Source organism: Paenibacillus sp. NRS-1781 (assembly GCF_050467745.1).
GTDB lineage: Bacteria > Bacillota > Bacilli > Paenibacillales > Paenibacillaceae > Paenibacillus > Paenibacillus terrae_A.
Genome location: NZ_JBITPI010000015.1, coordinates 57672 through 115342 on the forward strand (window position 1 = coordinate 57672; position 57671 = coordinate 115342).

Below are 57671 nucleotides of genomic sequence, written 5' to 3' on the forward strand. Positions count from 1 at the left end.
CCCCTGCCGTTGAAGGCACAACAAAACCCTGCGCTGCTGGCACAGGGTTTTGTTGTTTTTATATACTACCCACACAAATTGCGGGTTGATTTACCTTAACAAGAGTGGGCTCGATGGCGGGTAGTAGCGGAGCGAAGGATTTGAATCTGGAGAAGCGTCAACGTTCGCCTTTGCAACGGGATTTTTACATCTGAATAACTTATAAAATAAGAAAATCCCGTTGCAACAGCGATCGTAAGATCAAATCATTCGCGGAGCGACCTTTTCCCACCGCCCCACTCTTTTAAAGTGAATTTAAGGCGCAAATATAAGATCAATGACATGCTGCCAGGTTTTCCATTCAAATACTCCTGCCAGTCCTTGCTTGCCTACGATCACATATCCTGCAATCAAACCACCCAACAGCGAGAATAGGAATAGCAACGGGATTACGAAATAACGGGCAGTACGCCAGCGAGACTTCGCCTTTTCAGGCACCGGACGGGAATCGGGTTGTTCTTCTTTCATCACCAAATCCCTATGCCCTCAGATTGTTAGCCAGGTTCAACATTGTATCGCTAGAAGTCAGCGCCCGTGCCGCCAATTGATACATTCGCTGAACTTGCATCATGTCCGTCATTTCACCCGCTAAATCCACATTAGACTGTTCCAAATAGCCGGAACGTACAGATACGTCCGCTGGAACAGCGCCCGCTACACCTGCTGCACCAAATACATTCGCTTCTGTCACACCATATGCTAGCACGAACAGGTTATCATCGCGCTGTTCCAATCCTTCTGGACGTTGCACATCCATCAGCTTAATCCGCTGACCAGCTATTGGATTTCCCGTTCCGTCTGGGCGAATGAGCAATTCACCGTCCGGGTTAATCGCTACCTTGGAGCCAGACGGAGCAGTTACAGGAACATCATTGTTATCCAGCACTTGATAGCCTTCAGCAGTTGTCAGCAACATCGTTTTGCTGTCATTCGGATCTGGAACAAAATGAAAACTTCCGTCACGCGTCCAAGCCTTCTGTCCATTTCCCTGAACTTCGAACATGGCATTGCCCTGGATCGCCAGATCGGTAGGAAGCCCCGTCTCTTTAAGCGGTCCCTGCTCCATATTTTTCATAGCCGAGGCTATTTTCACACCGTAGCCCAAATTATAGCCGAGCGGCATAGCCCGTCCATTTTGGAGATACGTCGAAGGTTGCTGCTGCACATTGGCCAGCACATCTTCAAAAGAACCCTGTTTACTCTTATAACCAACCGTATTGACATTGGCGATATTATCGGCAATCAAATCCAAGCGCTGCTGCACACTGGCCATAGATACCATTGCGCCGATCATGGAGTTGTTCATCACTTACCCCCTGTTATACACGGCCTACTTCATTAACGGCCTTGTCCAAGCTTTTATCATAAAATTGAATGACCTTCTGATTCGCTTCATACGCTCTTAACGCAGCCATCATATCCACCATCGACTGCGAAGCGTCCACATTGGATACTTCCAGATAGCCTTGACGAACAGTTACCACATCATTTGCAGTCATCGTTCTGGCCGTAGCACCGTCCGTATCATTCAGACGAAAATTCCCGTTACCTTCACGAACGAGCTGGTATGGACGGTCAATGACACTGATTCCAAGCGTCGTTCCCAACGTCTGATTAGAGGCTTTGTCCACTAATTCGCCCCGCTCATTTACTTTAAGCGCTGAAACAGCCCCCGTCAATTGAATCGGCTTTCCATTCGTATCCAGCACTGCTGAGCCAGTCGACGAGAGCAACGCACCCGTTCCATTTACCTGAAAATGCCCGTCACGTGTATAGCGTACATTACCGTTGCTGTCCTGAACCGTAAAAAACGCTTCCGGACGATAGGTGACTTCACCGTTAGCATTGATGAATTTCCCCGCCCGATCAAAAGCCATAGGCCGATTGGTTGCCGGGTCGTTCACGTTAATATTGGACTGTATCGCAAAATCCGTAGCTTGTCCGCTATCCTTCAATGCCCCCTGAATGTAAGGAGAGAGGCTTTCCTCAGCAAAAACGCCAGTATTGAGCTTGCCGACCGTACGGTCCGGATTATCCGGATTGCCTCCAGTCATCGAAATAAGCATTTCGGGAAAAGAACGCTGAACACTGTTTTCCTGCTTGTATCCGGTCGTGTTCATATTGGCAATATTTTGCGTCACGGTGTCATGGCGTCGTTGTTGCGTTGTCATTCCGGCAGCCGCAGTATATAAACCTCTCAACATGTATCGTGCACCCCAATCCTATACTCTCCTGATCAAATATCTGCTCGTACGGAGGCATGGAAGCCAAAACCTAGATAGCCTCCCTGACCGCACACGAGTCGCTTATATTCACTATCGGCAGATTAGAACTTTTTCTTAACGACGTGATCCAAATTATTCAGCATAATTCCTGTGCCCTTGACGACACAATGCATCGGATCTTCAGCAACCAGCACCGGAACACGCAGCTCCTCGGCAAGCAGCTCGTCCAATCCGCTCAGTAACGCGCCGCCGCCTGTCAAAATAACACCGCGGTCAATAATGTCGGCTGACAGCTCCGGTGGGGTCTGCTCCAATACAAACTTGGCCGCAGCAACAATCGCTGACACAGGATCTCTGAGCGCATCCTGCACTTCAGCCGCAGAAATACTTAACGTTTTAGGCAACCCGGATACCATATCTCGTCCCCGGATATCCATCTCTGCCTGTCTTCCGCTCGGATGCACGGTGCCGATGGCGATTTTAATATCTTCTGCCGTACGTTCCCCGATCAAAAGCTTGTACTTTGTTTTCACGTATTTCATGATGGCAGAATCAAACTTGTCCCCTGCCATTTTAATAGAAGAAGCCGTTACTACATCCCCCATAGAGAGAACCGCAACGTCTGTTGTTCCACCACCAATATCCACAACCATGTTGCCACTAGGCTCAAAAATATCCATTCCTGCCCCGATGGCAGCTGCTTTTGGCTCTTCCTCCAAAAATACTTCTTTAGCCCCGCTACGCTCCGCCGCTTCACGGATCGCTTTTTGTTCCACTGAGGTAATGTTCGTCGGCGCACAGATCAGAATACGAGGGTGGCTATACCAGCTTTTCCCCCCTACACGATTGATAAAATATTTTAGCATGGCTTCAGTCACTTCAAAATCGGCGATGACACCGTCGCGCAGTGGACGGATGGCTATGATATTACCGGGAGTACGTCCAACCATACGGCGTGCCTCCTCTCCGACAGCCAGAACTCTTTTTGTATCGCTTTCTATTGCAACAACGGAAGGTTCGTCAAGAACAACCCCCTTCCCTTTGACGTGGATAAGCACGTTGGCCGTACCGAGGTCGATACCGATATCATTACTGAACATATTAAAAAGGCCCCCAAAGTGATATTTTAAAAAGCTAAGATTCGACAAGAAGCGGCAAATATATGTATAAACCTACGGTTACATGTCATTTTTCGATCTTGTACCATCTTTTAACATATCATACTTCAGGGGGTTGATTCAATGGCTTTGCCAGCCAATTCACGATATATTTTTAAGACTTGCCTGAAACAAGGATCTCCCTTCTTTTTCCGCTCGTTTTTTTGTACTTAATTTTCGTCGCTTCTCCTCCCCGCAGATGACGAATGGATTTATGGTATTCGAGAATGTGCTTCACCTGATCTGCAAGGTCCGGGTTGATTTCAGGCAGCCGTTCGGTCAGATCTTTATGCACCGTGCTCTTGGAGACACCAAATTCCTTGGCAATCGTACGGACCGTATTCCTTGTTTCCACGATACAGCGACCGATTTTGATGGTCCGTTCCTTGATGTAATCGTGCACGCTCCCGCCTCCCCACTGTGGATAGTTTGGTACATTATATGAGGAGTATGCCTATATATTCGCAGTATGGCGGGAAGACATGCTTCGGAAGGCCTATTTATTTGGAAAAGCAACTTATGTTTACCTCATGAACTACAAAAGCACAAGAAAAAGCGAGGGATGATGATCCCCCGCTTTGCATGAAAAGCTATTGCCGAATTTATTTTTTAGGAAGCAGACCGGTTGGATTCACTGGCTTGGCATCCTGATACACTTCAAAATGCAGATGTGTTTTCAAATCCTTTTCAAGTTCATTACGACCCGCCGAAGCGATAACATCGTTCTGTTTTACTTGATCGCCTTCTTTTACTTTCAGATCGTTCAGGCTTTGGTAAACGGTTCTGAGATTGTTATCATGCGTAATTTCCACAACGTTGCCAACCAGCGGGTGTTGTTCCACACGGGTCACCTTACCACTGAGGGCGGCTCTCACCTCGAACGTTTGATCATCAGCGCGAGAAAGATCAATGCCAGTGTTGGCGGTAAAGGTTTTATCGTACTCTACCATCGCAGCCGCCTGTTCGTCAGCTGTCGCGTTTTCGTCAAAGAATGGCTTTACGACCTGTACTGCGGCAGCATCCGCCACCGGCCATGCGAGATTTTCCGACTGGGCAACGACCTCCATACTTTCAGGCTGTTGTCCGGTGACATCGGTATTGACCGTTGATGTATTCTGTACCGATGAATTAGCTGGGTCAGGTTTGAAAGACTTCTGGCTGGCATCCTGATAGACCCACACTAGGGTTAGTATAATGGCTGCTGCGGCAATATAGGCTGCCGGGTATGCCCACCTTTTGGACAACAGCTTTTTCCACGAAGACGGCCGTGAAGCCCTTCCACCCTGAAAGGTTTTGGGTGTTTCTTCATGATTTTGGTTCTGGTTTTTATTTTGTTCACTCATTTGCTCATCACCTCAGTAACCAGTGTTACCGGGTGCAACTCTTTTATACTTCAAAGTTTTGAAAAATTTACTAACTTAGAATACGAGAGGCTTGGGCAAAAGAAACGCCCGTGTAATAGTGAAGGAGAATTTGAGTGGCGGTATGTCCTTCCTTGGCCATTCCATTAGCTCCCCATTGGCTCATACCGACACCATGTCCGTAGCCGTAGGTTGTAATGGCGATCCGATCTCCTTCGGCCTTCCACGTAAATTCAGCAGAACGCAGCCCCAGCTTGTTTCGGATTTCCGGTCCTGTAAAAATAGTGCCTCCTACCTCGATCTGTTTGATCCGATGCCCCTTTGTCTTGGAAAGTACCCGAATTTCCGGTATATTCCCTCCTCCAGTAGAAGCGGCTATCGCCGTACGGCGGCTCAATCCCAATCTATCAAGCACATTCTGACGGCTCAGCGTGATGGTTTCTGCATAACGGGGGGCAAGCTGCTTGTCCCATGGACTTGACACACTCCGTAAATAAGGCACAGCCTTGGCCCATACATCCTCTGAATTTTCAGTATAGCCGTTACTGGTAGAAAAAAAGGAAGCGGTAATCGGTTTCCCCTCATATACCATGATCGTATCCTTGGTGTCGCGTACAGCCTGCCGGATTTTGGCCAGTTCTGCGGATTTGCCAGCATGCCCCCACTCTCTGTTCAGTTTGGCTTTGGAAATGTAGGCTTGGTGCTTAACCGTATCGGTCACATCCGCCCCCGCCGGAGCGCCGCTGGTGTCATCAGCCAGCAAACGCCGAGCAATGAAGGTACGCGCGGCAATAGCCTGCGCCTTCAGCGCCTCGCCCTCGAAGCTGGGCGGCATTTCGGCTGCTACTACGCCGACAATGTATTGCTCCAGCGGCAGCGTCTCCGTGCGACCGGTGGACGTGACGTACACGCGCACGTCCGGCTCTGCCGCCGCTGGTACACTGCGCGCTGGCGCGGCGGGCACCGCAGGAATCGACGGGACGCCCGGCAGGCGTGTAACAGGCGCCTCGCCCTTCGCAACCGCAGACGTGGCTGTGCGGTTGCTAGGCGGCAACGTCTGCGCCGTGTGGCGAGGCCATGCCAGCAGTGCGGGCACGGCCAGCGCTAGCGCCAGTAGGCCCACCATAGCCGCGGCGGGCAGCCATGGGCGGCGGTTGCCCCAGCGCGGGACGCGCCCGGCAGAAGGCCGTAGATGCGGCAGCAGCGCGGGCGGCAGGCTGCCGCGGGTCGTAGCTGCCCCAGAGACGGGCGGCGACGCGGGGATAGGGCGCTGCGCGGGAGTGACCGCCGCCGCCGTGCGCCGGGCGGTGAAGGTCACTCTGTCAGGAGCTGACGCGCCCGGCGGAACGATCTGCTGTGGCACAGGACGCCCTGCCTGTACAACGGCTATAGAGCCGTGACTGCCTCCCTCAGGAGAAGCCCGGCGGTGTTCCTTGGAGTGATGAATCGGTATACGAATACGAACCTGTGAATCTTTCATAAGCTGAAACCTCCATCAAAGAGCTTGAGTCCGGCTGGAAGCAGAGATATGCTCCAGCAGATATTTTCAATCATATGAGGTCGTCCACTTTGGTAGAACCCTTTTAAGAGAACTGAAAGAATGAAAAAGACAGGCTTAAACATAAAAAAAACCAAGCCCTTTATGGACTTGGTTCCTCACTTGTTCGTAAATGTCACAGCATGTAGCCGCATGAGGCTATATACTCTAAAGCTTAGGCGAGGGAAGGCTGAATCTTAAACAGATTCCCTGATGTCGGTTCTGGTATGACGCGCTCAGCACTGGAGATATCCAGCTTGGGCTCTTCTACCGTAACTCTGTAAATGTCGGCGCCTAACCCGGTCAGCTTCTCAGCCAGATGAACATAACCACGGTCGATGTGTTGTACGCCGGATACCTCCGTTGTACCTTCCGCAATCAGTCCAGTCAGAATCAAAGCAGCACCTGCACGTAAATCTGTCGAGGTCACTTTTGCACCTGTCAATTTAGCATTGCCGGTTACAATTGCGGAACGGCCTTCAACTTTAATCTCCGCATTCATCAGATGAAATTCATCCACATGCATAAAGCGATTTTCAAACACGGTTTCCGTGATAATGCTGGTGCCTTCAGCGGCAAGTTGAAGTGCCATCATCTGGGACTGCATATCCGTAGGGAAACCAGGATAAGGCAACGTTTTAACATCAACGGCCTTTAACGGTTTATCCGAAATCACGCGAATTCCATTTTCATCCGGTTGAATGATTACACCCATTTCTTCCATCTTGGAGATAACCGGTCCCAAATGGTCCGATATCGCGCCTTCTACATATACGTTCCCGCCTGTGATCGCAGCAGCAACCATGTAAGTACCTGCTTCTACCCGGTCGGGAATGACCGTATGCTTCACACCGTGCAGCTTTTCAACACCTTCAATGCGAATAACGCCTGTACCTGCACCGCGCACCTTGGCACCCATACCGTTCAGGAAATTCGCAAGATCGACGATCTCAGGTTCCTTCGCAGCATTTTCAATGGTGGTAATGCCCTCCGCAAGAGTAGCGGCCATCATAATATTTTCGGTCGCACCTACGCTGGCTACATCCAAATAAACTTTGGCTCCACGCAGACGCCCGTTAATTTTAGCTTCAATAAACCCTTGGCCCAGACTAATCTCGGCACCCAATGCTTCAAAACCCTTCAAATGCTGATCAATCGGTCGCGTACCAATTGCACATCCGCCTGGAAGCGAAATTCTTGTGTGTCCCAAACGTGTAAGCAACGGCCCCATAACCAAAAACGATGCGCGCATTTTCCTAACCCACTCGTAAGGGGCTTCACAGGAAATTATCTTCCGTGCGTCAACACGAATGACCTCGTCTTGGTATGTAACGCCTGCTCCTAAGGACTCCAGCACTTTGTTAATGGTCATCACATCGTCTAGAGGAGGTGCATCAATGATAACACTTTCTCCTTCTTCTCCCAAAAGAGATGCGGCGATGATCGGCAGAACTGAGTTTTTGGCTCCGCTGACTTTGACACTCCCGGTCAATCTGTTGCCACCGCGGACGATAAATTTGCTCATCTATGGTTCCCTCCGCGCGTCATTTCCCTTTTCCATCATGGAAAAAAGAACATATTCCGCTATTTTCATGCCTTGCTTTTTCATTACATAAAAAAACAAGATTTTATTAATACCCTAACTGCCATCATAACACTGATTAAATCAAGTATACAAGCGTTTTTTAAACATGAAGAATATTGTGTTTCCAGCCTGTCGGGCTAGCTATACACGTTTAGTTCTTTTGTTTACCATTGTTAACAATATGGCGCGATGTTATTCGACAATTCCCGCAGATACAGGGCCATAAAGTCATTAACCCGCCCACTTCATATTAAAACACATTCTAAAGCATCTGGCTCCATGAGATATAGCTTAAAAGAAAGCCAGACACCAGCTGCCCCAGAATAATGGCAAGAAACAAGTGTAACAATCTGCCCTGTGGTCCCTTAGGATGCCTGATGAATAAATCCAGCTTTAAGCTCTGTAAAGCCCACCAAGCTAGCGCTATACAAATGAGCGACACGATCATGGAGACCAGCGCGGTCATACTCGCCGATTGACTTAACTGTTCAGCCAATTGCTGCTTCCCGTTCATCCGTAATCCCTCCCATCTGCGTCACAGACTTCTTTATAATACTCGGCGAACGCCTAATATGCCAGTGCTATTTCTACTTTCAGGACAATTTTTTCGACAAAATACGAACATTTCCTTCTGTTTCGTGAATTTAAAAGGTACTATGTACCTAGCTAATAAGCAAGAAATGGGACTGTATTTTTGGGAATCATATCAAAAAAGGGATCGATCACAGTGATCGAAGGAAGGAAAAGTCTACCTCCTCTTCTTCTGCCGTAACAGCATTTGGCAGAAACCATGAAGCGGTCTTCTTGTCATTCCATCCGTATACCATGTCGAACCCTTTTACAATCCAGTTAAAAACTCAATGTTAATTCTTATTGGTTCTGATGCTCGTTGCATTTAGACGATTAAGTGCCCGTTGCAGGGCTACCTCCGCCCGATGATGGTCTACTTTATCCTGTTTGCTCTGGAGTCGCAGCTCTGCCCGTTCCCTTGCCGCACGGGCACGCTCCACATCAATATTCTCGGGACGCTCCGCACTTTCAGCCAAAATGACCACTTTATCCTTGCGGACTTCGACAAAGCCCCCATTGACCGCAATCACTTCTGTCTGACCGCCAGTTTTAATACGTACCGGCGCAATCTTCAAGGGAGTGACCAAGGGAAGGTGTCCGGGTAAAATCCCGAGATCGCCTTCCAAGCCGCGAACACTGATGCTGTTTACCTGTTCTGCAAAGACCAGGCGCTCCGGCGTCACAATCTCCAATAAATATGTGCTCACTTGAATCCCTCCTGAAAGCTGTCCGTAGACAGCTCACTTCGTAAGGCTCGGCTATTCTTTGCCTGTATGCTACAGCGTTTTGGCTTTTTCTACCGCTTCCTCGATGGCCCCTACAAAAAGGAAGGCCGCTTCTGGAAGATGATCATACTTGCCTTCCAGAATTTCTTTGAAGCTTCGTACAGTTTCTTTAACCGGTACATATTTACCCGGGAAGCCGTTGAACGTTTCGGCAACGTGGAAAGGTTGGGACAGGAAACGCTGGATTTTGCGCGCACGGGCTACCAGCATTTTGTCTTCCTCACTTAGCTCGTCCATACCCAGGATGGCAATGATATCCTGAAGCTCGTTATAGCGGGCCAAGATTTGTTTTACACCTTGTGCTACATTGTAGTGCTCTTCACCTACAACTTCTGGAGCCAAAATCCGGGAGCTTGATGCTAGTGGATCAACCGCCGGGTAAATACCCATCTCGGAAATTTTACGCTCCAGGTTTGTCGTTGCATCCAAGTGGGCAAACGTTGTAGCAGGAGCCGGGTCAGTGTAGTCATCCGCAGGCACATAGATGGCCTGAATGGAAGTAACAGAACCCTTTTTAGTAGAAGTAATCCGTTCTTGCAATTGACCCATCTCAGTTGCCAGTGTAGGCTGGTAACCTACTGCCGAAGGCATACGTCCCAACAGGGCGGAAACCTCGGAACCCGCTTGAGTAAAGCGGAAAATGTTATCAATAAAGAGCAATACGTCACGGCCTTCCTGATCACGGAAATACTCCGCCATCGTCAGACCGGTAAGGGCAACACGCAAACGCGCGCCTGGAGGCTCGTTCATTTGTCCGAACACCATCGCCGTTTTATTGATAACGCCGGAATCTCTCATTTCATGGTACAAGTCATTTCCCTCACGCGTACGTTCACCAACACCTGCGAATACGGAAATACCACCATGTTCCTGAGCGATATTGTTAATCAATTCCTGAATGGTTACGGTCTTACCTACACCGGCACCACCAAACAATCCGACTTTACCGCCTTTGGCGTAAGGAGCCAGCAGGTCGATAACTTTAATGCCGGTTTCGAGCATTTCTGCTTGAGTTGTCAATTCATCGAAGGCTGGAGCCTGACGGTGAATCGGATTTCTAGCTGCTTCACTCAAATCAGTACCATTATCAATTGGCGTTCCAAGTACGTTAAATACGCGTCCCAGAGTTGCTTCACCGACAGGTACCGAAATAGGTGCTCCCTGATCAATCGCTTCAACTCCACGAACCAGACCATCTGTGGAAGACATGGCAATACAACGCACACGGTTGTCACCAAGGTGTTTCGATGCTTCGAGCGTCAGGTCAACTTTGACTCCGTTCTCCAGCACAGTCCCAATATGAATGGCATTCAGGATTTCTGGAAGCTGTCCACGTTCAAACTCAACGTCGACAACCGGACCCATGATGCTCACTACGCGTCCTTTGTTCATCTTTTGGTTTCCCTCCTACAAGCTTGCACAGCCGCAAATCCGAGCTACACGATTTGTTTTGCGCCCGCAAATTATCATATTAGTATAGAACCAGCTATGCAGCAGTCCGCAAAAAAACCCATTAAGACTGGGCACTTGCCCCTGCCACGATTTCCGTAATTTCCTGGGTAATAGCCGCTTGACGAGCACGGTTATAGGTCAGCGACAGCTCACCAATCAGCTTCGTAGCATTTTTAGTGGCAGATCCCATTGCTGTCATTTTCGCTCCCAGTTCACTCGCCTTACCGTTCAGCAAAGCACCATAGATGAGTGTTTCCGCGTATCGCGGCAACAGTACTTCCAGCACTCCTTCCGGTGACGGCTCATACTCATAGTTAATCGAGGATGCAGCAGCAGCGGAATCCGGCGTCGCCATAGGCAACAGACGGTCAACGGTTGGAATCTGAGTCAATGCATTAACAAAGCGGTTATAGCATAGATACAGCTCATCAAATTCTTTGAGCTCAAAACCCTGCACAGCTTTGTTGGCAATCGTCTTGATATCTGCAAAAGCAGGTGTATCCGACAGATCTGTTACCGACTCGGCAATAGGAAACTCGCGGCGTCTGAAATAGTCCCGTCCTTTTCGTCCAATAATGAAAATTGTAAATTCATTCTGTGAACGGTGACGTTCCGCAATTGTCTGTGTAACCTGCCGCAAAATGTTGGCATTATAACCACCAGCCAGACCACGATCAGATGTAATGATGAGATATGCTGTCTTTTTGACCGGACGCGATTCCAGCATCGGGTGCTTAACATTGTTTGACCCCGCAGCAATACTGGTCACAACTTCCCTAAGCTTTTCCGAATAAGGACGAGCCGCCTCAGCCTTCTCCTGAGCTTTTCTAAGCTTGGATGCAGCTACCATCTCCATCGCTTTCGTAATCTGCTTCGTACTCTGCACACTTTTGATCTGACGTTTAATCTCGCGCATACCTTTTGCCATGATTTCACCACCTTCAAGCTTTGGCAAAGCCAAAGCTAACTTCGTAAACCGGTTCTGGATATCCGGCCGTCCATGATGAAGGACAGTCGAGCCGGACTAATCATAAAAGGCCTGTTATTGAGGATAAAACATGCCAAGGAAGCCACAGCCCGGAGGGCACGCTTCCTTAGGACACTTCTCGTCATAAACTGGCAAATTCCAATGTATTAAACCGACGTGGCAAATGATTTTTTGAATTTCTCGATAGCTGCTTTGAGAGCCGCATCGTTATCAGGTACCAAATCTTTTGTATCACGAATAGATTGAAGAATATCTTGATGATCAGACTCCATATAAGAAAGGAAGTCTTTCTCAAAACGTTTCACGTCTGCTACAGGAATATCATCCAGGAAGCCTTTTACCGCAGTGTACAGGCTCACAACCTGTTGCTCTACAGCCAGCGGCTGATTAACACCCTGTTTCAAAATCTCCATCATACGCGCGCCGCGATCCAGACGAGCTTTGGTGGACTTGTCCAAATCAGAACCGAATTGGGAGAACGCTTGAAGCTCACGATATTGGGCGAGATCCAGACGCAGAGAACCTGCAACCTTTTTCATCGCTTTGATCTGAGCCGAACCACCTACACGGGATACAGAAATACCTACGTTAATCGCTGGACGTTGTCCTGCATAGAACAAGTCAGCTTCGAGGAAGATTTGTCCGTCTGTGATGGAAATAACGTTCGTTGGAATATAGGCAGATACGTCGGAAGCCTGTGTTTCGATGAATGGCAACGCAGTTAGCGATCCGCCGCCTAACTCGTCATTCAGCTTCGCAGCACGTTCCAGCAAGCGGGAATGCAGATAGAAAACGTCACCTGGATATGCCTCACGGCCCGGTGGACGACGCAGCAACAGGGAAAGTTCCCGGTAAGCTGACGCTTGTTTGGTCAAGTCATCGTATACAACCAATACGTGCTCGCCTTTGTACATAAAATACTCACCCATAGCGCAACCAGAGTAAGGTGCGATATAGAGCAACGGTGATGGGTCGGAAGCTGCCGCTGTAACGACAATCGTATATTCCAAAGCACCATGACGACGCAAGGTTTCAACAACTTGAGCTACCGTAGATTGCTTTTGGCCGATGGCAACATAAATACATTTCATTCCGCTGCCTTTTTGATTCAAAATCGCGTCAATCGCAATAGAGGTTTTACCTGTTTGACGGTCACCGATAATCAGCTCGCGTTGACCGCGACCAATCGGAACCATCGCATCAATAGCTTTAATCCCCGTCTGCATTGGCTCATGTACCGATTTACGGGCCATAACACCTGGAGCTTGGCTTTCTACCGGACGGAATTCCGTTGTAGCAATCGGGCCTTTACCGTCAACTGGTTGTCCCAGCGGATTAACAACACGTCCGATCAATGCTTCCCCTACAGGAACCTGCATGATCTGACCTGTACGTTTCACTTGGCCGCCTTCGCGGATATCGGAGAATTGACCGAGAATAACAACACCGACATTGCTTTCTTCCACGTTGAGCGCCAAGCCCAAAACGCCGTTTTCGAATTCAACCAATTCACCGGACATGACTTTTTCCAGTCCGTAGACGCGGGCAATACCGTCGCCGACTTCAACAACAGTGCCGACTTCAACGACCTCGATATCATTTTTATATTGTTCAATCTGACTTTTAATCAATGAACTGATTTCTTCAGGTTTGATACTCAAGTGTGTTCACCCCTATCTTCTATACTCGTCTGTTAAAGGATTTCTCGAGACGATCCAGCTTGCCGGCCAGACTGCCGTCGTACAGTGTATCGCCGATAACCACTTTCAATCCGCCCAGCAGACTCGGGTCCACTATGTTTTCCACACGGATTGTTTTATGTTCACGGGCTCCGAATTGCTCGGCTACCGCTGTTTTTTCCTGCTCACTGAGCGCATAAGTGGAATACACCTTTGCATGGGCAAGTCCCAGCTTGTACTCCTGAATATCAAGGTATCCGGCGAGAAGAGATTCGAACAAATCTGCTCTGCTGCGCTGGATCAACAGCTTAATCGTGTTGATCAGCGGGGCAGACAGCTTGCCCTCAAAACTGTTAGCCAGAACCTGAAGCTTGACCGCTTCCGTAATGTTAGGAGAGTTGATGAACTTACGGATTTCAGCATCCCCAGAGACAGCTTCTACAAAAGCACGCAGCTCTTGCTCGGTCTCCATAATGGTGTGCTCTTGCTCCGCCACTTCAAACAAAGCTTTCGCATAGCGTTTGGCAACTACCGTATCCCGGCTCATGCTTTGCCTCCTACCTCTTTAAGGTACTGGTCGACAAGCTCTCCCTGGACTTGATCTTCCTTGATTTCTTTTTGAATCAGCTTGGAAGCGATTTGTACTGAAGCCCGGCCCACTTCGCTGCGCAGCTCGGCAACTGCCTTATTGCGCTCGCTTGTGATCTCACGAACAGCTTCGTCTTTCAGGCGGACAGCTTCGTCCTTGGCCTGAACGATAATTTGCTCCGCTTGCTTGCTACCTGTTTGTTTCGACTGCTCGATAATATCGTAGGCTTCTTTACGTGCCTGTTGGAGAGCCTGCTTTTGCTCCTCAACATAGGCAGTGGCCTGTTCACGCGTCTGTGCCGCTTCATTCATTTGCTTCAAAACAAGCTCACGCCGCTTCTCCATAATTGAAAAGAGGGGGCCAAATGCATAACGGGTTAGCAACCAGTACAAGATCAAAAATGCAATTAAAGTAAAAACGATACTTGTCCAATTTAAACTCAATTGAAGTCACTCCTTTCCGGTGAACGTCAGTCCTGGATCTTTCATTCTTCAAACGAACAAAGAAGGCGCGGATGGCTGTGCCTTCCCCGCCAAACCTTGCTTCCATTCAATTAAGCTGCTGCGTAGAAAATGAATGCCAGAACGACACCGATGATTGGCAGTGCTTCGACCAGACCTACACCGATAAACATGACAGTTTGCAATGAAGCTTTTGCTTCTGGCTGACGAGCGATACCTTCAACTGTTTTACTTACGATCAGACCGTTACCAATACCTGCGCCGAGCGCACCCAAACCTACTGCGATAGCTGCTGCTATTAATGCCCAAGCTCCCATTTTAAAAATCCTCCTTAGAGATGTGTATTTGTGTTGTACATGTATTTGCAGTTAAGAGCGAAGCGCACTCCTGAACTTAACTAAAAACCGGAAACTGAAATGACCTAATGCTCTTCTTCATGCGTATCAATTGCCTGTGAAATATACACGAACGTCAAAATGGTAAAGACGAACGCCTGAATACTGCCGACAAAGATACTGAATCCTTGCCATACAATTAGCCCCAGTACGGAGGCAATCCACCCTCCAACACCAACTGCTGTCAATTTCAGCAGCACACTAATCAAAACCTCGCCGGCAAAGATATTACCGAATAGACGCATACCATGTGTCAAAAGTTTCGAGAACTGCTCAATCAGGTTAATTGGCAAAAAGAAAGGGAATGGCTGAATGTAATGCTTGAAATAAGCTTTGGTGTTACGGAAGATTCCCAGGAAATGAACCAGCACAAAGATCATCAATGCCAGACCAATGGACACCCCTGCATCTGCGGTAGGTGATTTCCACCAGCTGACACCCACGTGAGCAAGTTCGCCAGGATGAGCCGCCTGTGCTTGTACTAATGCTTCCTTGACTGGAATGATTTGGTGTCCAAATACTTGGGCACTTTGCGTATTATCGAAATCGGTCACAATACCAAATGGTAAGCCCAGCATATTTCCGACAAAAATGAACATGATCAGCGTCATCCCCAAGGAGAGGAACGGCTTCCCTTTTTTCAAATCCATCGTGCTGGTAATCAGTCCTTGAACGAATTCAACGACCCATTCCATAAAGTTTTGCAGCTTGCTTGGATTGTCCACAGACAAATTGCGCGTTGCAGCAAAAGCCAGTCCAAACACAATCGCGCAAGTTACAAAAAGCATAATAATGACGGACAAGTCAATGTTAAACCCGCCCAATTCGATAATCGGTGATTCATGCAACATGTTTTCTCACCCCTTTCTCAGTTGAGCCATCATTTTTCCTGTAGCGCGAATATGATGCCTATAATTAAAAGAAGAAACTGTCCAGTTACCAGGCTTGCCATTACAGCGATCTCATGGAAATAGGCCGGAAATTCTATCGCCAGCACTACTGCCAAAATGGAGGTCGCTACACGAACTCCAAAGCCGATGCCCACCCTTTTCTTCTTGCCTTCACCGGCAGCCGCACTCGCAACCTGTCGAATTTTGTAGGCCATATACAGCACATTAAGACAGCTTACTCCCGTTCCCAGAATGATTCCGTGAGCAATGTCACGATGTTGGGGCATGAAGGCGGAGACCAGGAAACACAGAGCCATAATACAAAGCGCTACGATCCATAACATTTTTTGCATTCGGGTCATCTCACTCATGGTTATCCCTCAATACCTTTCCGATCACAAGGGCAATACTCAATGCGCCTACAACCAAGCCTGCGAGAACGCTTACGCCAATCCAAATTCCGGAACCACCAAGTTTGGCGTCTAGCCACTTTCCGGCATAAAAACCACCCAGTGTACACACGGCCAAATCAATGCCGATAGCGCTCACCAGTCCAATTGCCTTGAAGGCATTTCCGGTGTTATTTCGGTTGTTGTTTTGCTTGGAAGGTTTGACCACTTTTCCATGTCACCCCTGCAATTCCAGTCCATTTTACTTAAATATAAGATGCTTTGTCAATTGAGATATTTTAGTGCCCTAAAGTATAAAATCAGTCGACAAAGCATCTTAAAATTCCGTATCCCTTGGTAACCGTACAGTTTAACTGTATGCTTACCCTGTAAGGATGATTATGTGGTGCGGACACCTTTTGTGAACATTGTGTGAAATTCTTCAGGACGTTCGGATTGAACACCATAATGGTGCAAAATAGCATTGACAATTCTTACCGAAGCTCGGCCATCGCCATAAGGATTTGCTGCCTGACTCATAGACTCATATAATGCAGAATCCGTCAAAAGAGCCTTAGTACGATTGTAGACGTTCTCTTCACTCGTACCCACCAGCTCCAATGTGCCAGCTTCAATTCCTTCCGGTCTTTCAGTCGTATCACGCAGTACCAGTACAGGCACGCCGAATGAAGGTGCTTCCTCCTGAAGACCACCGGAATCGGTAAGAATGAGATGAGTGTGCGGATAAAAATTGTGTAAATCCACCACATCCAGCGGATCAATCAGCTTAATGCGCGGATGGTTGCCTAAAATCTCAAATGCAGGCTCCTTCACAGCCGGACTCGGATGAACCGGATACACGATAGCGATATCCTCAAACTCGTCCGCGATCCGTTTGACCGCACTAAAAATTTGGCGATGCGGCTCCCCTTGGGACTCCCGGCGGTGTGCCGTCATCAGAATCAGACGCTTGCCTTTAGCCCACTCCAGCACCGGATGCTCGTAATCCTGACGAACCGTATACTGAAATACGTCAGTCACGGTATTGCCTGTTACATATATTCGCGATTCAGGTTTATTTTCCTTCCGCAAATTCCCAGCAGATAAAGTTGTAGGAGAAAAATGAAGATCAGACAGCACTCCTGTCAGTTGACGGTTCATTTCCTCAGGGTACGGAGAAAGCTTGTTCCACGTCCGCAAGCCCGCTTCCACATGCCCCACTTCGATCTGTTGCATAAAGGCCGCGTAGCTGGCCAGAAAGGTCGTCAGCGTATCCCCGTGAACAAGCACGATATCAGGCTTTGCCTCACGTAACACAGGCTCCAATCCTTGAAGTACACGAATGGAAATTTCATTAAGCGTCTGACGATCCTTCATCACATCCAGATCATAGTCAGGGTGGATATTAAAAACTTCCAGAACCTGATCGAGCATTTGGCGATGTTGAGCCGTTACGCATACTACGGACTCGATATGCTCGGGGTGACGTTGAAGCTCCAAAATAAGAGGAGCCATCTTAATCGCTTCCGGACGCACGCCAAAAATAGTCATCACTTTGATTTTGGACATTTTCTGTTGAACTCCTTTTCAAAATAAACGTCCGGTTTCAAGACCGTTCTCCTATGAAAAACGACTTGTCCGTAACGCCCATATATTATGCCGAACCAGAGGCCGTTTACTTGGTTCCGTACAGACGGTCTCCCGCATCACCAAGACCCGGAATAATGTAGCCGTGATCATCCAGACGCTCGTCCAGTGCAGCAACATAAATATCTACATCAGGATGGGCATCCTGAACAGCCTTGACCCCCTCAGGAGCGGCAATCAAATTCATCATTTTAATTTGGGTACAGCCTCTCTTTTTCAACACATCAATAGCCGCGATCGCCGATCCGCCCGTTGCAAGCATCGGATCAATTACGATCAATTCACGCTCAGTCACGTCTGTAGGCAGCTTCGTATAGTATTCCACAGGCTGCAAGGTTTCGGGATCACGGAACAGTCCCACATGCCCTACCTTTGCTGCTGGCAGCAGTTTGACAACGCCATCCAGCATTCCCAAGCCTGCACGCAAGATTGGAATGAGACCCAGCATGCGACCGGAAATAACCTTGCCTTCTGTCTCAGCAACCGGTGTCTGCACCGTAATGCTCTCCAGCGGGATATCCCGCGTAATTTCATAAGCCATCAATGTTGCTACTTCATCCACCAGTTCGCGAAAATCCTTGGTGTTGGTCCGCACATCGCGGATAAATGTAAGTTTGTGTTGGATCAAAGGGTGATCACAAACCACCAGTTTTGCCATGATATATTCCCTCCGGTATTATCGTCACGTTCTTTCGCACCAGAATATCGAACATCCTGTATGGAAAGGATCTATGTAACCTATTTGTACAAACCAAATAAGCACAGATGCAATGCGTGCCTGTAAATCCTGTTTATTATAACATTCCCTTGATTGTTTTAACACCTGCCACCGCAACCTTTTGTCAAGAGGAAGATATGACAGGTAAAATGCATACTTCGCCAGAAACAGGCAGAATCGCTAGAAATCAAAAAAAAGACTGTTTCCCCTCCGACTTACGTAGGAAAAACAGCCTTAACAAACAAACAGATAGATTAGTATTGAATACCTGGGTAGATCGGGAATTTGTCTGTCAGTTCGCCAACAGCTTGGCTGGCTTTAGACAATACTGTATCATTCTTCGGATTTTTGAGGGTTTCGGCAATGATTTTGCCGATTTTGACCATAGCCTCTTCATCCATACCACGGGACGTTGCAGCAGGTGTACCAATGCGGATTCCGCTGGTAACGAACGGACTGGTCGGGTCGAAAGGAATCGCGTTTTTATTCACCGTGATGCCTACAGAATCCAGCACATGCTCCGCTTCTTTTCCAGTAATGTTCAAGCTACGCGTGTCCAGCAGCATCAGGTGATTATCCGTACCGCCAGATACAATGTTAATGCCTTCAGCCAGCAATGTCTCAGCCAGCACCTGGGCGTTGCGAACTACGTTTTGCGCATAGGTTTTGAAGGAAGGCTGGAGTGCTTCACCCAAGGCAACGGCTTTGGATGCAATCACATGCATCAGCGGCCCCCCTTGGGTACCTGGGAAAATGGCTTTATCAATCGCTTGCGCCCATGCTTTGCGAGTCAAAATCAGACCTCCACGCGGACCACGCAGCGTTTTGTGTGTGGTGGTTGTTACAAATTGAGCATGCGGCACCGGGTTTGGATGAATACCCGCTGCCACAAGACCCGCGATATGTGCCATATCGACCATGAAGAGAGCGCCCACATCATTGGCAATGGAAGCGAAGGCTTCAAAATCAATGGTACGCGGATACGCGCTCGCTCCGGCTACAATCAGACGAGGGCGATGCTTGAAGGCTGCCTTGCGCACTTCATCATAGTCGATGCGGAAGTTGTCTTCACGTACGCCGTAGGCAGCAAAGTTATACAACAAGCCGGAGGCGTTAACCGGACTTCCGTGAGTCAAATGGCCGCCGTGCGCCAGGTTCATACCCAGTACGGTATCTCCAGGTTTAAGAGCTGCCAGATACACCGCCATGTTCGCTTGCGCACCAGAGTGGGCCTGTACGTTAGCATGCTCTGCACCAAACAGTTCTTTGGCACGGTCGCGTGCAATGTCCTCCACGATATCTACATGCTCACAGCCACCGTAGTAGCGTTTGCTCGGATAACCTTCAGCATATTTATTTGTCAGTACGGAGCCCATTGCTTCCATTACCGCTTCGCTGACGATATTTTCGGATGCGATCAGCTCGATATTGTGGCGTTGTCGCTTCAGTTCAAGTCCCATTGCTTCCAGCACTGCCGGGTCACTCTTACGCAGATGTTCCATCATGATTTATTACTCCCTCTCCATGGTCAATTGTCAGGTCTACAGGCAAGCGCCCGCTCCTATGTTGGGTACCTCATCATCAATACAAAAAAGATACAAACATGCTGTCCAATCCAAAATACAAATGCTAGTCGCAGCTTCCGCCGCCTTCTTGCTCCAGACTATACACTGCTCGTTGTCCGCCGATGAGCGGTGGACGAGTGAACGCCGCCGTAACACGCGCTTCGCCAATCCAGCGAAGGCCTGGACGAAACGGAACAGCAACTGTCCGCATATGCATACCGATCAGCGTCTCGCCAATGTCTACCCCCGCATGCGCCTGTACATTCGCCGCCAGACATGCATCTTCCAGCGCACGATAGGCGACGGTAGCCATAGATCCGCCTGCTGTACGGACGGGAACGGCGGCAACCTCCGTCAGTCCCAGCCGCTCCAGCACGGCTCGCTCAACCACCAGCGCACGGTTCAAATGCTCGCAGCATTGAAACGCCACATCAAAACCGTACGCCCTGCGAACGGACTCCACTCCAGCCAGCAATTGCTGCGCCACATCGAGCGCTCCCGCCGTGCCAATCCGGCTTCCCGCCACCTCACTGGTGCTTACGCCGATAACCAACAGGCGACCAGCCTTGAGACTGGATACTTCTGCCATTTCCTTCACGACAGAAGCGGTCTGCGCTTCAAGCGTAACCTCATGACCCAATTGTCCTGCCATTGGAACCTCCTTTGGTTGAACAGCCCTACAGAGACTGAGCACAGGCTTATGCCCCATGTTCAACACACTCTCTCCTGAATCACAATCTGACTATATTATAGCCGATGAATCGGATTTCGAGCAGGAAAAATGGAAGAATCATTGTCATTTGTCTGGACAGAAGGCCATCGGAGGCTGGACCTAGCTCATATACGAAAAAAGAGCAGTCCACAGCCCATGTGGATTTGCTCTTTTGCCCAGGCGACCGGCCGTATATCCGGTGCTCCATCGTGGTTAATCCCACTTTTGTCGCCAGTTACACCGGATTCTTGTTTTTCCACCTTATCTTAACGGATTAGCCGCCGAAAATCAACAGATCCCGTACAAAATAGAAGAGTGATACAAACTTTATTCGGACAAAGCCTTTAGCTTGTCCACCAGCTTATGCAGCGCCGTTCGGATTTCCCCAGCCGTGACATCGTAATCTTCACGCGAACCGCCGAACGGATCGGAAATATCAAAGCCCGGAATACGTTGGCACAGTTCGATCATCCGCTCGCGCTCCCGTGCCGAAAGCTCCTGACCCAGCGAACCCATCAGTTGTTGTGAAGCGTACAGGCCATCCAGCTCCTGCACATCATTCAGCACCGAATCCCGGTCCTCCACATATTCCTTGACCGTAAACACTTTGCCCACCGTTTGGGGAAAGCGCTGAATGACGTGCTGCTTATGCCCTTGGGTCAAGGTTAAAATCAGATGTGCCCACTCGGCGAGCCCACCATTCAAAGGAGTTGAGGTGATTTGATCCGAGATATTGTGGTCACGTAGCACCGCCTCTGCATGTCGGGAAATGGGTGTACCTTCCATGGCGGCTACTCCCGCCGAACGCACTTCCAATCCTAGCCCGTGCTCAGTAGCCAGCTTGCGCAGCATCCCCTCAGCCATCGGACTGCGACAGGTGTTCCCTGTGCATACGAATAAGATATGTTTCAACGTCTTCACCCCCCGTATGTTGAAATAATATATAATTAAAACATAAACATAAAGCCGAACGCCAGTAAAATGGCACCGCCCACCGCTTCTCCATAGTCTCCCAGATTGCGGCTGACCCTGCGCCCTAACAGCAGTCCCAGCATCGCCATCGCTCCCCCGCAAAAGCCAAACGCCAGAACGGTCAGTACCAAGTCACTCTGGAACATGCCAAGTGACACCCCGACAGAAAAGGAGTCGAAACTCACTCCAAGTGCAAATAGCAAAAGGCCTAAGGACGAACGATGGTCCAGCACCTGTACTCCGTCCCCTTTGAAGGAATTATAAACCATATGCCCGCCCAAAAGGATGAGTAATCCCCCTGCAAAGTAGGTCGTCACATGACCCAGTAAAGAGCTCATATAATGGCCTGTGAACATACCCAGCAATGGCATCAGAATGTGAAAAAAGCCAATGACCGTGCTGATCCGCAGCACGTCCCGCAGACGTATCCCTTTCATGCCGATCCCTACGCCCAGCGATAACGCATCCATCCCCAGCGCTACAGCCATGACCAGAATCGTTACAATCTGCCCGGCATGGGCAGAGGCTGCCAGCATACTCCATCCCCCCAGTATCCGTCCGCTCTTGTACACGTTATGCGGACAAGAGGCAAAACAGTACAAGCATACGGTGAACGTGACTGTACCGGGATAAGGCGAGAGGATAACTATGATAAAAGGCTAATCCATTGCAAACGTAAACCCTGGGGACTGCATGTATGGAAAATGTTTGGATAGTGTCCGGTTCGTCCTAGAGACGGACGATCCGATGGCCCGCAGCTTTGAGCAGGCGGTTCATGACGGCGTCTCCCAACCCTTTCGGCGGACAGGCTTCCGCCAAAATATAGGTGACGCCTTCCTCATCGCAGCGGCGCAGCACGCCGTACAGGCGCTGCGCCGCCTCATGGAGTGCGTCCAGCTTGCCCAGCGTGTAAACGCACTCTCCGGCATAGCCGGCGGCATGCTCATCGAACGCGAGCACCGCCGTGCGCTCCCCCCGCGCGGACGCCTCCGCCAGCGCGGCGCGAATCCAGCCCGTCACCTCAGCGGATGACGGGCCATGCACTACGCTCAAGCGGCCTCGCGGCGCGTAGTGCGTGTACTTCATGCCCGGCGAGCGTGGTGCCGGGCTATCGGCGTCCTCGCCGGGCGAAGCGACGGCGAGCGCAGGGTCCAGCTCGATGGCGCGAGCGACCGCAGCGAGCTGCTCGGCCGTCACGCCGCCGGGGCGCAGGATGGTGACGATTCCGTCGTCACCGGCCTGCACTACCGTGGACTCCAGCCCCACCCCCGTGGGGCCACCGTCCAAAATACCGCCGATGCGGCCCTCCAGGTCCTCCCGCACATGCTGTGCAAGGGTCGGACTGGGCCTGCCCGAGCGATTGGCGCTTGGCGCAGCCAGCGGACAGCCTGCTTCTGCGATCAGACGCAGCGCTACCGGATGATCCGGCATGCGCACACCGACCGTGTCCAGCCCCGCCGTCACACGAGGCGACAGTGCTTGAGGCATCACGGGCAACACCAGCGTCAGCGGTCCCGGCCAGAACGCATCCATCAGCGCCCGCGCCGTACCATTCACTTCCGTTACCATGCCGTCCAGCTGGGCAGGATCGGAAACATGAACGATCAGCGGATTATCGGAAGGACGCCCTTTGGCGGAGAATACCGATTCTACCGCTTCTGTGCTACGCGCATCAGCGCCCAAGCCGTACACCGTCTCAGTAGGGAACGCTACCGTCTCTCCTGCTTGCAGCAGCACAGCGGCCTCACGAATGCCTTTTTCCGCCGCAATACGGGCTTGTCTGGATAACATTTCACCAGAGGATTCCCCTTCAACAACCAACCCTCTTACGTCCCACCATTTCGTATGGGAATCCGCCAACGGCGGCTTTAGCCCATGAAGCCCCTGTTCGTCCAATACCCGCTCACATTTTCCCTTCTGCACAGACTCTCCGCACATACCTTGTATTTGGTTCGATTTATCACTCATATTAGATCATCCCATATCTTATTGTCATACAGTCTCGTAGCTGTAAACCCTATATCCATTATAACATACCGGGGGCAGGCACCCGTTGTTCTCTTTTCTACAACTTACGACGATTAGGCAAAAAGACCACTCACCCATCCCCACAACCCCGTCAATGCATCCCATAGAAAAAACCGTACTTCCGGCTCCTTGTCAGCAGCATTCGTCCGTCCGCCTCCTTGGTCCGCTTTTGCCGAGACCGTTTGAGCTGCCGCTTCCCCGCTGCCTGCATCAATGAAGCACAACGGCGGAAACAACACGCACCACCAATTTTGCCCTTTGCCTTGTCCCAGCGTGACCCGAAGCGCTTCATAATCCCCTGCCGGATAGACAAGCCCACCGTACATCTTCGTCGGAAAAGGTACGTTTGCCAATTCTACTTGATGATCGTACGAGATGCCCCGTCGAGCCAGTTCCGCACCTACCAAACGGTCAATCTCGGGTAAATGAGCAGCAATCAGCACTCTGGCCTGATCCAAACTTTGCGGGTTTTCTAGCTTGCCCACCCACGCATCCATCTGTTGTACGATGGTATCCCTAATTTCACGTTTTACCAGCTGATCCTCTGGACGATCCGAATTGGCCAAAATGCGCAATCGGATCGAATCATGAGGAATGACCCCCGCTCCTGTCGTTGCCATCCCTGCTACTACAGGTCCTCTTATCGCTGGTGTCATGGCGGCATCTGTTTTTTGGCCTTCCCACGACATCAATAATATTGAAATACAAAATAGTATCATTGCAGTTTGCTTGGTCCAGCTTCTCATCCCAATCCCCCCAAACTCTATCATGTCTATCAGTCTGTCCGGTTTGGGAGAGGCTAAACCTATGAATCTCGTAAAATGTTCAAGACCATTTTTAAAACACCCACACACCCTGCATCAAGCACATGGATCTGGGCCGAAGCTTCGGAGCAATCCGCGAATACGAAAAAGCCCAGATTTCACACAATCTGGACCCTTCGTATCTCACTATTTTGCCCTCATCTTAAGCATCAAGCCTTCTTTTCCTTCGCCAAACTCACTCTGGATGGCTGTGGCAGATCGTCCTCCAGTTCCTGACCGTGGACCTTAATACTCATAACCAAGCCAATACTAGCCATGTTAATGAGCAACGACGTCCCCCCATAGCTTATAAAAGGGAGCGTAATTCCCGTCAGTGGCATGATACCCAAAAACGCGCCGATATTTTCAAAAATCTGATACAGTAGCATGGATACAATACCGACGATAAGATACGGTCCAGCACGGTCACGGCATTCCAGCGAGATCAGGATCATTCGGTGTATCAAAATAAAATATAGCAACAGCAGCACCGACGAGCCGACAAAGCCAAATTCCTCCGCTACGACCACAAAAATAGAATCCGCATACGTGTAAGGCACACGACCGGATTGCACCGAAGTCCCCTGCAAAAAGCCTTTGCCCATCATCCCGCCAGAGGCAATCGCCAGCTTGGCATTTTTGGTATGGTAAGATGCCTTTGCCGTCGCTTTTTCCGGTACCAGCCAAGGGTCCAGCCGCTCTACCCAGTGACTACGGCCAATCCCCTTCATAAAGGTATCAATCTGATCATGAAAGGAAATATAAGCTTTAAGTCCACCGCCGACCGCTACCGTAAAGATGGTAAATCCGATCAGTGCATGGGATGCCTTCACATTACCAATCCATAACATACCAATGACAATGACGATGTATCCGAGTGCATTTCCCAAGTCATTTTGCACCATGACCATAGCAAAGGGGACAAAGCTCACCAGAGCAACCGGAAGTACATCCTGAACAAAATACAGCTTGCTCTTGCGCTTCTTCATCAGCATATAAGTCAGAAAAATGATAAGAACCAGCTTGAATACCTCAGCGGGCTGAAGGTTCAAGCCACCAATTTTCAAAAAGCCCTGAGAATTGTTAACCGTACCGCCAAAAAAGCCGAGAGCGAGCAGGAATATTCCGCCTCCATATACATATAGTGATTTTTTAATAAATATTCGAAAATCGACTACCGCTATACCCAAGATCGCCACAAAACCCAATATATAATACCCGATCATCTTCCTATAGTCATTGCCGTGCTCCACAATATTCGTAGGGCCCCTGCCCGCACTATATACTGTTATGATGCTGATTGCCATCAGTAAAACCAGAATGAAGATCACCGGACCGTCAATTTTTTTCAATTTCTGAAGCATGATTTCCCCCTGAGCCGTTTCTCGGTCATACTCCTTTTATTCTAAAGGAAAGACTCGCAAAAAGAAAATGCAGCATTATTCCGCAACGCCCAGGACATGACGTTCGATTCCAGCAAGGTCTGGAACGATTAGAATCGTATTCCAATGACCTGCCTGCTCCAGCAGTCCAGCCACGTCTTTGGCCTGTCCCATGCCCAGTTCGAACCCGATCAGCCGCGGCGGGGCCTGAAGCAGCCCAAGCTGCTCCAACATCGCCCGATACGGGCCGAGCCCGTCAGGCCCGCCATCCAGAGCCATACGCGGCTCATGGTCGCGCACCTCCGGCTGCAAGCCTGCGATGTCGGCGGCCGGGATGTACGGCGGATTGGACACCAGGATGTCCACCGCCTCTCCCGCGAACGGCGCCAGCAGGTCGCCTTCGCGCAGCTCCACGGCTGCGCCGTTGGCAGTGGCGTTATGCGCCGCCATCTCCAGCGCTGCGGCGGAGATGTCCCCCGCCGCCACGCGCCAGCGGGGTCGCTCAGCCGCCAGCGTGACGGCAATCGCCCCGCTGCCCGCGCCGATATCGAGCGCCTGCGGAGCGCCGTCCGGCCACAGCCGGTCGCCGTGCTGAAGTATGGCCTCGACGAGCAGCTCTGTCTCGGGCCGCGGAATCAGCACCGATGGCGAAACCGCGAACGGACGGCCATAAAACTCCTGCCGTCCGATAATATACTGCGCCGGTTCACCCGCTGCTTTGCGGGCTATGACTGCTTCCCACGCCTCCTTCTCAGAGGTTGGGAACGGATCGCCCAGCGCAGCGTAGAACGCCGTGCCTTCCAGCCCTAGCACATGCTCCAGCAGCAGGCGGGCGTTATGCTGCGGCTCCAGCACGCCGCAGCTCCCTAAAAAAGAAGAAGCCTCAACTAAGGCTTCTCTGATACTCATACTCCGTTCCGGCGACATCCGATACACAAGATCGCATTCGTGTCCCAAAACTTAGACCTCTTGTTCCATCAAATCAGCCTGCTCTGCAATCGTGAGCGCCGATACGATTTCTTCAATCTCCCCGTTCATCACCTGATCCAGCTTGTGCATGGTCAGCCCGATGCGATGATCTGTTACACGGCTTTGCGGGAAGTTGTAGGTACGAATACGCTCACTGCGATCCCCGGTGCCTACCTTGCTCTTACGCTCGCCTGCATATTTGGCTTCCTCTTCCTGACGAAGCATATCCGAAATACGGGCACGCAAAACCTGGAGTGCCTTCTCCTTGTTGGAGTTTTGGGATTTACCGTCCTGACAGGTTGCCATAATGCCTGTTGGCATATGCGTGACACGCACCGCCGACTTGGTCGTATTAACGGACTGACCGCCAGCACCGCTGGAGCAGAACGTATCTACGCGGATATCCTTGTCGGAAATTTCAACATCCACTTCTTCGGCCTCAGGCATAACGGATACCGTAGATGTAGACGTATGAATACGTCCGCCGGATTCCGTCGTCGGAATCCGCTGTACGCGGTGTGCTCCGCTTTCAAATTTCATTTTGCTGTATGCGCCGCGTCCGTTAATCATGAAAATAACCTCTTTGAAGCCTCCGAGGTCATTCATGTTCGCGTCCATCAGCTCTACACGCCAGCCTTGGGTATCGGCATAACGAGTGTACATCCGGTACAGATCCGCCGCGAACAATGCCGCTTCGTCACCACCCGCTGCGCCACGAATCTCGATAATCACATTTTTATCATCATTCGGGTCCTTCGGCAGCAGCAAAATGCGGATTTTCTCGTCCAGCTCCCGCTTGCGGGAACTGAGCTCATCAATCTCCATTTTCACCATTTCACGCATCTCGTCGTCCAGCTTTTCGGCCTGCATCGCTTTAGCAGCGTCCAGCTCTTCAACGACAGTTTTATATTCGGTATATGCTTCATAAGCAGGCTGTAAATCAGACTGTTCTTTGGAATAATCTCTAAGTTTCTTGCTATCGTTCGCTACATCCGGATCGCAGAGCAGTTCGCTCAGTTTATCGTAGCGGTCCGCCAATGATTGCAATCGGTCCAACAAGCGATTCACCTCTTCAGTTAAATTAATATGAAGCCAGATTCAAATTCACTGGCTACAGCTCTTTATTATACCAACTAATTAACTAATTAGCTACTAAAAATACTTCTAATTCATGAATGGAATAACAACCATAATTTAATAACAAAAAGCCGCCACCGAAGTACAGGCAGCGACTACTTTATTTAGCTCAATGTTTTATACTGCAAACCTAATGTTATACATTAAAACGGAAATGCATAACGTCTCCGTCTTGTACCACATACTCCTTACCTTCCAAACGAAGCTGACCACGTTCCTTAGCCCCGTTCATAGAACCAGCAGCAACCAAATCGTTGTAGGATACAACCTCGGCACGAATAAATCCGCGTTCAAAATCCGTATGGATTACGCCTGCAGCGCCCGGCGCCTTTGTTCCTTTGTGAATGGTCCATGCGCGTACTTCCTGCACACCTGCTGTGAAATACGTATACAGACCCAACAAGCGGTAAGCGGCTTTAATCAGACGATTCAGACCGGATTCAGCCAGTCCCAGTTCCTCCAGGAACATCGCCTTGTCTTCACCTTCCAGCTCGGCAATTTCAGATTCTACTTTGGCGCTAATCGGCACTACTTCTGCATTTTCCGCTATAGCAAAATCGCGAACCTTTTGCACATATGGATTGCTGTCTGCTTCCGTTACGCCGTCTTCGCTAACATTAGCAGCGTACAGAACAGGCTTCATCGTAAGCAAATGAAGATCACGTACAATCAGTTGTTCTTCATCCGACAATTCCACGCTGCGCGCAGGCTTATCAGCATACAGTGATTCCTTGATCCGATCCAGCACTTCAACTTCCTGGGTGTATTGCTTGTTGCCACCCTTCATGTTTTTGCGGGAACGCTCAATACGCTTGTCTACGCTTTCGATATCCGCCAGAATCAGCTCCAGATTAATGGTCTGAATGTCACTGATCGGGTCGATTTTGCCGTCTACATGGGTAATGTTCTCATCTTCAAAACAACGCACCACATGTACAATCGCATCTACTTCACGAATATGAGCCAGAAACTTGTTACCCAAACCCTCGCCCTTGCTCGCGCCGCGTACAAGTCCTGCAATATCAACAAATTCAAAAGCCGTCGGCACCGTTTTGTTCGGCACAACCAGTTCAGTCAGCTTATCCAGCCGCTCATCCGGAACTTCAACGACACCCACATTCGGGTCAATCGTACAAAATGGATAGTTTGCGGATTCCGCACCCGCCTGCGTTATTGCGTTAAACAGTGTTGATTTTCCAACATTCGGAAGACCCACAATCCCCGCTTTTAAAGCCATAATCAGAACAACTCCCGTTTATATAAAATGTGCGTTATGCCATCCGTTAGTTTACCAACCCACATTATATATGAGAACCCATACATGCGGCAAGCATACGGCTGTGACTTTTCAGGATTTTGCTACATTCTCTACTTCTTCCTTTAAATCTCTTTGCTCATCTGAATATCTGTAACCCGATAGCCGGACTTGCGATACACATGCAAAGCCCGTTCATTATGCCCAAATACGTGCAAACCAATGCGGACAGCGCCCAGCCTGCGAGCTTCCTGTTCCAGGGCCCCCATCGCCAGCGTACCTAACCCCCGCTCCTGATATGAATCGTAGACGAGAATATCTAGCAGAAAAGCTTCTTTTCCTTGCACGCTATCCGTCATATTGAACCAGATATAGCCTGCTTCCTCTGGGCTCTCTATATCATCCGTATCCGAATACATCAGCATGTAAAGGTGAGCATGGGGAGTATCCAGTCTCTGTGGCAGGTATCGGGCAAAGCTTTCTGCCGCGCGTTCCGGCGCTTCTTCCACCGTCCATGTGCCAGCCTGGATTTTTTCATCAGCGTAGTCTGCCAGCGAGCGCTGCTCAAACCGTTCATATTGCTCTGCGTCCATCGGTACCAAGGTTACAATGCTGCTCATGCGTTCACCTTCTTTCTCAACCGAGTCGTGTCTTTAAGTCCTTTAATCCCAGCTACTCCAATTCCGAACATGACTGTGCGCAATTCCAGCTCCACCTGCTCCAAACGCGCCTCCAACGCCTCTCTGGAGGCAACCGCCGAGCCAAGCAAGGAACGTCCGAAACCAGCCATATCAGCGCCCAAGGCAAGTGCCTTGGCTGCATCGACGCCGTCTCTCAATCCACCACTGCCTATCAGAGCACCATTGGGCTGAGCGGCTCTGACTTCTACGATACAGTCTGCGGTGGAGTTTCCCCAATCCGCAAATGCTTCCGCCGCTGCACGGCGTACAGGATCGGGATTACGGAATTTTTCCACCTGACTCCAGCTTGTACCGCCTGCGCCCGCGACATCAATAAGAGCTACCCCCGCATCGTACAATCTCGAAGCCGTCTCACCATCTATCCCCCAGCCTACTTCCTTCACACCTACTGGCACTGAAAGCTGGCTGCACAACTCCTCAATACGTCCAAGCAATCCGCTAAAATCCAGGTTCCCTTCGGGCTGGAAAACCTCCTGCAATCCGTTCAAATGAAGTACCAGCATGTCCGCTCCGGCAATCTCCACCGCACGGCGACAGTCGTCCACACCAAATCCGTAGTTCAACTGCACCAATCCCAGATTGGCAAGGATTGGAACACTTGGTGCCAGACGGCGAACCGCAAAGGTCGGAGCCAATTCTTCCTTTTCCACCGCAGCCCGCACCGAGCCTACCCCCAGCGCCCAGCCGCGTTTCTCCGCTGTTTCTGCCAAGCGCTCATTAATCGCTCCCGTCTCGGCGCTACCACCTGTCATAGAGCTAATCAACAGTGGCGTTCGCACAGCTCGTCCCAGAAAAGTAGTGTCCAGACGTATTTCATCAAAATGCAGCTCAGGCAGAGCACAGTGTTTAAAGGCAAAGCGCTCCAGTCCATTCGTGATGCCTTGACCTGCCACGTCCTCCTGCAAACAAAGGCGGACATGCTCTATCTTCCGTTCACCTGTGCGTGCAGCAGGCAGCAAAGAACCGGATTTGCCAAAACCCTTAGGTGCTTCCGGTTTATTTTCCACATTACTCATCTATGTCCCACCTCATTTCAAGTCACTTCATGTATTTACACTGTTCTGAAAACACAAATAAGACCGCTCCCGAACACGGTAACCGATCTATCTATCGTCTACTTTTTGGTTAAGCTCTTGAAAACGGCTATTTTAAGGTACATTTATTGTATCATGAATGGAAAAATATATACACAATCAGTGAACATTTCTGCGTCCATTTGTACCTGTTTTAAGCTACGCAATGAATCATGAAAATGTTATAATGGAAGGCTGGAAAACCTCCACTTAGTGAAATATCCTGCTCAATCCCTATACGGATAAAGACTCTCCGCGCGATAAGCAGTCGATCCTGGATATCCGCGCCAAAACGACAGAAGGTGAGATTATCAATGTAGAAATGCAGCTTTTTAATAAATACGATACTGAAAAAAGAACGCTATTTTACTGGAGTAAGCAGTATTCAGGCCAATTACAGGAAGGTCAGCCATACAGCAGCTTAAAAAGATGTGTGACCATTAACATTTTAAATTACTCCTTTTTGCCCAATGAGCTATACCACAATGTGTTTCACTTGCGAGAGGATCGCACTGGAATTTCCTTGATTGACGATATTGAAGTACACTTTCTGGAGTTGCCAAAACTGAATGAGCAAGCTGTGTCTATGGAAGAGGGGGGCCTTGTCAATTGGCTGTTGTTTCTAAAAGGTACGGATCAATCCAAGTGGGAGGTACTGACGATGAAAGAGCCTGTTTTAAAGAAAGCGATGGATACCCTGGAGTTCCTAAGTCAAAACGAAGAGGCACGCAGACAGTATGAAGCACGGCAAAAGTATCTCCACGATGAAGCTTCCATGATTGAAGGGGCCACAATAAAAGGCATTGCCGCGGGAAAGAAGATAGGACAAGAAATAGGGCAAAAGGAAGGAAAGAAGGAAAGGAGGAAATGGCCCGAAATCTTCTCGCTCTTGGTATTGAATTGCCTATTATCGCTCAAGCATCAGGTCTCTCCGAAGAAGAAATCAAGGTTTTAAAGCCGCTTTAATGGGCCGAAAAAATGGGTAATCCCAGCTTCAAATGGTTGGGATTACCCAGGTCATATTAACATCCCTTATCCCTTCATTGAATCAGGCACATGTGAAATACTTTCTTGTTGTTCCTTCGTACGTCCGTTGCCGAACTTGAATATCAAAATGCCTCCGATAATGACCAGCACACCGATCAGCTTGGTAAAGGTGAACGGAATCTTTTCCAGTCCTAGCCAACCTAACCAATCCCACAGCAAAGCAGTGCCCAATTGTGCCGTTAATACGATAGAGATCGCATAAGTCGGACCCAGCAGCTTCACTCCTTGTACTAGACAGAACACCACCCCAACACCAATCATTCCACTGAACCAGTACCAGGGCTGCATATGCTGTAGTGTAAATGTATTTTTCCCTGCAAAAATAAGACTGCCGAGCAAGGAGGCTAGAAACCCCATTCCCAGCACAAGTGTGGTTGTGGCCCATGAGCCTGTTCGTTCGTTCACCTTATTATTGAATATCGTTTGCAGGCTAACAAAGGCTCCTGCGATAACCGCCAGTACAATTCCTAATAGCATGATTTCAGCTCTCCCCCGCTAGTTCTTTTACGATTGATTATGCTTCATAAATATTATGGCCTGCCAGTTGACCCAAACCTTCTCTGTCACGAATCACAATATAGCCCCGTGCTCGTTCCACCAATCCATCTGCGCTCATCTTGCGAATCACACGGTTGAGATGCCTGTAGCTGGTTCCGATTAAATTCGCCACATCTACGAGACTGGACGCCCGCAGTTCCTCATGAAAAGAAGCATCACCTTCGTCAAAAGAAACGGATAGCAGATAACTGGCCAGCCTGACTTCTACGGGATACATTAAGTTAAAGCTGGAGAAGTCGGAATCCATGCAAAACTTCCGGGTAACGATATCCAGCAAAAATTGCAGCATTGGAGCGTAGTCTCTGCCATATTTATTCATCCACTGGTGGTGAATACCGATTACATATATAGGAGACACAGCCTCCACCGTGTTGATCACGTTGCTGCTGCGAATATATTCAACATCTCCTATGATCTCAATCGGTGTTTTAAAGCAAAGAACCAGTGTTTTGCCTTCCGTTGAACTGGTATAAATCTTGACCTTGCCCTGTACCAATATGTACAGATGTTCAATGGAATCTCCTTGGGAGCACAGCTTTTCCCCTTGTTCCAAACGATGCAGCGACAAATAAGGCCGCAGTGGCTCATGTAGTATCGATTCTAACTGATGCAATTGTAAAAAATGATCCAGTTGCTCTTGATCCTGAATTTCTTTCATGCTTGGGCTCACCTTCGTTTTCTACGTTCTGGGTTCCATCTCCGAATGAAGTTCTATTTAGAGCTTCAAAATGATCACACCCGCAATCATCATGCCAATGCCTATAAATTGCGGGAGCTTCATCTTCTGCTTCACTACACCGAACCATCCGTTTATATCAACCAGGAAGGTCAGGCACAACTGGGCAATCAACAGCGCCGAGATCGTGAACGTAACCCCAATATGCTGAATAGCGGTGACTTCACTGAATATGATGATAGCTGCAAAAGCGCCACCTAAGAGATACATGGGCTTCACCTGCTTCATCTCCACCAAACTGCCATCTCGTGTAAACATCCAGACCAATGCCGCCAAAATAACACCCGTCAGTTGAGTAACCGTAGCCGCCTGCCATGTACCGATATCCTGACTAATCCGTGTATTCGCCACCCCTTGCAGCGTAATACAAGCGCCTCCCAAAAAAGCAAACAAAATTCCTCTCATAAATCGTTATTCTCCCTACCTATGTGACTTTTCTATATCAGGATTTTGTAAAATCCTCATATTTATTAAAGTATAGGTTAGTCTCACCATAAAGGACATATGTCCTGAAACAACTCCAACCATCCAACCCTTTCCTTCCGATCATTACGCTTCAATCCTGTACATTTGCGTTAATAACTAGATAATATCCCATCATAAACTGCATGTTCCGGCACGATGAAATTGAATGCAGCATTCATATAGAGGAGTTGACCGTCGTATGGCTAAACATAATCCGCTGGTATAATACGTCCCATGAGCAATATCATACCAAGCTGATTTATATTGCCAAGGGACAAGGAGATCACATCATTTTGAGCGGCTCCACGAATTTTACACCACGTAATCTGGACGATCTGAATCTGGAGAATGAATTGCGGGTGGCCGCTCCAGCGGACAGTAAGCTGACCCGACAGATTGCGGCCTATTTTGATACATTGTGGAATAACCGGGGAGCTGAATACAGTCTGGATCTGGAAGCTTACGAGGATAACTCTACATTTTGGAAAGATATACTATATCGTTTACAAGATATGTTGGGCTTTACCACATTTTAAAATTGGGAGGCACTGTTGCGTGCTTGCTTTCTTCATTCAACCTATAGCAGCGGTGAAAGCAGCCGGGCGAGTGATTCCATCAAACGCTTGAACAGACGCTTTTTCATAAATTCCTCGCGGACGATCAGGCTGGCAGACTGCAAATCCCGCTCATAATCCGCCACCATCTGCTGTACACTCTGCGTGCGGATCAACAGAGCATTGACTTCAAAATTCAGGTGGAAGCTACGCATGTCCATATTAGCCGTCCCGATGGTCGCAACCTCCCCGTCAATAATGAGGAGCTTGGAGTGAAGGAAGCCTTTTTCATACTCATATACCTTGACCCCAACCTCCAGCAACGTTTGAAAGTACGAATGGGACGCGAGGAACGGCAGCCACTTGTCCGGTTTCGCAGGAAACAGAATCCGCACGTCCAAACCGGACAGAGCCGCCATCCGCAGTGCGGTCAAAATATCTTCATCCGGGATAAAATAAGGAGTGGCAATCCATACCGATTTGCGGGCGGATGTGATCATGGAGAAGAACAAATTTTTGAGCACTCTTCGCTCATTATCCGGGCCGCTGGCAATAATCTGCACGCCTCCGTCCGTAATGGGCTCGATTTTGGGGGACAGATATTCCTTATCCAGCACCGATTCACCCGTCATATGAAGCCAGTCCTGCAAAAATATAAGTTGCAGTGTCCGCACAGCCTCGCCCTTTACGACCATGTGCGTGTCACGCCAAAAGCCGTAGGCTTTGTTGCGGCTGAGGTACTCATCCCCTACATTCAGACCGCCGATCAATCCAATATCGCCGTCAATAACCACAATTTTACGGTGATTACGGTAGTTTACACGACTGGAAAAGAAAAGAATCCGCGCTCCGCCATAAGCGACGACTTCTACCCCCGCATCCCGCATTTCCTTCAAGAAAGTCTTCGACAGCTGAATGCTGCCCACCGCATCGTACATAAACCGCACCTTGACGCCAGCTTTGGCCTTTTCGATCAAGATTTCCTGAATGCTGGTGCCAATATCATCCGACCGAAAAATGTAGTATTCCATATGGATATGATGCTCTGCCTTGCGTAGTTCCGCCAATAGTGTGGAGAAGGTTTCATCTCCGTTGTTCAAGATTTGGGTTTTCGCCGCAAAATAAATCGGGGAACGGGCCAACCTGCGTGCCAAACGCATCAGCCGCTGCTGCTCATCTGTAAAGCAGGTCAGATCGCGTTTGACGTGCATGGCATCCTTCTCAATACGGTCGTAAGCCTGCTGGTCACGCAATGCCTTTTTGTTATACTTGCGCCGTTTGAACACATTTTGCCCAAACAAAAAATAAAGAGGAAGTCCAACCACTGGCAGCAAGGCCAGCAGCAAAATCCAGGACATCGTGGTGGAAGGATTACGATTCTCCGAAAAAATAATCAGACTGATGGAGATAACCGACAGCGTAGAAAAGATACTGATGACGGTTCCTTCATTTGTGCCGATGGAATTAAACAAGCCAAAATAATAAATACCAAAAACCATAGCCGCAATTAACACGGCCAGTAAGCTTCGCCTCATAATTTACCTCGTTTCCAATGCACTATATCCTCATCAAACAGCAAGAAACAGACACTGTATATATCAACTAGATGATTCATCGTTAAAAAATAGACATCTTCATTATATTGTACATGAGCACCTTATTTCTTCCCACTTTTTTGTTAAGATTTATGAAGAAAAAAAGAATGCGTAGAAAAACTCAAAACAAAACCGGATAAAGCCGGGTTGACACTTACTTTTTTTCGTGCAAAAATAAACTAACGAACGTTAGGTAGGTGAGAATGATGGGAATGGAAGACATTCGAAAAGCCGCTCTTTTCCAATTTGCCGCCAATGGGTATGAGGGGGCATCCTTAAGCAATATTGCCACTGAGGTAGGTATTCGAAAACCTTCTATATATGCTCATTTTCAAGGCAAGGAGGATCTGTTTTTGCAGGTGGCGAGGTTCGCTTTTCAAGAGCAGAAATCACGTATTTTTGAATACTTTTCGGAACGCAGAGATCAGCCGCTGGAGCATACGCTGCATGACTTCCTGTTTTGGATGGGACAGGAATATGAGAGCAACAACACAGCCAAGTTTATGCTTCGCTTTTCCTTCTTACCACCTGTGTCCTTGTATACCGAGGTTCTGGATATTGTTAATCCTTTTCTGGAAAATATGGAGCGAAAATTAACTCGCATCCTCCGGAATGCACGAGATAGGGAATCCTTTGGACATATGGAGCCAGGGGATGTGGCTCTATCCTTCATAACACTGCTGGACGGAATCATGGTGGAACTGCTCTATAGTGGCAGCCTGAACTACCACCGGAGATTAAAAGCTGCATGGCCTATTTTTTGGCGCGGCATTACGTTGACCCCGCCTCATGAAGCGTGAAGGACAAGAACATAACGAGTGATTAATGTACAACTATTCTATATTTAAAGGGGAACGCTCATCATGAATCGCAGCTGGATTTATGTTTTTATTGGTGGCCTTATTGAGGTCGTATGGGTCTCGGGTCTCAAGCACGCAGATTCTGCACTCGCCTGGATTGTAACCGTGCTGGCTATGATCGCCAGCTTTTATTTGATCATGAAAGCGGCTAGTCGTTTGCCTGTAGGCACGGTGTACGCTGTATTTACCGGACTTGGGACAGGCGGGACGGTTGTAAGTGAAATGCTGCTGTTCGAGGAACCGTTTCAATGGTCCAAAACACTGTTAATCGCGCTCTTGCTGGCAGGTGTCGTAGGCCTGAAATTGGTTACTGACCGGGATGCTCAGGAAGGGAGTGGCGCATAATGGCTTGGATTGCATTGGTTATCGCGGGATGCTCGGAAGTGTTTGGAGTCATTGGCATGAAAGGAGTTACGGTCGGCAAGGGCTGGAAGGCATTCATGCTCATGTTTCTATCTTTTGTCATTAGTTTCTCGCTGCTCAGCTACGCTATGAAGAGTTTGCCTATGGGAACTTCCTACGCGGTATGGACAGGCATCGGAACGGTCGGCAGCACGATTACAGGCATGTTCTTGTACGGTGAACAAAAAAGCGTATTGCGTGTCTTGTTCATCGCTATGATTCTTGCCGCAGCATTGGGTTTAAAGCTGATTTCTTAGCATTTTGCATAAATCCAAAGAGCGGCTTTCAATCAGCAATCGTATAGATCGGGATGATCCTGTCCGTCTATATATTGTACTCAGGTGCGAATGGAATCGAATGGCGCAAATTGCTGATCTTAAAAGGAGTGATGCCTTGTGATTACCACTGTAACGCTTAACGCGGCTGTGGATAAAATCTACACGGTTGCAGGCTTCGGTCTGAATGCCGTCCACCGGATCGAGGGCGGCCTGACGGTGCCGGGCGGCAAAGGCGTGAATGCCGCCCGCGTCATTCGCACTTTGGGCGAGCCTGTGCGGGCGACAGGGTTTGCCGCCGGACACACCGGACGGCTGCTCATCGACGGGTTGAGCGCGGAAGGCGTAAGCGCCGATTTCATCGAAACGGCGCAGGGGGAAACCCGTCTCGCCATTACCGTGCTCGACCCGTCCACACGCACGCAGACCGAGCTGATCGAAAGCGGCCCAACTATCGGGCCGTCTGAGCTGGCCGCGCTGCGGCGCAAGATCACGACCCTTGCCGCGGACTCGGCTTGGGTCGTGTTCTCGGGTAGCCTGCCTCCGGGCTGCCCGCCGGATCTGTACGCCGAGCTATGCACGCTGGCGAAGGCGCGCGGTGCGCGAGTGGCGCTGGACGCGAGCGGCGAGGCCTTGCGCCTGGGGCTGCGCGGAAGGCCCGACCTCGTGAAGCCTAACGAGGTCGAGGCCGCCCGCTTCGCCGGCATCGAGGCAGCGGGCGCGGATGCCGCTGATGCGGCGGCAGCGCAGCTGCTGGAGGCCGGAGCGCAGCTGGCCGTCATCTCGCTCGGCGCGCGCGGAGCGCTGGCGGTGACGCGTGATGCGCGCTACCGCGTGAGCCTGCCGGACGCGGACATTGTCAGCGCGCTCGGCAGCGGTGACGCCATGGTCGCCGGGCTGGTCACCGGCGCGGTGGCGGGGCTGGAGCTCCCGGCCATGCTACGGCGGGGAGCGGCCTGCGGCACGGCGGCGGCTTTGCACGCCATGGCCGGAAAGATCGAGCTCCAAGACGTGCAACGTCTGGAGCAGGGTATTACAGTGACGCTGTTGTAATCAGTGTCACTTTTTTTCATCCAATCCAAATATTCGTTTGTTCGATGTTGCGAATATTGGATGCTCCGAATGTCCTGTTCCCCGACTGACTTACAGAAAAACCCTGTTTTCTAGTATATTTTTCATACAAATATGCGACTTCGAAGGGCCAAATTTCACCAGTGAATCCTGAAACCCTGCAATTTCCTCTACCGACGCAGTTTGTACCTTGATGAGATAATTAAATTCCCCGCTGATGCGAAATAAATCGGTGACTTCCTTCGCTTCTCTACAAAAATCAACCAACTCTTGGCAATGCTCTGTCTTTAATAGAATAAACGTGGTCGTTCCCCGATTCAGCTCACGTAAATTAAATACGGTGCTATAACCGGAAATAATCCCTCGATCCTCCAGCTTGATCATTCTTTCTTTAACAGACGGTTGAGACATCGAGATTTCTTTACTGATTTGGGAAATAGATATCCGGGCGTCATGCTGAAGCAACTGCATAATTTTGTGGTCAATATCGTCTATATGATGATGCATATCAAGCACCTCCTGTTTTAGTTTTAAAAAGTAATGTTTTTTATACAAATTAACTTTTATTCAATCACTAATATAGTATAAACTCCTCATTTTTCATATATATGAACTGTATTATTAACCATATAATAAGGTTAACTTATATATAAGGGGAGATTCTGAATGAGCGTGAAGGGTCTTGCACATGTGGCAATCCAAGCTCAGGATTATCAAGCAACCATTGCATTTTATACGGAGGTGTTGGGTTTTAAAAGAGGGCATCATTGGAGTCTGCCGTCCTTTCAAATTCGGGAAGCTTCCATGCTCATTTCACCCGATCAAAGGACCTGTCTTGAAATTTTTGATAACGATGCAGTCATTCCCGCTCAGGGAAAAAAAGCTTCCTCGGAGGATGAAATTGCCCATGGTGCTTTGCTGCACTTCGCATTTTACGTGGATAATGTAAACGAAATATACCAAAAAGCCCTTGCTTATGGAGCAAGAACCTTTGTAGAACCGGATCAGCTCACGCTTGGTGAACCCCCTCTGGTGGTAAAAAATGCTGTGATCTATAGCCCCAATGGCGAGGTCATCGAATTTATCGAGGATGTAGATTTTGATATGGATTTTTCATATTTCACTTAACCCTGATCTATGATCCATCCGGAAGAATTAAAACGATTTTAATAAAGGACCGATATATTGATAAGCTACCTTTTTCACCAGCATGGATGGGCACGAAATTATATTTAATATTAAGTTGTGCAAAGGAGTAGATTATCATCTCAATTGATTTCAATGTGTATTGGTTTCATTTTAGCTCCGAGCTGCTGATGCCGTTCTTCTGCTTGCTTGGATTAGTACTCATCTATTTTGGATTCAGGACCATCCGCCGCCATCGCTACCGCAAACGCCATTGGGTTCGCACCAAGGGGCAAATCGTGGATGCGCATATCGAGGTCGACGTTGATGTCGTTCCCTTTGACCGTGATGATCCGATAGATACCAGCTACACCCGCCGATTGAAGGTGCGCTTCTACACCAATTCAGGTGAAGTCGTAGAATTCTGGAATCCTTATAGCACCAATCTGAGCTTCAACCGGGTTGGCAGAAAGATTAACGTATTATACAATCCGGCGAACCCGCGGGATGCCCTAATCGCAGGCGGTGTAAATGGGGCAGGCTGTCTTGCCTTTATGCTGTTTATGATCGGTATTCCCTTCGCTTTAACCGGGGTATTCGCTTTATTGAAATTTTTCTTGTAACAAGGTTTGGATCATATGCTGTTCATGAAATTTACCGCCATATAAATAGCCAGACCTAAAATAATCAAGGACGATATTTTATTGAGCATGATGCCGAATCTTCCTTCTGATCCATACGTCCTACAAGACGGCCGGCCGTCGCCAAACCAATAAACCATATCCACGACACCGACACGGCGGCCAGTCCCCCTGGTTAAACACAAATACATTTTGAACCCCTAAGGGCAAAATCAGCCCTAATGCCAATAAAACGGCATGGATAAAAGCTTCTAGCATGTTATGTACTCCCCCAAAAATCATTACCTTCCCTCTCTCTCATCTTTCGATATTTCCTTCCTGTCCTTGATGTGATTATCGCTCTGAATTTCCTGATTTTTCTGCACATCCTTTAAATCTTGTATGTGCTCCAAACGATTTACTGTAAGCTGATAATCCCGAGGGTTGTTCATATTAAAGACAGATTGCTGCCACATTTCTAGGCTCGTCCCCGGACAATCGTTCGCTGTCACATTACGAACGTTCAGTAGGTCCAGCCAGTCAATCAGACGCAGACGACCATTACGCAGACATTGCTCGGCGGACGGCAGCACACTTCGATGATACATGCCCAGCAACGGATGTATACGCCCATCCACAGAAGTGATTACCGCTTGTAATGCTGATTCCGTTGGCCGGTTCAACAAGCCATTTCCACCCTTCAGTGCTTGCTCCCCTTCCGCTTCTTGTTTCCTTTGGTCACTGGTTGTCTTTTGCACCGCTGCCCAGTCCATTGTATGGGTAATCAAGGCACGCAATACCTCTGGCTGCACGAAGGGCATATCACAGGCGACGACAATCCCCCACTCCGTTTTGGAAGCAGAAAGCCCCGCATGGATGCCGCTCAAAGGCCCCAAGCCAGGATACAGGTCTGTCGTCGTTTCCAGTCCAAACCGTCTATACTGCTGCGTATCTAGGGCCACGACGATAACTCGTTGCGCTACTTGCCCTAGCACAGCAGATATTCTCTCCAGTACTGTAACTCCCCCAAGCTGGAGCATCGCTTTATCCTGTCCCATTCTGCTAGATCGTCCGCCTGCTACGATAATTCCAGTCACCTCCACCATCACCATTAAACCTCCTTTTCCCAGATAAACTCTATCATTAATTATGAATGATTACAGAACCGTTGGCTTATACTCACTCAGGTGGATTTCAAAAACAGAAACGGACGATAACACACCTGTCTCAGGATCAACTTCATGATCCAGCATCCATTTCTGTTCCACGTAGTGACTTATGCCCTATTTTCGCCTGCCAACACTGAAATTTGTTTAAAACCATAGCAACTGAATATAAATAAATACATATTACATAATTGTTAATTTATTGGTTTGTTAACCCTTTCAACACATGATACATTGAATAGAGAATCTTCCCATAGATCGGCATCCTATGCTTTATTCTCTACCGGGCTAAGAAAGGAATGGCTTGCCTTGCAAAATAGAGAAATTCAAGAGACTCCTCTATACTCCTTAAAGCTGTACAATTTTTTTCTGTATGGAGCCATGGTCATTTTCTCCAGCTTCTTCCCGTTGTATCTGCAAGAGATCGGCATGGACAAGCTTGAGATCGGGAGCCTGATGGCGATTGGGCCTTTTGTATCGGTATTCGCGAATCCCTTCTGGGGATATACCAGTGACCGAAGCCGTAATCTTCGGCGTATTTTGCTGTTTATGATTACAGGTACATTGCTGCTACTGCAAGCTTTATTTCATGTCCATACGTATGTCATGATTTATGTGTCGATGATCGGTTTTTATTTCTTCCAAAGTCCTTTGTTCGCCCAAAGTAACAGTCTCATTCTCAGCTACATTGAGGGCACGGACCGGAAATTCGGCTCCTTTCGCATATGGGGCTCCTTCGGCTGGGCTGTAACGGCGGCACTAGCTGGCCTGATCATTGACCAAACGGGAATATCCAGTATATCCACCATCTTTACTGTACTGCTTTTGGCTGCCCTGATCTGTACTCTGGCGATTCCACCCCTGAAAAGCAGCGTTGAAACGGCAACCATTCATTTGCGTGGCTTTGGCAGCATTTTATTGAACGGATACTTTATATCTTTCATTTTGTTGGGTATCTTGGTATCCATTCCGAATTCGATCAACAGCGCCTTTATGTCCCTGTATATCACCGAGCTGGGCGGGTCCAAGCTGATGCTGGGTTTTGCTGTCTTTATGTCATCGATATTCGAAATTATTGTTTTTTTGCTGTTCGACCGCTTCTTGAAGAAAAAAATGACAGTGATGGTCGGCTGTCTGGCCCTTGTCAGCTTGCTGTTTGCTTTACGTTGGGAGCTCATGGCCTTGGCCACGGACCCGATTCAGATCGTGTTCATTCAGGCACTTCATTGCGTCACCTTCGGTGGATATTTCTATGTAGGCACCCAGTTGACCGTCCTGTTCACACCGGTAGCTTACCGCTCATCCGGGCAGGCCGTATATACGTTAACGTGGAGCGGGATATCTGGCATCGTAGCAGGCTTTGCAGGAGGTTGGCTGTTTCAGAATTTCGGTGGCGAAATGATGTACAATGCAGGTGTCTTCTTTGCCTTGCTCGGCTTTATAGGATTTGCCATCATGTGGTATATGCTGTACAAGAACGGCTACAAGCCCTGTCATGCCGAAGACCACAAGCAAGCAGAAGAAGCCCCTTAACAATACCCGGGAATGGAACACCCTGTTCTTCTCCTGCTTGCCCCTTACAAACAGGGATGTCTAGTATCGCCAACTATCACTATATATGAAGCCCGTGAGCGTAAAGTAAAGGAGTCTGCCGATGGCAGACTCCTTTTTGACTTGGTCACTCGAGGCCACCATTCGTCCCACGCTGTCCAATAACTATTGCTTGGGCAATTGGAAAGAGCTTTTCAGTGACACCACACGGTTAAATACAGGCTCACCCGGCTTGGAAAGCTTTGGATCGACACTAAAATAACCATGACGGAAAAATTGGAACTTGTCCTGCGATTGTGCTTCCTTCATATTCGGCTCGACAAAGCCGTGAGCAATTTCCAGAGAGTTTGGATTCAATTGGTCGAGGAAGGTTTTTTCTGTTCCATCCTCTTCAATCGCTTCCGGGTCTTCTGCGTTAATCAAAGGCTCATACAGGCGGAATTCAGCAGGAACGGCCTGAGTAGCCTCCACCCAATGGATGGTGCCTTTGACTTTACGTCCGGTAAAGCCGGACCCGCTCTTGGTTTCTATATCGTAGGTACAATGGATTTCCGTTACATGACCATCCGCATCCTTAATGACATCGTTACATTTGATGAAATAAGCATGCTTGAGGCGTACTTCATTGTTAGGGAACAGGCGGAAGTATTTGCTCGGCGGATTCTCCATGAAATCCTCACGCTCGATATAAATCTCACGCGAAAACGGAATTTGACGTGTGCCCAGCTCCGGATTTTCCGTGTTGTTTTCCGCTTCCAGCATTTCAACCTGACCTTCAGGATAGTTCGTAATGATCACCTTCAACGGATCAATGACCGCCATCGTACGAGGTGCCTGTAGCTTCAAGTCCTCACGTGCAAAATGCTCCAGCACTTGCAGGTCGATCACGCCGTAGGCTTTGGAAATGCCTGTCTCATATACAAAGCTGCGGATCGCTTCTGGCGTATAGCCACGACGGCGCAAACCGGAAATCGTTGGCATACGCGGATCATCCCAGCCGTCTACATGCTTCTCATCTACCAGAAGCTTGAGCTTACGCTTGCTGGTTACAGTTTGAGCCAGGTTCAGCCGTCCAAATTCGTATTGGTGCGGTACCTTTTCCATCTCACATTCGGCTACAACCCAATCGTACAGCGGACGCTGATCCTCAAACTCCAGCGAACAGAGTGAGTGCGTTACACCCTCGATGGCATCCTCCAGCGGATGGGCGTACGAATACATCGGGTAAATGCACCATTTGTCACCCGTGTTGTGATGCTCGGTATGCGAAATACGGTAAATCACCGGATCACGTAAATTAATGTTTCCCGAAGCCATATCAATTTTGGCACGCAGCACCTTTTCACCGTTTTGGTATTTCCCTGCACGCATTTCTTCGAACAGCTTGAAATTTTCCTCCACGCTACGTTCACGGTAAGGACTGTTTTGCCCCGGTTCGGTCAGTGTGCCACGAGTTTCGCGGATTTGATCCGCGCTTTGATCGTCCACGTAGGCTTTCCCCTTTTGGATCAGCAGAACGGCGCGCTTGTACATTTCGTCAAAATAGTTGGAGGCAAAATGTTTTTCCTCCCATTCATAACCGAGCCACTTCACGTCCTCCTGAATGGAGTTTACGTATTCCGTGTCTTCCTTCGCCGGATTCGTATCGTCAAAACGCAGGTTCGTGCGTCCTCCAAATTCATCTCCCAGCGAGAAATTGATCCAGATGGCTTTGGCATGTCCAATGTGCAAATATCCGTTCGGCTCCGGTGGAAAGCGTGTAACAACTTCCTTTACCTTACCCGTACGTAAATCCTCTTCAATGACATTCTTAATAAAATTGGGGGGAGTGATCGGCTTCTCCACGCTAATCAACCTTTCTTCCGTGTAATCTGTACAAAATTGGTTCCCTTAAATATACCCTTTCACACCGCATAACTCAATAAAACGAAAAACCTTATGCCCTCTTCAGCCCAAAAAGTAACAAGTTATGAAAAAGAGTTAACATTTCTGACAAATAAATTCGTTATAGTGTATATATCTTTTATTTTACCCGGAAAAGGAGAACCCACCCGTGTTTAAGCTACTCATCGTGATCCTGCTGTCTATGCTTTTGTCCTCTTCCGGTATAATTTCCGGTCATCCTTCACCGGCTCCGGCACCTGAACCCATACAATCTCGTCCGTTAGCCGTCGCTCCTGAAGACTCATCCGTAAAATTGTATGTTGAGGAGCCGTCCCAAGGGCTATTTCACATAGCCACGCTGGAAATCGGCCAGCAGCGTCGTACATTCGCATGGTCAGGCTCAGCAGATGTCGCCACCGCACCACAGTTGTACTATACGGATGTAAACGGCGATGGCGTTCACGAAGCTGTAGTCATCCTGACCCGCGCTTCAGGCACGGGTGTCGAATTGCAGGAGCTTCATATCGTCAACGCACAGACCATGGAAGAGTATGCGGTTGAATCGGCGGCAGACGCCGTATCTCAGCGTGTCCATAGCAGTGTGGAGCTGCGTGACCATAACCGGCAGGTGCATATTGCAGTTACGATTGATGGCATCACACACACGATCGATCCCAAAGCATCGGCGTTTTACGATGATCCAGCCCATTTTACAGACCACCTCGATTTCAGCTCTGTCGTCATGTATGATGCCGAACAACGTCCTCTGCGCGCCACCGTATCCGGCAGCGTATCCCCAACCGAATTTGTAGGGGATTTGGAGCTGAAGTATGTATATGAGCATGGACGGTTCCGGGTGGGACCTATTGAGTTTGCAGCTTCCTCTCCGTTTTGACGACTCTCTCAGAATAAGGTAGCATGGGATTAAATGCTAGACTGGCTGGTTTAGCGATTTTCCGAGTGAAAGAGGGGATCAATCATGTTTACATACGCGTTGGACGAACGCACAGTCCTTCGTCCGCTCACCAAGGAGCATGTGCAGCCTCTGTTTGAGCTGATCGAAATGTCCCGTGACCGCCTGCGTCAGTGGCTTCCATGGGTGGATTCCACCACGGAAATCAGCCACACAGAGCAGTTCGTGCAGAGCGCCTTGAAGCAAGCCGCAGAGAACGGGAGTGTGACCGCTGGAATCTGGTTGGACAACGAGCTGGCTGGCATCATCAGCTACCATGAAATCAATTGGACTCATCGTTCGGTCAGCATTGGATACTGGCTTGGACACGGTTACGAAGGACAAGGTCTTATGACCAGCGCATGCCGCGTATTCATCGAGTATGCACTGATAGAGCTGGACCTGCACCGGATCGAAATCCGTTGCGCCACCACCAACCGTCGTAGCCGGGGGATCCCGGAACGTCTGGGCTTCGTGCTCGAAGGTATTATCCGCGAAGTGGAGCTGCTGCCCGACGGCTATATGAACCATGCTGTGTACGGCATGCTCCAGAGCGAGTGGAAACAGCTTCGGTAATCTTGCATCATAAGGAATAGCGCCGCAACCCGTTTAGGGTCTGCGGCGCTATTCCTTATGAACGGCTTATAGGAGACTATAAGAAGCTGATTGCGCTATAGAATCCATGTCTATTTTAAGAAATAGGCCATTAACACATCGTCCACGAATTGGCCTGCTATGTAAAACTCCTCATGCAAGCGTCCTTCGATCGAGAATCCGCATTTTTCATAAAACATTAGGGCCTCCGTGTTGCACGAGAGTACCCGCAAGCTTAACTTGCGAATGCCCTCAGCGGCTGCGATATCCTTCATGGCATTCATAAGCGCCATCCCAATACCTTTGCGGTGATAGGCTGGATGCACGGCTATATTTATTTCCAACACATGGCAATTACTAGCCAATAGCGTTGGAGAACGAAATCCGATATAACCGCATAGTACTCCCTGTTCGATAGCGACCAGTTGAGAGCCCGGAGGCGTATTGCGCAAAAACTCCCCACGCGACTTCCATGACAGCGAGGCGGGGGCCGTTCGTTCATTCCATACCAATTCATCCAGCGCAATCAGATCAGGAGCATCCTTCATCTCCGAATGACGTATCGTCAGGGGTTGACTTGTAAGCAAATTCTTTCAATCCTTCCTGTGAAGGCTTTCCTGAAGTATAGGCAACAACCATTCGTCATTTATTGTACCATAATCACGAGCTTGTCACAGTCTTTATTAGGACTTAAGAACTGGAAACGTCTGCCTTGGACATAGTAGTCTCAAAAGCAGCCTCTTCACGGCGGGAACGGTTCAATCTGCTATGCAGAATGAAAAACAGGATGGACAAAACCGCCACGCCCGATGCCAGCCAAAGTGTGGGTGGCAGACCTCCGCCATCATATAGCCTCCCCATGATATAAGGCCCCATCACCCGTCCGGCAGCGCCAATCCCCCCGACTAACCCGATGTAAAAGGGTGCTCCCCGACCCCCGTGGTCCGACAAAAATGCCGGAACCGCTGGTGCGATCAGCATCTCTCCCAGGGTTGCCAAAACCATGGCGAATATCATCCCCGTATAGTTCTGTGTGCCTAGCATGACGATATAGGCAACCAAATAAAATCCTCCGGCCCACGTCATTTGAACCGAAGCATGCCGGGCATAAAGACGCTTGAGCCAGAAAATAATCGGCTGTGCAGCAAAAATAAGCACACCGTTCAGTGTCCATAGTAGCCCGTACATCGTTTTAGGCAAGCCCTGCTCAATAATATATGGAGATACGCCCGTATTCCAGATCGAATTACCGAACCATAAAAAGAGGGAGCCTAACCCGACGAAGAGATACAGCCTGGTATCACGGAAAAGCAGCCGCGCTGGTATTTCCTCTGTTCTTTTCTTCACAGACTTGCTGAGATGAACTTCTCCCTCTTCCCGGTCGACCCTGCTCAGATAGGACCAGAAAAACCCGGCAAATACCGCAGAGGTAATCCCGTTCATGACAAAGCTGAACTGATAGGAGAGATCGGCCAGAACGCCGCTCAGTCCCGTACCCAACGCCACCCCTATATTATTGGCAACATAGATAATGTTAAACAGCTCTCCACGACGGTCAGCAAAGCGGAAACCTACAAATGCCTGAATTGCGGGCACAGATACGACATTAAAAAAGCCGATAAAGCCCATCATAATAACAAACGCAACCCAGTGACCGCTGGTAAAAGGAAGCGTGAGAAGTCCCAGCGCGTTCATTGCCAGCGAGCCGACAATCAGTTTTTTGGCCCCAATGCGGTGATAAAGGGCTCCTCCCAGCACCTGACCAAAAATCCCGCCCAGGGACTGCACCAAAATCGCAATCCCCGCATCTCCCATACTGCGGTGCAGCTCGTCAAACACATACATGCTAACCAACGGCCACATGAGAGAGCTTCCGGCGGAATTAATCAGGCTGGCGACAAGAAACACTTTCACTTCTTTCGGATAAGAATCCAACCATTTCATATATTTTGTTTCTCCTTTAGCATCTGACACCATAACAAGACATTATCTCATTGACGCTTCACATTCACCACCGTTGAAAAGAAAGTAGCCCCCCGCCCCATATCCGACAGTCGGTCAGAGGTTAGTACATTGGCACGCTGTCTGCGTCCTTTACCTTCCCACCATAACCCTTGGCTAATCACCGTACCAGGCAGCATCAGATCCGTGACCTTGGCTTCCAGCTCATACGTTCCCCGGTCGTTCCATACCGTAACCGGATCACCGTCCGCGATGTATCTTGCCTGAGCATCCTCCGGGTGAATTTGCAGCAAAGGTTCCTGTTCCAGCCGCTGATGCTTGGGCAAATTCGCGAACGTAGAATTTAGAAAATTATGATTCGGTGGCGAGATAAACATCAGCGGGAACCGCTCGTCCGCTTGCGGTCGATGCTCTCCGTCATATCCTTCGATCAGCGGCACATACGAAGGCATCGCGGGCAAACCCGCCTGCTTCATCTTTTCCGAATACAGCTCAATCTTGCCCGAAGGCGTAGTCAGACGATCCAGATAGGTAGCCTTTGGCGTCATGTCCAGTTTGACAAAAGGTGACTTTTTTAAGGCTTCCAAGGTCACACCGTTGAGATAAGGATTCGTCGGGTTATCAAGTGCACCCGCGATCATGTCCTCTTCACTTTCCATGAAAGCAGCCTCATCAAAGCCCATAGCCTGTCCGAGCAGGCTAAACAGCTCATAGTTGCTTTTGCTTTCCCCGAGTGGAGCAATGACCGGCTCCTGCATCTGGATATAATGATGCCAATACGATTTATACAGGTCTGTGCCTTCAAAAGAAGACGCCGCAGGCAGGACAATATCCGCATAGCGGGCCGTATCGGTGAGGAACAGGTCGTGAACGACCGTGAACAAATCCTCCCGTTCAAATCCCTGCGTCACCCGATCAGCATCAGGTGCTACGACAACCGGATTGCTGCAATACACGAACAGCGCCTTGATCGGCTCGTCCTTCTGTAGCAGCGCTTCGCCGATTTGGTTCATGTTGATCACCCGGGCATCCGGGTTCTTACGCAGATCAGGACGCGCCAGGTTGGCACTGTTGAATTTGCCGTAAGCCCCATTGGAACGTGATGCTCCCCCGCCGTGCTTCAGCCATTGCCCGGTGAGCGCAGGCAAGCATGTAACCGCGCGTACATTCATACCTCCATTATCGTGATGCTGAAGTCCGTTGCCAATGTTGATATACGCCGCTCGCGCCTGCCCGTACATCTCCGCCAGACGGATAATATCTGCTTCCGGCACGCCTGTAATGCGTGAGACCCGCTGTGGAGTATATGCCTTCACATGCTCGCGCAGTTCCTCATGACCGACCGTATATCGACGCAAAAATTCATCGTCCGTCAGCCCTTGCTCGAACAGTACATGCATAACACCCAGCGCAAGCGCGGTATCCGTCCCCGGGTAGAGCGGAATGAACCAATCCGCCCATTGCGCTGTCCGATTGCGGTGGACATCAATGACGATCACCTTGGCACCTTTTTTACGTGCCTTCTCAGCCAATACCACTTGATGCATATTGGTGCTAATGACATTTCCACCCCATACAATAATGAGGTCAGCATCCTCTGTATCCTCCGGACTGGTGCCACCCTTAAAACCCATGACGGATGCCCAGCCTTCATTCCCAGCCACACTGCAAATCGTCTGGTCCAGTTGGCTTGAACCCAGCGCATTGAAAAAACGGCGATCCATCCCGTCCACACTCAACACGCCCATATTGCCGTAAAAGCTATAGGGGAGAATAGATTCCGGTCCGTCCGTGCGAATCAGTTCCTTGAAGCGGCCTGTAATGGTATCCACTGCCTCCTCCCAGCTAATTCGTTCGAACTTCCCTTGCCCCTTGGGACCTACACGCTTCAACGGATAGAGCAGCCGCTCAGGATCATACACTCGCTCCGTCATATTGCGAACTTTGTTGCAAATGGCTCCTTTCGTAATAGGATGATCCGGATTACCGGTCACCTTGACGATCTTTCCATCTTCCTTGTGAAGCAGGAGCCCGCACGTATCCGGGCAATCCAGCGGACATACAGCCGGAAAAACACCGTCCGTACGCTCCGTCGTTCGCTGCCCCCTTTGCAAGTCTTGCTGAAGCACAGCCTCAGGAGGCGCGCTGTTGCGATGATCCATGGTGTTGATGCTCCTTTCCGTTACCGTTTCCAAAAATTACACTGTTCTTATCATATATACAGCTATGTCCTATGGCAAGAGAAGGATTTTGCCAACCCAAATCCGTCCACAAAGCTCAAAAAATCCGCTTGCTGCTCACAGCAAAACGGATTTCTAATATTCTATATTTTTTTTGATCATACCTGTTTCAGTATTGCATACCAAGGGTAAAAGAGATCAAGGCATTATGGACGAGAGCACACTCATCCTCCATGCCAAATCATGGACCACTCCCAAAAAAATCCGCCATGACAGGTTTCGTTCCCCCGGACCTGCCATGGCGGATTTGCTTTGTTCCCATTTTTTCAAAGCGCTGCTTAATCAAGCATGGTCACTCAACGGAGTTGTTGCAGTAGACGAAGGTGCCTGAGATGAATCATTCACAGAATGTACAGCGGAATGGGGCTTTTTCAAATATGCCAACCAGTAAGCTCCAGCTACGAACATGCTTCCTCCCACCAAATTCCCCAGCCAAACCGGAATGAAGTTCATGACATAATCTGCCCATGAAAAATGACCTGCGAAAATAGCCGCCGGAATCAGAAACATATTGGCTACAACGTGCTGGAATCCGATAGCTACAAAGGCCATTGTTGGGAACCAGATCCCCATAATTTTGCCACCGATCGAATCCGTGCTATACGCCAGCCATACAGCCAGCGCTACCAGCCAGTTACATCCAATACCGGATATAAACGATTGCAAAAAACTCTCATGCAGCTTGTGTCCCGCCATATCAACCACTTTGTCCAAATAAGGTCCTGTCTCGGTTAAACCCAGCACATGACCAAAGAAAAAGGCAACAAACAACGCGCCTGCAAAATTACTAAGCGTAATAATCGCCAAATTACGGAACATCGCCCCGGTCTTGATCCGTCCTGCCCATCTCGCCAAAGGGACAGCCATCATATTACCAGTCAGCAATTCTCCGCCTCCGATCAATACCAATACCAGACCTACAGGGAACACGGCTGCTCCAATAAAGGTAGCGATACTTCCCCATTCTTTGGGTGCGCTTGCGATAACACGTATATCCAGCAAAAAACCAAGCGCAATGAATGCACCTGCCAAAAATCCCAATACCACCGCCACAGTCCATGGATTGTTCGCTTTGGCCACTCCTGTTTCCACCGTCTTTTCAGCAATCTGCACCGGTTTATAACTTGCCATATATTCCGCTCCTTTAACATCTTTTCACTCGAATGTTCTCTCTCATATTTTATTTAAAATCAGTGATTTTGTTTGTGAAAAAAATCACTTTAATGAATATTAAAAAAAACAGCCCTTGGATAAAGGGCTGTTTTTCATGTATTATTACGTCTACTGCGCCTACTATGCGCTTTACATTTAGTTGTATTCTTCCTTTTCAACTGCTCTCAAGAACCAAATAACTCCGCCGAGGCCTCCCAGCGCCACGACTACAAGAAAAAGGATATAAAACAAATCCATAAGCTACTTACCCCCTAATCCTTATGCTACTATATATTGTACTATAAGGATTCGTGCATACGTCTCAGATTGTTGACAAACTTATGAACAATGTCACAGACAAAATGAATTATACGGTAATTGGCTTCCGTTCAGTTATTGGCGGCAATGCTTGCAAACCCGCTGCATTCAAGAAATTCCAAGGCTTGTTATAATGCGGCTGGAAGAAGAAATCCACAAAGGCCAGTTGATCAATGGTCATATGATTTTGGATCGCCACCGACAGGGTATTAATCGATTGGGTCAAATCTACCTTCGACATCATTTGTGCCCCGACAATTCTCCGTGTTTCCTGCTCATATACAACCTTCAGCAGCACCTTTTCCGACGTTGGCATAAATTCAGGACGGTAGCTGTCCTCAATGGTTACAGCCTCTACAGCCATACCTTCGTCTGCTGCTGCCGCTTCCGTCAAACCTGTTCCTGCAATATTATCTTCATAAATTTTAATACCCGAAGTTCCCTGTGTTCCCATATAGGCAATGGTCGGTTGAACCAAATTGCGTGCCACCAGGGTACCCATACGAACAGCGTTGGTTGCCAATGGAATATAAGCTGTTTTGCCTGTCGGGTTGTAGCGGATTGCACAGCTATCGCCTGCGGCAAATACGTCCGGGCAGCTGCTTTGCATATAATTGTCCACAATGATCGCGCCGTTGGGCAGCATGTCTACCTGACCTTTAAGCAGATCCGTTTGAGGACGGAAGCCGATACAGAGAATAACAAGCTCTGTTTCATATTCTCCTTTGGATGTAACCACTTTATTCACCTTACCGTTACTTCCTTCAAAACGGCTCACTGTTTCTCCCAGCACCAGCTTGATGCCATGTTGCTTCAAGGAACCTTCAATTCGGTCTGTATATTCCGGGTCCAAATATTTATTCAAAATACGATCCGCGCTGTCAATCAGCGTAACGTTCTTACCGTTCATTTGAAAAGCTTCCACCAGCTCAACACCGATATATCCGGCTCCGACAACTGTAATGTTCTGTACATGCTTGGCTTTCTCAATGATGTCATTGGAATGATTATAGTTTTTGCAGAGCAGAATATGATCAAGCTCAATACCTTCAAGCTTCGGAATAATAGGCCACGAGCCTGTAGTTACAATCAATTTATCAAAGGTGTCCGTGAATTCCTCTCCTGTTTGGAGATTGCGTGCTTGCAGCGTTTTGCCTGCTGTATCGACATTCGTTACCTCATGAAGCATCTTGGTCACGACACCCAGCTCAGCCAGTTCATTCGGAGAAGAATAAAATAAACCGTGCGGATCTTTGACGACACCACCTACGTACAGTGCAATACCACAGGATAAAAACGAAATATTGTCATTACGCTCATAAACGGTAATTTCTGCATCTGGATAGCATTTGGCTGTGTTGACGATGGCTGCCGTACCTGCGTGTGTACATCCGATAACTGCTACTTTCATGTTGAATTCCTCCTTGGTGTGGGCATAAAATGTATAATTGTGAATTGTTTCACGTAACTACTTTGTTGATTGTGATTTATTTCACTTCATGCACTTATTATAATGTGACATTTTTCACATTGCAATAGCTTTCTATGATATTCACAATTTGTCCACATTTTTAAAGTCAGGAAGATACAAAGTCAGCCGTTTGCTGAAACGACTCTTTGCTTCATTCAGTTTTTCCCGTACGGGGCTTGATTATGCCTTTTATCAGGCTTCCAAATGCTACTGCAACGATCAACCGAATGTGAAATGCAGACAACAAAAAAGGCCGAACCCCGGAAAAACAACGGAGATTCGACCTTATCTATACGTATATTTCTGACCAAGCTGGAAGCTATTACAGGAGTTGCTCGATAGCCGCTTTCATCGCCTCTGGTGATTCCTTGGGTTCAAATCGCCCCACAGGCACCCCTTCACGATCCACAATGAATTTCGTGAAATTCCATTGAATCGTGCCGTTTTCCTGTTCTCCAGGCTGCTGCTTTTTCAAATATTCAAACAGAGGTGCTGTATCCGGACCGTTAACGTCCACTTTAGCGAATACTGGGAAATTAACCCCGTAATTCAGTTGGCAAAATTCAGCCGCTTCCTCGCTGCTGCCCGGCTCTTGACCGCCAAATTGGTTACAAGGGAAGCCTAATACAACCAGTCCCCGATCCTTATATTCATCATATAGCTTTTGCAAATCCCCATATTGCGGGGTAAGTCCGCATTTGCTTGCGGTATTCGCGATGACCAGCACCTTACCGGTGTAGGTATCCAGAAGAACCTCCTGATTCGCTGGTGTTACGGCATGATGTGAATAGACAGACATATAGCACCCTCCTTTGTTTCGCTTGGTTTAAGTTTCATCACCTATTTTACCCAAAACGAGACGGACATGCCAATATCACTCGATACTAGCGAGACGCCACCACTTCGAGTCTGCGTTCTTCACGTTCTGAAGCGGACATCCTTGGACACGCAAAACAATACCGCTGTCCTCCACCTGTCTTGTAATATTGACAGCAGGACGGTTTCATATATGCCTTCTCACCGGGACGGTAAGGGTTATCCAGCTCAGCGAGACGAACCGTAAACGGGTTTCTTTTTCGCCCGAATACCTCTCCCTCCAACTCCCGTGTCACATAATCATAATCTTGTTCAAAATGCTCCACATCCTGTGGATCGGCTAGCGATGGCTGTACTCTGTCCTTAAAATACAGCAAAGTCAGCGGGAACTGTCCCCACATCTGTCCAACAGATGCACCTCCTACCGAAGCCATCGCCTCCAGTATCGGTCTGATCTGCAAGCTGTAAAAGTCACGCAACACCTGCTGCGCTTGACCGGATGAATGATGCTCGTCTTGTCGGATGTTGTCCAGCTCTGTTTGGTCGATGACCTGAAAGCTGATGGCGGGATATTTCCCTTGATAACAAATATGAAATCTGAGATTGGAAACGGACAGATCGAGACGGCGTTCACACAAAGACACCATAAAATGCTGAGCAAACACAAGACCTCGCAACTGGTTTACAAAATAAACGGCTGTGGTCAAGCTGTCTTCCGCACGCAGCAACTCACCATAATACTCCATCACAGAGCCAAGCTTATCCAGTTCAAGCCATTCTGCCACGGGTCCGGAGTATACTGCATCTTCAGGTGTGTCTGTCACTATTCGCGCCAATTGCTCAAGCTGATCATAATCCAGTGGTTTCATTAGGTCTCCTTTATCCTCTTGCCGCTACCTGTGGTCTGGCTTCACGCCGCTCGGAAACGGAGCCTACTAGTGGATTCCCTTCCAGTTTCAATCCCTTTACGGCTTGGCTTACCGATGGTTGTCCGGCCAAAGCATATGGAAGACACAGCGGTACACCTGTACGAGGATCTGTTACGATATCTGCTTCAATACCGAACACCTCGCGCAGCACGTCAGGGGACATGACCTCGGTCGGCGTTCCTACAGCCTCGGCCTTCCCTTTTTTGATCGCGATCATATGCTGGGCGTACCGGGCTGCATGGTTCAAATCATGCACGACCATGACAATGGTACGTTCAGCCGAAGTGTTCAAATACTCTAACAAATGCAACACTTCCAATTGATGCGCCATATCCAAAAAGGTAGTCGGTTCATCCAGAAACAAAATATCCGTATCCTGCGCAAGCGCCATGGCAATCCATGCACGCTGGCGCTGCCCGCCAGAAAGCTGGTCGATCGGGCGATCGTGGAACTCGCTCATTCCTGTCACCTGAATGGCCCACTCTACCATTTTACGATCATCTGCTTTCATAGAGCCAAAGCCTTTTTGATAGGGGAAACGTCCGTAAGATACCAGTTCCGTCACAGTCAATCCTTCCGGTGCAGTCGGATTTTGCGGCAAAATAGCCAACTGCTTCGCTACCTCCCGGGTGGATTGCTTATGAATGGATTTACCGTCGAGCAAAACGCTGCCGCCTTTAGGATTCATGATGCGAGCCATCGTCTTCAGAATGGTGGACTTGCCGGAGCCATTTGCGCCCACCAATGCTGTGATTTTCCCTTGCGGTATTTCAACGTTCAGATCCTCCACAATCAACCGATCTTCATAAGCAATATCCAGATTAGCCGTTTTCAGACGAAACATTCGGAATCATTCCTTTCCCTTATCTAATATATAGTCACGGGCTTAACGCACGATATTCATCAAAACTTCATTCTATCTTTATATAATAAAGATATTGATAATCATTATCAAGTATTGATTGGCGCATTTCACTTTCACATACGAATCATTTCTCCGAAAATGCCCCTGAAATTTCACAAAAAAAGACCACAGCTCCTCAAAGCTGTGATCTTCTAATATTCGGCAGACAACATCAAGACTGTGCAGAACGCAGCCCAAATGCTTCAGCCATAAGACGTATGGATTTCAACTTGGCGTCAAAATCGTGAATAATGCTTGCGACCATGATTTCCTGTGTATGATAAGTCTCACTCAATTGCTCAATTTGGTGCTTCACCTGCTCGGGTGAGCCGACCACCATACGCTTGCGATTCTCGCGGATGCGCATCCGGTCATATGGCGTATACGGATAGGCCAATGCCTTTTCTACGGTAGGTGTACCAGCGGAGCGCATTCCCTGCTCCAGCAACACCAGGGACAGGTCCACACTGGAAGCCAATCGGTTGGCTTCCTCTTCGGTATCCGCACAGATAGCAAATACAGCGACAAGCGAACGCGGCTGATCACTGTGCTGCGAAGGCTTAAAATGCTCCTGATACTCTTTCATCGCTCCTGTGCCGCCTTCGCCGTTGATGAACTGCGCAAATGCGAAGCCCACGCCGCGTTCGGCTGCAAGCCCTGCACTGTCGCCACTGGAGCCGAGCAGCCACATTTCCGGCACGGTTTCTACGAGCGGCATGGCCTGTAATGAGCCGAAGCGATGCTCACTGCCTGTACTGTCATGCAAATAGGCTAGCAAGTCATCCAGTTGCTCAGGGTACAGATCGACGCCACCTCTCATTTTGCCCTCCTGCAAGGCTCTGGTAGCGATTGGCATGCCTCCCGGGGCACGTCCCAGGCCCAAATCCATGCGCCCCGGGTACAAGCCCTCCAGCACACGGAAGTTTTCCGCTACTTTATAAGCGCTGTAATGCGGCAGCATCACACCCCCTGATCCCACTCGAAGGGTGGAGGTTCGAGCGGCCAGATGCGAAATCAATACCTCCGGGCTGGAACCAGCAAGATTAGAGGAAGCATGATGCTCTGATACCCAAAAGCGATGATAACCCAAGCGCTCCGCCTCTATAGCAAGCTCAGCGGTCTTTTGTAATGCTTGCGCATGCGTCGTGCCTTCCGATACCGGAGATTGGTCAAGAATGCTGAGTTTTATCATATAAAGTCTGACCTTTCTATTTGGGAATAAGAATAGGCATTAATTATAGCACGCGAAGCCACAGTTTCCCAAGAGGGGTCCATTTGATTTATACTGGAAAATTGATTTTACACCTGAATTGGAAATGTTTATTTTTCGTTGAGGCTCGACGTCACTTTATCCGCTTCA

59 protein-coding genes, 3 pseudogenes and 1 riboswitch (1 of these 63 only partly in view) are annotated in these 57671 nt (G+C 49.0%); of the genes and pseudogenes, 11 read left to right on the top strand and 51 right to left on the bottom strand.

The features are described from left to right. Positions 1–294 precede the first annotated feature (294 nt). The 33 genes from ACIFO6_RS04860 to fni all read right to left on the bottom strand — a co-directional run bounded on the left by ACIFO6_RS04860 (position 295) and on the right by fni (position 31007). Complete coding sequence (locus tag ACIFO6_RS04860; protein ID WP_430038637.1) at positions 295–507, bottom strand: DNA-directed RNA polymerase subunit beta; 213 nt, start codon at positions 505–507, stop codon at positions 295–297. Between the two features lie 10 nt (positions 508–517). Beyond that, a complete protein-coding gene (locus ACIFO6_RS04865) occupies positions 518–1345 on the bottom strand; it encodes a flagellar hook-basal body protein (protein WP_430038639.1) in 828 nt (275 codons plus the stop codon). Between the two features lie 13 nt (positions 1346–1358). Next, positions 1359–2243 (bottom strand): flagellar hook-basal body protein, encoded by an 885-nt coding sequence (locus ACIFO6_RS04870; RefSeq protein ID WP_430038641.1) that lies wholly within the window; start codon positions 2241–2243, stop codon positions 1359–1361. Between the two features lie 122 nt (positions 2244–2365). Next, entirely contained in the window at positions 2366–3364 is a 999-nt protein-coding gene (locus ACIFO6_RS04875) for a rod shape-determining protein (protein WP_430038643.1), read from the bottom strand. 172 nt (positions 3365–3536) lie between these two features. Next, on the bottom strand, positions 3537–3824 hold the full coding sequence (gene spoIIID / locus ACIFO6_RS04880; protein ID WP_007432737.1) for a sporulation transcriptional regulator SpoIIID: 288 nt from the start codon (positions 3822–3824) through the stop codon (positions 3537–3539). A 199-nt stretch (positions 3825–4023) separates the two neighbouring features. Continuing rightward, the gene (locus ACIFO6_RS04885; protein ID WP_014278464.1) at positions 4024–4764 is read right to left on the bottom strand and encodes a M23 family metallopeptidase; all 741 of its coding nucleotides are present in this window, start codon (positions 4762–4764) and stop codon (positions 4024–4026) included. Between the two features lie 70 nt (positions 4765–4834). Further along, on the bottom strand, positions 4835–6262 hold the full coding sequence (gene spoIID / locus ACIFO6_RS04890; RefSeq protein WP_430038646.1) for a stage II sporulation protein D: 1428 nt from the start codon (positions 6260–6262) through the stop codon (positions 4835–4837). A gap of 232 nt (positions 6263–6494) precedes the next feature. Continuing rightward, entirely contained in the window at positions 6495–7844 is a 1350-nt protein-coding gene (gene murA / locus ACIFO6_RS04895; RefSeq protein ID WP_430038648.1) for a UDP-N-acetylglucosamine 1-carboxyvinyltransferase, read from the bottom strand. A gap of 322 nt (positions 7845–8166) precedes the next feature. Then, a complete protein-coding gene (locus tag ACIFO6_RS04900) occupies positions 8167–8418 on the bottom strand; it encodes a DUF1146 family protein (protein ID WP_025683770.1) in 252 nt (83 codons plus the stop codon). A 349-nt stretch (positions 8419–8767) separates the two neighbouring features. Next, entirely contained in the window at positions 8768–9181 is a 414-nt protein-coding gene (locus ACIFO6_RS04905) for a F0F1 ATP synthase subunit epsilon (protein WP_430038650.1), read from the bottom strand. Between the two features lie 69 nt (positions 9182–9250). Further along, the gene (gene atpD / locus ACIFO6_RS04910) at positions 9251–10651 is read right to left on the bottom strand and encodes a F0F1 ATP synthase subunit beta (protein ID WP_014278469.1); all 1401 of its coding nucleotides are present in this window, start codon (positions 10649–10651) and stop codon (positions 9251–9253) included. 121 nt (positions 10652–10772) lie between these two features. After that, the gene (gene atpG, locus ACIFO6_RS04915) at positions 10773–11639 is read right to left on the bottom strand and encodes an ATP synthase F1 subunit gamma (protein WP_430038652.1); all 867 of its coding nucleotides are present in this window, start codon (positions 11637–11639) and stop codon (positions 10773–10775) included. Between the two features lie 206 nt (positions 11640–11845). Then, positions 11846–13360, bottom strand: coding sequence for a F0F1 ATP synthase subunit alpha (gene atpA / locus ACIFO6_RS04920; protein WP_025683774.1), 1515 nt, complete (start codon positions 13358–13360; stop codon positions 11846–11848). A gap of 19 nt (positions 13361–13379) precedes the next feature. Beyond that, the gene (locus ACIFO6_RS04925; protein ID WP_430038655.1) at positions 13380–13925 is read right to left on the bottom strand and encodes a F0F1 ATP synthase subunit delta; all 546 of its coding nucleotides are present in this window, start codon (positions 13923–13925) and stop codon (positions 13380–13382) included. Next, the gene (gene atpF / locus ACIFO6_RS04930) at positions 13922–14410 is read right to left on the bottom strand and encodes a F0F1 ATP synthase subunit B (RefSeq protein WP_430038656.1); all 489 of its coding nucleotides are present in this window, start codon (positions 14408–14410) and stop codon (positions 13922–13924) included. Before atpF ends, ACIFO6_RS04925 begins: the two co-directional genes overlap by 4 nt. A 110-nt stretch (positions 14411–14520) precedes the next feature. Then, the gene (atpE, locus tag ACIFO6_RS04935; RefSeq protein WP_014278475.1) at positions 14521–14745 is read right to left on the bottom strand and encodes a F0F1 ATP synthase subunit C; all 225 of its coding nucleotides are present in this window, start codon (positions 14743–14745) and stop codon (positions 14521–14523) included. 104 nt (positions 14746–14849) lie between these two features. Beyond that, positions 14850–15674: a F0F1 ATP synthase subunit A gene (atpB, locus tag ACIFO6_RS04940; RefSeq protein ID WP_430038658.1), complete on the bottom strand. Its 825-nt coding sequence runs from the start codon at positions 15672–15674 to the stop codon at positions 14850–14852. Positions 15675–15703: 29 nt separating this feature from the next. Continuing rightward, positions 15704–16084, bottom strand: coding sequence for an ATP synthase subunit I (locus ACIFO6_RS04945; RefSeq protein ID WP_044646220.1), 381 nt, complete (start codon positions 16082–16084; stop codon positions 15704–15706). Beyond that, a complete protein-coding gene (locus ACIFO6_RS04950) occupies positions 16077–16331 on the bottom strand; it encodes an AtpZ/AtpI family protein (protein ID WP_025683780.1) in 255 nt (84 codons plus the stop codon). The genes ACIFO6_RS04945 and ACIFO6_RS04950 overlap by 8 nt, the downstream gene beginning before the upstream one ends. Positions 16332–16501: 170 nt before the next feature. Continuing rightward, complete coding sequence (wecB, locus tag ACIFO6_RS04955; RefSeq protein WP_430038661.1) at positions 16502–17671, bottom strand: non-hydrolyzing UDP-N-acetylglucosamine 2-epimerase; 1170 nt, start codon at positions 17669–17671, stop codon at positions 16502–16504. Positions 17672–17777: 106 nt separating this feature from the next. Then, positions 17778–18407: a uracil phosphoribosyltransferase gene (upp, locus tag ACIFO6_RS04960; protein WP_013312332.1), complete on the bottom strand. Its 630-nt coding sequence runs from the start codon at positions 18405–18407 to the stop codon at positions 17778–17780. 314 nt (positions 18408–18721) lie between these two features. Beyond that, on the bottom strand, positions 18722–19972 hold the full coding sequence (gene glyA, locus ACIFO6_RS04965) for a serine hydroxymethyltransferase (RefSeq protein ID WP_430038663.1): 1251 nt from the start codon (positions 19970–19972) through the stop codon (positions 18722–18724). Between the two features lie 124 nt (positions 19973–20096). Continuing rightward, positions 20097–20684 (bottom strand): TIGR01440 family protein, encoded by a 588-nt coding sequence (locus ACIFO6_RS04970; RefSeq protein WP_430038665.1) that lies wholly within the window; start codon positions 20682–20684, stop codon positions 20097–20099. A 227-nt stretch (positions 20685–20911) separates the two neighbouring features. After that, positions 20912–20993: riboswitch (ZMP/ZTP riboswitch) on the bottom strand. Positions 20994–21071: 78 nt separating this feature from the next. After that, positions 21072–21656 carry a low molecular weight protein arginine phosphatase gene (locus ACIFO6_RS04975; RefSeq protein WP_430038667.1) on the bottom strand — a complete coding sequence of 195 codons (585 nt, stop codon included), beginning with the start codon at positions 21654–21656 and terminating at the stop codon, positions 21072–21074. Between the two features lie 35 nt (positions 21657–21691). After that, the gene (locus tag ACIFO6_RS04980; protein ID WP_430038669.1) at positions 21692–22252 is read right to left on the bottom strand and encodes a manganese efflux pump MntP family protein; all 561 of its coding nucleotides are present in this window, start codon (positions 22250–22252) and stop codon (positions 21692–21694) included. Positions 22253–22445: 193 nt separating this feature from the next. Then, positions 22446–23684, bottom strand: coding sequence for an L-threonylcarbamoyladenylate synthase (locus ACIFO6_RS04985; RefSeq protein ID WP_430038671.1), 1239 nt, complete (start codon positions 23682–23684; stop codon positions 22446–22448). A 113-nt stretch (positions 23685–23797) separates the two neighbouring features. After that, positions 23798–24490, bottom strand: coding sequence for a stage II sporulation protein R (gene spoIIR / locus ACIFO6_RS04990; protein ID WP_430038673.1), 693 nt, complete (start codon positions 24488–24490; stop codon positions 23798–23800). A gap of 227 nt (positions 24491–24717) precedes the next feature. After that, positions 24718–25911, bottom strand: a complete 1194-nt coding sequence (locus tag ACIFO6_RS04995; protein ID WP_430038675.1) for an FtsW/RodA/SpoVE family cell cycle protein — start codon at positions 25909–25911, stop codon at positions 24718–24720. A 75-nt stretch (positions 25912–25986) separates the two neighbouring features. Further along, a complete protein-coding gene (gene prmC / locus ACIFO6_RS05000; RefSeq protein WP_430038677.1) occupies positions 25987–26886 on the bottom strand; it encodes a peptide chain release factor N(5)-glutamine methyltransferase in 900 nt (299 codons plus the stop codon). Positions 26887–26889: 3 nt separating this feature from the next. Beyond that, complete coding sequence (gene prfA, locus ACIFO6_RS05005) at positions 26890–27957, bottom strand: peptide chain release factor 1 (protein ID WP_430038678.1); 1068 nt, start codon at positions 27955–27957, stop codon at positions 26890–26892. A 214-nt stretch (positions 27958–28171) separates the two neighbouring features. Beyond that, the gene (ychF, locus tag ACIFO6_RS05010) at positions 28172–29272 is read right to left on the bottom strand and encodes a redox-regulated ATPase YchF (protein WP_430038680.1); all 1101 of its coding nucleotides are present in this window, start codon (positions 29270–29272) and stop codon (positions 28172–28174) included. Positions 29273–29415: 143 nt separating this feature from the next. Further along, positions 29416–29910: a GNAT family N-acetyltransferase gene (locus ACIFO6_RS05015; RefSeq protein ID WP_430038682.1), complete on the bottom strand. Its 495-nt coding sequence runs from the start codon at positions 29908–29910 to the stop codon at positions 29416–29418. Then, complete coding sequence (gene fni / locus ACIFO6_RS05020) at positions 29907–31007, bottom strand: type 2 isopentenyl-diphosphate Delta-isomerase (protein WP_430038684.1); 1101 nt, start codon at positions 31005–31007, stop codon at positions 29907–29909. The genes ACIFO6_RS05015 and fni overlap by 4 nt, the downstream gene beginning before the upstream one ends. A 248-nt stretch (positions 31008–31255) precedes the next feature. Between fni and ACIFO6_RS05025 the strand changes: the two are divergent. Next, positions 31256–32030 (top strand): annotated as a pseudogene (locus tag ACIFO6_RS05025) (Rpn family recombination-promoting nuclease/putative transposase); the annotation flags it as partial. A gap of 66 nt (positions 32031–32096) precedes the next feature. Here ACIFO6_RS05025 and ACIFO6_RS05030 read toward each other — a convergent pair. From ACIFO6_RS05030 to ACIFO6_RS05040, 3 genes are read right to left on the bottom strand one after another with little or no spacing between them, the layout of a single operon-like run. Next, positions 32097–32588: a DMT family transporter gene (locus tag ACIFO6_RS05030; protein ID WP_430038686.1), complete on the bottom strand. Its 492-nt coding sequence runs from the start codon at positions 32586–32588 to the stop codon at positions 32097–32099. A gap of 37 nt (positions 32589–32625) precedes the next feature. Further along, a complete protein-coding gene (locus tag ACIFO6_RS05035) occupies positions 32626–33327 on the bottom strand; it encodes a Crp/Fnr family transcriptional regulator (protein ID WP_430038687.1) in 702 nt (233 codons plus the stop codon). A gap of 57 nt (positions 33328–33384) precedes the next feature. Then, complete coding sequence (locus ACIFO6_RS05040) at positions 33385–33810, bottom strand: DMT family transporter (protein ID WP_430038689.1); 426 nt, start codon at positions 33808–33810, stop codon at positions 33385–33387. A gap of 272 nt (positions 33811–34082) precedes the next feature. Between ACIFO6_RS05040 and ACIFO6_RS05045 the strand changes: the two are divergent. Beyond that, positions 34083–34406, top strand: a pseudogene (locus tag ACIFO6_RS05045) (phospholipase D-like domain-containing protein); the annotation flags it as partial. Between the two features lie 41 nt (positions 34407–34447). Here ACIFO6_RS05045 and cls read toward each other — a convergent pair. After that, positions 34448–35959: a cardiolipin synthase gene (gene cls / locus ACIFO6_RS05050; protein ID WP_430038691.1), complete on the bottom strand. Its 1512-nt coding sequence runs from the start codon at positions 35957–35959 to the stop codon at positions 34448–34450. A 266-nt stretch (positions 35960–36225) separates the two neighbouring features. Here cls and ACIFO6_RS05055 point away from each other — a divergent pair, with 266 nt between their 5' ends. The 4 genes from ACIFO6_RS05055 (at position 36226) to ACIFO6_RS05070 (ending at position 38609) form a co-directional block, all read left to right on the top strand. Beyond that, on the top strand, positions 36226–36819 hold the full coding sequence (locus tag ACIFO6_RS05055; protein ID WP_430039054.1) for a TetR/AcrR family transcriptional regulator: 594 nt from the start codon (positions 36226–36228) through the stop codon (positions 36817–36819). 63 nt (positions 36820–36882) lie between these two features. Then, entirely contained in the window at positions 36883–37224 is a 342-nt protein-coding gene (locus ACIFO6_RS05060) for a DMT family transporter (protein WP_430038693.1), read from the top strand. Continuing rightward, positions 37224–37538 carry a DMT family transporter gene (locus tag ACIFO6_RS05065; protein WP_430038695.1) on the top strand — a complete coding sequence of 105 codons (315 nt, stop codon included), beginning with the start codon at positions 37224–37226 and terminating at the stop codon, positions 37536–37538. The genes ACIFO6_RS05060 and ACIFO6_RS05065 overlap by 1 nt, the downstream gene beginning before the upstream one ends. A gap of 138 nt (positions 37539–37676) precedes the next feature. Further along, entirely contained in the window at positions 37677–38609 is a 933-nt protein-coding gene (locus ACIFO6_RS05070) for a 1-phosphofructokinase family hexose kinase (protein WP_430038697.1), read from the top strand. A 90-nt stretch (positions 38610–38699) separates the two neighbouring features. Here ACIFO6_RS05070 and ACIFO6_RS05075 read toward each other — a convergent pair whose 3' ends face one another. Continuing rightward, positions 38700–39134 (bottom strand): Lrp/AsnC family transcriptional regulator, encoded by a 435-nt coding sequence (locus ACIFO6_RS05075; RefSeq protein WP_430038699.1) that lies wholly within the window; start codon positions 39132–39134, stop codon positions 38700–38702. Between the two features lie 159 nt (positions 39135–39293). Here ACIFO6_RS05075 and ACIFO6_RS05080 point away from each other — a divergent pair, with 159 nt between their 5' ends. Together ACIFO6_RS05080 and ACIFO6_RS05085 are read left to right on the top strand one after the other, a co-directional pair. Further along, positions 39294–39755, top strand: coding sequence for a VOC family protein (locus tag ACIFO6_RS05080; protein ID WP_430038701.1), 462 nt, complete (start codon positions 39294–39296; stop codon positions 39753–39755). Positions 39756–39910: 155 nt separating this feature from the next. Beyond that, on the top strand, positions 39911–40375 hold the full coding sequence (locus tag ACIFO6_RS05085; RefSeq protein WP_430038703.1) for a DUF3592 domain-containing protein: 465 nt from the start codon (positions 39911–39913) through the stop codon (positions 40373–40375). A 174-nt stretch (positions 40376–40549) separates the two neighbouring features. On the opposite strand, the pseudogene ACIFO6_RS05090 reads toward ACIFO6_RS05085, so the two are convergent. Next, a pseudogene (locus ACIFO6_RS05090) lies at positions 40550–40651 on the bottom strand (LysE/ArgO family amino acid transporter); the annotation flags it as partial. 23 nt (positions 40652–40674) lie between these two features. Next, positions 40675–41478, bottom strand: coding sequence for a molybdenum cofactor guanylyltransferase (gene mobA, locus ACIFO6_RS05095; RefSeq protein ID WP_430038704.1), 804 nt, complete (start codon positions 41476–41478; stop codon positions 40675–40677). 369 nt (positions 41479–41847) lie between these two features. Here mobA and ACIFO6_RS05100 point away from each other — a divergent pair, with 369 nt between their 5' ends. Then, a complete protein-coding gene (locus ACIFO6_RS05100) occupies positions 41848–43071 on the top strand; it encodes an MFS transporter (protein ID WP_430038705.1) in 1224 nt (407 codons plus the stop codon). A gap of 183 nt (positions 43072–43254) precedes the next feature. On the opposite strand, the gene ACIFO6_RS05105 is transcribed toward ACIFO6_RS05100, so the two are convergent. Then, positions 43255–44934 carry a glutamine--tRNA ligase/YqeY domain fusion protein gene (locus ACIFO6_RS05105; RefSeq protein WP_430038707.1) on the bottom strand — a complete coding sequence of 560 codons (1680 nt, stop codon included), beginning with the start codon at positions 44932–44934 and terminating at the stop codon, positions 43255–43257. 208 nt (positions 44935–45142) lie between these two features. Here ACIFO6_RS05105 and ACIFO6_RS05110 point away from each other — a divergent pair, with 208 nt between their 5' ends. Further along, positions 45143–45868: a copper amine oxidase gene (locus ACIFO6_RS05110; protein ID WP_430038709.1), complete on the top strand. Its 726-nt coding sequence runs from the start codon at positions 45143–45145 to the stop codon at positions 45866–45868. An 84-nt stretch (positions 45869–45952) separates the two neighbouring features. Continuing rightward, entirely contained in the window at positions 45953–46501 is a 549-nt protein-coding gene (locus tag ACIFO6_RS05115; protein ID WP_430038711.1) for a GNAT family N-acetyltransferase, read from the top strand. Between the two features lie 110 nt (positions 46502–46611). On the opposite strand, the gene ACIFO6_RS05120 is transcribed toward ACIFO6_RS05115, so the two are convergent. From ACIFO6_RS05120 to ACIFO6_RS05165, 10 genes are all read right to left on the bottom strand, one after another. Beyond that, positions 46612–47106 (bottom strand): GNAT family N-acetyltransferase, encoded by a 495-nt coding sequence (locus ACIFO6_RS05120; protein ID WP_044646190.1) that lies wholly within the window; start codon positions 47104–47106, stop codon positions 46612–46614. 103 nt (positions 47107–47209) lie between these two features. Continuing rightward, positions 47210–48463 carry an MFS transporter gene (locus ACIFO6_RS05125; RefSeq protein WP_430038713.1) on the bottom strand — a complete coding sequence of 418 codons (1254 nt, stop codon included), beginning with the start codon at positions 48461–48463 and terminating at the stop codon, positions 47210–47212. A gap of 47 nt (positions 48464–48510) precedes the next feature. Continuing rightward, on the bottom strand, positions 48511–50643 hold the full coding sequence (locus tag ACIFO6_RS05130; protein WP_430038715.1) for a molybdopterin-containing oxidoreductase family protein: 2133 nt from the start codon (positions 50641–50643) through the stop codon (positions 48511–48513). 360 nt (positions 50644–51003) lie between these two features. Continuing rightward, positions 51004–51852, bottom strand: a complete 849-nt coding sequence (locus ACIFO6_RS05135) for a formate/nitrite transporter family protein (protein WP_430038717.1) — start codon at positions 51850–51852, stop codon at positions 51004–51006. A gap of 388 nt (positions 51853–52240) precedes the next feature. Then, on the bottom strand, positions 52241–53602 hold the full coding sequence (locus tag ACIFO6_RS05140; RefSeq protein WP_430038719.1) for an FAD-dependent oxidoreductase: 1362 nt from the start codon (positions 53600–53602) through the stop codon (positions 52241–52243). 382 nt (positions 53603–53984) lie between these two features. Next, positions 53985–54461 carry a glutathione peroxidase gene (locus tag ACIFO6_RS05145; RefSeq protein WP_430038721.1) on the bottom strand — a complete coding sequence of 159 codons (477 nt, stop codon included), beginning with the start codon at positions 54459–54461 and terminating at the stop codon, positions 53985–53987. Between the two features lie 85 nt (positions 54462–54546). Then, positions 54547–55347 (bottom strand): hypothetical protein, encoded by an 801-nt coding sequence (locus tag ACIFO6_RS05150; protein WP_430038723.1) that lies wholly within the window; start codon positions 55345–55347, stop codon positions 54547–54549. A gap of 10 nt (positions 55348–55357) precedes the next feature. Then, complete coding sequence (locus ACIFO6_RS05155; protein WP_430038725.1) at positions 55358–56251, bottom strand: ABC transporter ATP-binding protein; 894 nt, start codon at positions 56249–56251, stop codon at positions 55358–55360. Between the two features lie 232 nt (positions 56252–56483). After that, positions 56484–57503, bottom strand: a complete 1020-nt coding sequence (locus ACIFO6_RS05160; protein WP_430038727.1) for an LLM class flavin-dependent oxidoreductase — start codon at positions 57501–57503, stop codon at positions 56484–56486. Between the two features lie 128 nt (positions 57504–57631). After that, a protein-coding gene (locus tag ACIFO6_RS05165; protein ID WP_430038729.1) for an AI-2E family transporter crosses the window boundary here: on the bottom strand, positions 57632–57671 show its end. 1124 nt of this gene lie beyond the right edge of the window; only the last 40 of its 1164 coding nucleotides appear in the window; its start codon lies off the right edge, out of view; the stop codon is at positions 57632–57634.

Bases quoted from the DNA above. Each gene is read 5' to 3' on its own strand.
- ACIFO6_RS04945 (WP_044646220.1), bottom strand. From the start codon at position 16,084: ATGAGTGAGATGACCCGAATGCAAAAAATGTTATGGATCGTAGCGCTT.
- wecB (WP_430038661.1), bottom strand. From the start codon at position 17,671: ATGTCCAAAATCAAAGTGATGACTATTTTTGGCGTGCGTCCGGAAGCG.
- ACIFO6_RS04980 (WP_430038669.1), bottom strand. From the start codon at position 22,252: ATGCTGGCAGCCTCTGCCCATGCCGGGCAGATTGTAACGATTCTGGTC.
- ACIFO6_RS05150 (WP_430038723.1), bottom strand. From the start codon at position 55,347: ATGAAACCACTGGATTATGATCAGCTTGAGCAATTGGCGCGAATAGTG.
- ACIFO6_RS05030 (WP_430038686.1), bottom strand. From the start codon at position 32,588: ATGCTATTAGGAATTGTACTGGCGGTTATCGCAGGAGCCTTTGTTAGC.
- ACIFO6_RS05080 (WP_430038701.1), top strand. From the start codon at position 39,294: ATGAGCGTGAAGGGTCTTGCACATGTGGCAATCCAAGCTCAGGATTAT.
- ACIFO6_RS04970 (WP_430038665.1), bottom strand. From the start codon at position 20,684: ATGGCAGGACAATTGGGTCATGAGGTTACGCTTGAAGCGCAGACCGCT.
- ACIFO6_RS04860 (WP_430038637.1), bottom strand. From the start codon at position 507: ATGAAAGAAGAACAACCCGATTCCCGTCCGGTGCCTGAAAAGGCGAAG.
- atpG (WP_430038652.1), bottom strand. From the start codon at position 11,639: ATGGCAAAAGGTATGCGCGAGATTAAACGTCAGATCAAAAGTGTGCAG.
- ACIFO6_RS05060 (WP_430038693.1), top strand. From the start codon at position 36,883: ATGAATCGCAGCTGGATTTATGTTTTTATTGGTGGCCTTATTGAGGTC.
- spoIID (WP_430038646.1), bottom strand. From the start codon at position 6,262: ATGAAAGATTCACAGGTTCGTATTCGTATACCGATTCATCACTCCAAG.
- glyA (WP_430038663.1), bottom strand. From the start codon at position 19,972: ATGATGGAACATCTGCGTAAGAGTGACCCGGCAGTGCTGGAAGCAATG.
- ACIFO6_RS05055 (WP_430039054.1), top strand. From the start codon at position 36,226: ATGGGAATGGAAGACATTCGAAAAGCCGCTCTTTTCCAATTTGCCGCC.
- atpE (WP_014278475.1), bottom strand. From the start codon at position 14,745: ATGGGAGCTTGGGCATTAATAGCAGCAGCTATCGCAGTAGGTTTGGGT.
- ACIFO6_RS04985 (WP_430038671.1), bottom strand. From the start codon at position 23,684: ATGAGTGATAAATCGAACCAAATACAAGGTATGTGCGGAGAGTCTGTG.
- upp (WP_013312332.1), bottom strand. From the start codon at position 18,407: ATGGCAAAACTGGTGGTTTGTGATCACCCTTTGATCCAACACAAACTT.
- ACIFO6_RS05065 (WP_430038695.1), top strand. From the start codon at position 37,224: ATGGCTTGGATTGCATTGGTTATCGCGGGATGCTCGGAAGTGTTTGGA.
- atpD (WP_014278469.1), bottom strand. From the start codon at position 10,651: ATGAACAAAGGACGCGTAGTGAGCATCATGGGTCCGGTTGTCGACGTT.
- ychF (WP_430038680.1), bottom strand. From the start codon at position 29,272: ATGGCTTTAAAAGCGGGGATTGTGGGTCTTCCGAATGTTGGAAAATCA.
- ACIFO6_RS05040 (WP_430038689.1), bottom strand. From the start codon at position 33,810: ATGAGAGGAATTTTGTTTGCTTTTTTGGGAGGCGCTTGTATTACGCTG.
- spoIIR (WP_430038673.1), bottom strand. From the start codon at position 24,490: ATGAGAAGCTGGACCAAGCAAACTGCAATGATACTATTTTGTATTTCA.
- ACIFO6_RS04925 (WP_430038655.1), bottom strand. From the start codon at position 13,925: ATGAGCCGGGATACGGTAGTTGCCAAACGCTATGCGAAAGCTTTGTTT.
- ACIFO6_RS04995 (WP_430038675.1), bottom strand. From the start codon at position 25,911: ATGCTTCAGAAATTGAAAAAAATTGACGGTCCGGTGATCTTCATTCTG.
- ACIFO6_RS04875 (WP_430038643.1), bottom strand. From the start codon at position 3,364: ATGTTCAGTAATGATATCGGTATCGACCTCGGTACGGCCAACGTGCTT.
- ACIFO6_RS05035 (WP_430038687.1), bottom strand. From the start codon at position 33,327: ATGAAAGAAATTCAGGATCAAGAGCAACTGGATCATTTTTTACAATTG.
- ACIFO6_RS04870 (WP_430038641.1), bottom strand. From the start codon at position 2,243: ATGTTGAGAGGTTTATATACTGCGGCTGCCGGAATGACAACGCAACAA.
- ACIFO6_RS05130 (WP_430038715.1), bottom strand. From the start codon at position 50,643: ATGGATCATCGCAACAGCGCGCCTCCTGAGGCTGTGCTTCAGCAAGAC.
- ACIFO6_RS05015 (WP_430038682.1), bottom strand. From the start codon at position 29,910: ATGAGCAGCATTGTAACCTTGGTACCGATGGACGCAGAGCAATATGAA.
- atpB (WP_430038658.1), bottom strand. From the start codon at position 15,674: ATGTTGCATGAATCACCGATTATCGAATTGGGCGGGTTTAACATTGAC.
- ACIFO6_RS05160 (WP_430038727.1), bottom strand. From the start codon at position 57,503: ATGATAAAACTCAGCATTCTTGACCAATCTCCGGTATCGGAAGGCACG.
- ACIFO6_RS05140 (WP_430038719.1), bottom strand. From the start codon at position 53,602: ATGAAAGTAGCAGTTATCGGATGTACACACGCAGGTACGGCAGCCATC.
- fni (WP_430038684.1), bottom strand. From the start codon at position 31,007: ATGAGTAATGTGGAAAATAAACCGGAAGCACCTAAGGGTTTTGGCAAA.
- ACIFO6_RS05075 (WP_430038699.1), bottom strand. From the start codon at position 39,134: ATGCATCATCATATAGACGATATTGACCACAAAATTATGCAGTTGCTT.
- ACIFO6_RS04865 (WP_430038639.1), bottom strand. From the start codon at position 1,345: ATGAACAACTCCATGATCGGCGCAATGGTATCTATGGCCAGTGTGCAG.
- ACIFO6_RS05145 (WP_430038721.1), bottom strand. From the start codon at position 54,461: ATGTCTGTCTATTCACATCATGCCGTAACACCAGCGAATCAGGAGGTT.
- mobA (WP_430038704.1), bottom strand. From the start codon at position 41,478: ATGGTGGAGGTGACTGGAATTATCGTAGCAGGCGGACGATCTAGCAGA.
- cls (WP_430038691.1), bottom strand. From the start codon at position 35,959: ATGAGGCGAAGCTTACTGGCCGTGTTAATTGCGGCTATGGTTTTTGGT.
- ACIFO6_RS04885 (WP_014278464.1), bottom strand. From the start codon at position 4,764: ATGAGTGAACAAAATAAAAACCAGAACCAAAATCATGAAGAAACACCC.
- ACIFO6_RS05135 (WP_430038717.1), bottom strand. From the start codon at position 51,852: ATGGCAAGTTATAAACCGGTGCAGATTGCTGAAAAGACGGTGGAAACA.
- ACIFO6_RS05155 (WP_430038725.1), bottom strand. From the start codon at position 56,251: ATGTTTCGTCTGAAAACGGCTAATCTGGATATTGCTTATGAAGATCGG.
- ACIFO6_RS04900 (WP_025683770.1), bottom strand. From the start codon at position 8,418: ATGAACGGGAAGCAGCAATTGGCTGAACAGTTAAGTCAATCGGCGAGT.
- ACIFO6_RS05115 (WP_430038711.1), top strand. From the start codon at position 45,953: ATGTTTACATACGCGTTGGACGAACGCACAGTCCTTCGTCCGCTCACC.
- ACIFO6_RS05125 (WP_430038713.1), bottom strand. From the start codon at position 48,463: ATGAAATGGTTGGATTCTTATCCGAAAGAAGTGAAAGTGTTTCTTGTC.
- murA (WP_430038648.1), bottom strand. From the start codon at position 7,844: ATGAGCAAATTTATCGTCCGCGGTGGCAACAGATTGACCGGGAGTGTC.